Below are 57443 nucleotides of genomic sequence, written 5' to 3'. Positions count from 1 at the left end.
GATTCCCATCCTGCTCGACTACGACTTCGACGCCTACCGCGCCATGTACAAGGACCACGCGAATGTCGAGTTCGTAATCCCGCAGGAAGGCACGATTTCGGTGCCCTACGTGATGAGCCTCGTGAAGAACGGGCCGCACGAAGCGAACGGCAAAAAGGTGCTCGACTTCGTGCTCTCCGACGAAGGCCAGAAGCTCTGGGCCAACGCCTACCTGCGCCCGGTACGCGCGAGCGCGCTCTCGCCGCAAGCGGCTTCGAAGTTCCTGCCCGCGAGCGACTACGCGCGCGCAAAACCCGTGGACTTCGCGAAGATGGCAGCGCAGCAACAAGCCTTCGGCGAGCGTTATCTGCAGATCATGCACTGATACTCCAGCCGATCACGTCCATGCATGACCTCACTTTTCCGCTGCGCTGGCGCGTGGCGCTCATCGCGCCCGGGCTCGCGGTGTTCCTCGCATTCTGGCTGCTACCGATGATCGCGCTCGTGCAGGTGAGCGCCGACGGCCACTTCGTCGAAACTTATCGCGCACTGCTAACGAATGGCCGCTACATGAGAAGCCTGGGCGCGACCATCGCGCTCTCGGCCGCCGTCACCGCGGCAACGCTCGTGATCTCCACGATCTGCGGCCTCCTGCTCGCGCGGCGCACGTTCGCGGGGCGCCGCGCGCTCGTTGCGCTGCTCACGTTTCCGCTGGCGTTTCCGGGCGTGGTGGTCGGCTTCATGGTCATCATGCTCGCGGGCCGCCAGGGGCTCATCGGCGCGCTTTCGCTGCGGCTCACCGGCGAGCGCTGGGTGTTCGCGTATTCGATGGCGGGACTCTTCGCCGGCTACCTGTACTTCTCGATCCCGCGCGTGATCGTGACCGTCATGGCCTGCGCAAGCCAGCTCGACGGCTCGCTCGAAGAGGCCGCGCGATCGCTTGGCGCGTCGTCGTGGCGCGTGCTCTGCGACGTGATCCTGCCCGCGCTCGCGCCCGGCCTCGTCGCCGCAGGGGCAATCTGCTTCGCGACTGCGATGGGCGCGTTCGGCACGGCGTTCACGCTCGCCACCGACATCGACGTCCTGCCGATGACCATCTATACCGAGTTCACACTCAACGCCAACATGGTGACGGCGGCGGGCCTGTCCATCGTGCTCGGTCTCGTCACGTGGGCGGTGCTCACGCTCGCACGCAGCGTGACGGGTGCTGCCGTCGCGGCCACGGCATGAGCGCACTGTGGTTTTCGAGGACTCCAGAATGAATTCGGTCGTCAATTGCGCAGCTTCGGCGGCGCAAGATATGCACGAAGCGCCCGGCCAGCCGCCCGCCGCACGGCGGCGCTTCGCGCTGCCCTCGGCGCGCACGTGGATTGCGTGCGCGCAGTGGCTAGTCACGCTCGCCACGTGCGCGTTTCTCATCGTGCCCGTGGGGATGTCGATCGTCGCGGGGCTCACCGTCAACTACTTTCGTGGCGTGGCGAGCGGCCTCACGCTGCGCTGGCTCGACCAGGTCTGGACGCAGTATCACGCGAGCGTATTCCTCTCGCTCGAAGTGGCGGCCGCCACGCTCGCCATCACGCTCGTGACCGGCGTGCCCGCGGGCTATGCGCTCGCGCGCAGTCGCACGCGCCTCTCGCGTTTCATCGAGGAGTTGCTCGTGCTGCCCGTGGCCCTGCCCGGCCTCGCTTCAGCGCTCGCGCTGCTCGTGGTGTACGGCGGCTTCGGCGCGTTTCGCATGAGTGCGGCGTTCATCGTGGTCGGTCACGTGGTCTTCACGCTGCCGTTCATGGTGCGGCCCGTGGCGGCCGTGTGCGCGTCGGCGGACCTGCGCACACTCGAAGAAGGCGCCGCGAGCCTCGGCGCGAGCTTCTGGCAGCGCTTCACGACCATCGTGCTGCCCAATGCCCGGCCCGGCATCGTGGCAGGCGCGCTCGCGGTGCTCACGCTCTCGATCGGCGAATTCAACCTCACGTGGATGCTGCACACGCCCGACACCAAAACGCTGCCGGTGGGCCTCGCGGACACCTACGCGTCGCTGCGCATCGAAGTGGGCAGCGCTTACACGATCCTCTTCTTCCTCATGACGATGCCGCTGCTCGTGGCGATGCAATGGCTCGGCGTGGACGTACCTGGCTCCTCAGGAAAGCCATCTGGCAAGCAGCGTGTCGCAGGCCAGCAAAAGAACAACAAGGATTCCGAATGAAACTCGAACCGATCCCGATTACGCTCACGCGCTGTGCGAAGACGTTTCGCGGCACACGCGTGCTCGAACCGCTCGACCTCGCGATCGGCGCGGGCGAAACGCTCGTGCTGCTCGGCCCATCGGGCTGCGGCAAGACGACCACGCTGCGCATGATCGCGGGTCTGGAAACGCCCGACGCCGGCGGCCGCGTGGCCTTCGGCGACGAGGATGTGACCGCGCAGCCCATCGAGCGGCGCAAGGTCGGCATGGTGTTCCAGAACTACGCGCTCTTTCCGAACCTCGATGTGCGCGGCAACATCGGCTATGGCCTGAAGATCCAGCGCGTTCCCGCCGCCGACACGCGCGCACGCGTGGACGAACTGCTCGCGATGATGCGTCTCGAAGCGCACGCGGCCAAGCCCATCAACCAGCTTTCGGGCGGCCAGCGCCAGCGCGTGGCGCTCGCACGTGCGCTCGCGCCGCGCCCGCGTGTGCTGCTGCTGGACGAGCCGCTCACCGCGCTCGATGCGCGCCTGCGCGACACCTTGCGCAGCGAGATGAACGCGCTCTTGCGCGAACTGGGTGTGACGACCGTCTACGTCACGCACGATCAAGCCGAGGCGATGGAACTGGGCGACCGCATCGTCGTGATGAGCGCGGGCCGCATCGAACAGATCGGCACGCCGCGCGAGATCTACTTCCAGCCGGCGAGCCGCGCGGTCGCGCAGTTCGTCGGCACGCTCAACCGGATCGCCGGAGAATGGCAAGGCGGTATGCTGCGCACGAGCGGCGGCGCCGTGCCGGCCAGCGCGTCGCAGATCGCCGGAGCCGCCGAACTGTATTTCCGCCCCGAAGACGCCACGCTCGCCGACCCGCTCGCCGCGCAACTCCGCGGCGTGATCGAGCAGGCGACCTTTCTCGGCGAGCGCACGCGCCTTACCATCGGCGGCGCCGCGCCCGATGCCCTGCTCGTCGACGTGGCGGGCCGCGTTGAGCTTGCACGCGGCACGCCGGTCGGCATCTCGATCGCCCCCGAAGCGCTCATCGCGCTTGCGTAAATCTTACAAAACGAGGACTACCATGCTGCTCGCCCAGATCAGCGACCTGCACATCAAGCCACCGGGCGCACTCGCCTATCGCCGCGTCGATACGGCCGCGAGCCTTGCACGCACCATCGCGCGGTTGAACGCGCTCACGCCGCGCCCCGACGCGGTGCTGATGACCGGCGACCTCGTCGACCACGGCTCGGTCGAGGAATACCGGCACCTCAAAACACTGCTCGACACGCTCGAGATTCCTTACTGGCTCATGATCGGCAACCACGACGCGCGCGAACCGCTGCGCGAAGTGTTTGCCGATCGGGCGGAACTGCGCGAGGGCGGCGAGTTCGTCCAGTACGCGGTGGACCTCGGCCCGCTGCGCGTGATCGCACTCGACTCCATGCAGCCGGGGCAAAGCGCGGGCACGCTCTGCGAAACGCGCCTCGCGTGGCTCGCGCAGCAGCTCGAGGCGGCGCGCGGCAAGCCCGTGGTCGTCGCGCTCCATCACCCGCCGTTCGACTGCGGCATTGGTCACATGGATGCGATTCGCCTCGACGACCGCGCCGCGCAGGCGCTCGAAGCGCTCGTGGCGCGGCACCCCAACGTCGAGCGCGTGCTGTGCGGTCACGTGCACCGGCCCATGTTCGTACGCTTCGGCGGCACGATCGCCTCGGCCGTGCCCGCGCCCGCCCACCAGGTCACGCTCGACCTCGCGCCCGATGCGCCCTCCACCTTCACGCTCGAGCCGGCCGCCTTCGCGCTGCATCGCTATGACCCGCACGGCGGGATCGTGACGCACCATGGCTACGTCGAGACATTCGAGGGTCCATATCCGTTTTACGAGCCCTCGGGCGAGCTAATCGGCTGAGTGCGCGGCTGAATGCGCGGCCGAACCCGCAGCTGAATGCGCAGCTAAACGCACGACTGGCGGCGCGCTCCCGCGCCGCCAGCGCGATTGCGCGCGCTCCGGTATGATCGGCACGCTCGAAGCCTGCCTTCCGTATCACCGGGCGCCGCCCGCATTTCGCACATGTCCACACCTGATTCCGCAACCGCTGGCGAAAGCCAGTCGCTGCGCGGCCTGCTGCTCCTGCTCGCGACCATCGCGGGCGTCACGGTCGCGAACATCTATTTCAACCAGCCGCTGCTCGACGACTTCCGCCAGAGCTTCCCGGCTGGCGCCGCGTGGATCGGCGCCGTGCCGGCCGGCACCCAGCTCGGCTACGCGGCCGGCATGCTGCTGCTCGCGCCGCTCGGCGACCGCTACGACCGTCGCCGCATCATCCTGCTGCAAACGGCTGGCTTGTGCGTCGCCCTGCTCGTCGCGGCCACCGCGCCATCGCTCGCCGTGCTGGTCGGCGCGAGCCTCGCGATCGGCATCCTCGCCACCATCGCGCAGCAGGCCGTGCCGTTTTCCGCCGAACTTGCGCCGCCCGAGGCGCGCGGCCACGCGGTCGGCACCGTGATGAGCGGCCTCTTGCTCGGCATCCTGCTCGCGCGTACGGCGGCCGGGTTCGTCGGACAGTACTTCGGCTGGCGCGCCGTGTTCGGGGCGTCGATCGTGGCGCTGCTCGTGCTTGCAGTCGTGATCGTGAAGAAGCTGCCAAAGAGCCAGCCCACCTCGAAGCTCAGCTACGGCAAGCTGCTCGGCTCGATGTGGCATCTGGTGCTGGAGCTGCCGGGCCTGCGCGAAGCGTCGGCAACGGGCGCGTGCCTCTTCGCCGCGTTCAGCCTCTTCTGGCCCGTGCTCACGCTGCTGCTCGCCGGCGAGCCCTTCCATCTCGGGCCGCAGGCGGCGGGGCTTTTCGGCATCGTCGGCGCGGCGGGCGCGTTGGCCGCGCCGATGGCGGGCCGCTCCGCCGACAAGCGCGGGCCGCGCGCAGTCATCACGATGTCGATCGTGCTGATGGCGCTCGCGTTCGTCATCTTCGCGTTCTCAGGAAAGAGCCTGATCGGCCTTGTGATCGGCGTGATCGTGCTCGACGTAGGCGTGCAGGCCGCGCAGATCTCGAATCAGTCGCGTATCTACGCGCTGCGCCCCGAGGCGCGCAGCCGCGTCAATACGGTGTTCATGGTCTGCTACTTCATTGGCGGCGCGACCGGTTCTGCCGTGGGCGTGATCGCATGGCGCGCGTTCGGCTGGATCGGCGTGTGCGTGGCCGGCATCGCGTTCACGGCCCTCGCGGGCTGGATTCACCACGCAACGCGCCCGCGCGTGGGCGCGGGCGCAGAGGCTTCTTCCTGAGGGCTAGCGGGCGGCGCTATTTGCGGTACAGCAAGTCGGTCATGTCGTCGGCATGCTCTTCCTCCGTCGCGAGGATTTGCTCGAACATGCGCCGCGTGGTCGTGTCGTCGTGGCCGAGATAGTTGATGATCGCGCGATAGCTTTCGATCGCGATGCGCTCCGCGATCAGATTCTCGCGGATCATGTCCTTCAGGTCGGCCCCTTCCTTGTATTCCGAGTGCGAGCGCTCGACTAGCGTCGCCGGCGAGAAGTCAGGCTCGCCGCCGAGTTGCACGATGCGCGCCGCGAGCATGTCGGCATGCTGCTGCTCCTCGTTCGCGTGCTGAAGAAACTCGGCCGCCACCGACTCGGACTCGATGCCCTTCGCCATGAAATGGTGCCGCTTGTAACGCAGCACGCACACGAGTTCCGTGGCGAGCGAATCGTTGAGCAGCTTGAGCACGGTCTGGCGATTCGCGGGGTAGTCCGGCGTGACCGACCCCTGGTCGAGATTGCGGCGCGCTTCATCGCGCACGCGTTTGAGGTCGAACTCAAACGAAGCGTGTGTCTTCGACATCTGACTCTCCTTCGAACATGGCATGCATGAGTGGGGTTGTGCGGAGTGGGTTTTCCATTGCGTGCGTCATCCGTGCATCACGCCAAGCAGTAGCGTGACGACGAAAACCACGAGGAAGATGTAGAACAGGATCTTGGCGATCTCCGCCGCACCGGCGGCGATGCCGGTGAAGCCGAACACAGCGGCGATGATCGCGATGATGAAAAACACGATGGCATAGTGAAGCATGGCGGGGTCCTCCTTGTGGGCGGATGGGCTGCGCTATGTCGCGCCTGTATCAGTGCTAGCGCAAGCAGCGGACCCGACGCCGGCGTACATCGAGGCACAGGGCGGCACAAATGACCGGGCACGCCACATGCTGCAGAGTCGTCTCCTTTGACACCGTGGAGGACTTCCTCATGAAACGCCTCATTGCCCTCTTTCTCCTTACCGCTTCGTTGGCAGCGCTCTCGGCCTGCAACACAATGGCGGGTGCCGGCGAGGACGTTTCCGCAGGCGGCCACGCCCTCACGGACTCCGCGGAAAAGGCGAAATAGTGTCTGGCAGACGGTAAAGGCGCCGGGATGACGGCTGACGCGCGCGACGGGCGCGGTGCAGCACACGCGCCAGTGGATCGTCGTGGCTGCCGGCATCGATCACCGGTGAACGATGAAGACGCGGCCGCTCCGCACCTCATATGCGGGGCGGCCGCGCGCGCAAACGTGGCGCGATGACGCGAGGTGCGGCGCGAAGTGAGGATGAAATCAGGAAGTGCGGCGGCGGTCGTCGAAGAGAAACGACAAACCCACGCTGCCGAGAATCAGCACGGTCGCGACGACGGTGCCGCTCGTGACCGGCTCACCGAGCAGCAGCGCGCCGAGCGCGACGGCAACAACGGGATTCACGTACATGCAACTGCTCGCAACGAGCGGGCTGGTATGCCGGATCAGATAGCCATAGGCGACATAGGCCGCCATCGTGCCGATGAAAAGCAGATAGAGGAACGCCACGAGCGGCAGGGCATGCAACTCGCCCATGCGCTCACCGCTGATCCACGCGACCGTGGTCGAAATGGCGCCGCCGAGGCCGATTTGCAGCGCCGTCGCGATGAAGAGATCGGTAGGTAACCTGAGCTTTCCCGCCAGATGCGCGCCAATCGCCCAGAAAAGCGCGCCACACAGAATCGCGAGGCTGCCACCCGCCGAACCGGAAGCGCCACCGCCATGACTCAGGATCGCGATACCGACGAGGCCGATCGCGACCGCGGCCCATTCGGCCTTCGCCACGCGCCGCCCGGTAATCGCCGAAATCACGGTGGCGAAGAGCGGCACCGTGGCGACCATCACGGCCGCCGTGCCGGTGCCCACGGTCCGCATGCCATAGGCGAGCATGCCGCTCGACAGGCCCACGAGCAGCGTGCCCACCACGCCCGCGTTGCGCACTTCGAGGAGCGTCGGCATGACGGGACGCCGGCGCATTGCAAAGACGAACAGGCCGATGCCGGCGAGCAGATTGCGCAAGCCGGAGAGCAGGAGCGGCGGGAACGAATCGAGCGCGACCTTCACGCCGAGATACGTCGAGCCCCAGACGAAGTAGACGACGGCGAGCGAGAGCGCGACACGCCCGGCGCGCGATTGCGGCAGCCGCACACCGCGCACGAAACGCCATAGCGCGGCTGCGGCCTGCAGGGCCATTGCGATGAAGGATTGGGGGCTCACGCGGGAAGGCAAACGGGGAGGCATCGTTATTTTGCCGCGGTACGTGAAGGGCAGAACCGCGGGCGCCCCGGCGGCAAGGCGGCGGGACGGGTGAAGCTCGACGGCATGGTGCAGATGCGCAAGAACGCGAAAAAGGACGGAGTACGAAGGACACCCGAGACGGGCGAACCGCATTATGCAACAACGCCGGTCGCCGCGGATGCTTTCAGAATGCTTTATGCGCAGTGTGTCGTTGCGTTTGCGTCACAGTGCGAACCGCGCGCCAGAACGCCCGATCGCGCACCATATCGCTGCGCTGCGACCAGCGTCGCGCCAGGTTTGTGAGATCGTGCTAGCATCATCAAGTCTTTCGTTTAACTTTCATACACCTCATCTCAGACACGCCGTTCGCCATGCTTTCTCTCGTTTCGCGCCCCGCCCCTGCCTTGCCGCCGCGCAGTTTGCGCAGCGCGCCAGTGCGCGAGCGCGCGGGCCGCGAGCGAACGGCGGCGCGGCTTCTGTCCACCCGCCCGCGCGCCCTGCCTCCCCTGTCGGCCCCGCTCTACGCCGCCCGGCGTCCGTACTGAATCTGCCTCCCTAACACCTCGGAGCCGTTCAGTCGGGCTCCGTGCCGATCCGTTGCGTCCCGCGGCGACCCGCGCCCCATTGCGCAATTTCGCCCGGCAGTCCTCGCCGTTACCTCGACTTTTTTTGGATCGCAAGGAGAACCGTCATGTCGAAGAAAATGCGCTACCTCACCGAACTCGATGTCGCCCGCCTCGAGAAATGCGCCGCTGAACCCGGCGCCGCCCCCGCCCGCCAGGTCATGCTCGACGAAGTGCTCGAACACGCCGTGATCGTGGAGCCGCGCGACGTCGCCGCCAATGTCGTGACGATGAACTCGCAAGTGACGCTCGTGGACGAGCGCAACGGCGAAGCCCTCACATACACCGTCGTCTATCCCCATGAGGCGAACGTCGATGCCGGGCGGCTGAACGTGTTCTCGCCGGCGGGTCTCGCGCTCCTTGGCGCGAAGCGCGGCAACGCCGTGCGCTTCACGACGCCGGGGGGCGCGGTCGAAACACTGAAGATCGAACGCATCCTGTTTCAGCCCGAAGCCTCGAAGGATTTCACGCTGTAAGTTCCGCCCTTCGTTGTACGTCTTCGCTATACGTCGTACTACATCGCGCGCGCGATGGCACTTGCCAGATCGCCGCAGCGCGGTGTATCGTTTGGCCTTGCTTACGCGGGGGTCCTGCGTCATGCGCCGCATCGAACAAAAGTCGTGCAGCGTATTTCGCGGGTGAGAAATACCCTTTGAACCTGATCTGGATAATGCCAGCGCAGGGAAGCGTCCGGACTTCGCAGCATCGCTCAACGCCTCATCCATCACAGCGAAGTCCGTCCACGTTCCGTCTCGTCTCCTGCTAAGCCGCTGTTCCCACTTGGCTTTCCATGGAGAGAGACGCATGAACGCGAATCCGAAGTTCATTTCCGCCAACGCGCACGTCGACGAAGCCGCCGTCGCGCCGCTGCCCAATTCCCGCAAGATCTACGTGACCGGTTCGCAGCCCGATATCCGCGTGCCGATGCGCGAAATCACGCAGGCGGATACGCCCACGGGCTTCGGCGGCGAGAAGAATCCGCCGATCTACGTCTACGACACCTCGGGTCCGTACACCGACCCGGAAGCGAAGATCGACATTCGCGCGGGCCTGCCCGCGCTGCGTCAGAGCTGGATCGAAAAGCGCGGCGACACCGAAGCGCTGCCGGGCCTCACCTCCGAATACGGCCGCGAGCGCGCCGCCGATCCCGCGACGGCCGAGCTGCGCTTCCCCGGCCTGCACCGCACCCCGCGCCGCGCCAACGCCGGCAAGAACGTCACGCAGATGCACTACGCGCGTCAGGGCATCATCACGCCCGAGATGGAATACATCGCGATTCGCGAGAACCAGCGCCGCGCCGAGTATCTGGAAAGCCTCAAGGCCAGCGGCCCGAACGGCGCGAAGCTCGCTGCGATGATGGGCCGCCAGCATCCGGGCCAGGCGTTCGGCGCCGCGGCCTTCGGCGAAAACGCGCTCAAGGAAATCACGCCCGAGTTCGTGCGCGACGAAATCGCACGCGGCCGCGCGATCATCCCCGCGAACATCAACCACCCGGAAAGCGAGCCGATGATCATCGGCCGCAACTTCCTCGTGAAGATCAACGCGAACATCGGCAATTCCGCGGTCACGTCGTCGATCGGCGAGGAAGTCGACAAGATGACGTGGGCGATCCGCTGGGGCGGCGACACGGTCATGGATCTCTCGACCGGCAAGCACATTCACGAAACGCGCGAGTGGATCATCCGCAACTCGCCGGTGCCGATCGGCACGGTGCCGATTTACCAGGCGCTCGAAAAGGTCAACGGTAAAGCCGAAGACCTCACGTGGGAAACGTTCCGCGACACGCTCATCGAACAGGCCGAGCAAGGCGTGGACTATTTCACGATCCACGCCGGCGTGCGTCTGCAATACGTGCCGCTCACGGCAAACCGCATGACGGGCATCGTCTCGCGCGGCGGGTCGATCATGGCCAAGTGGTGCCTCGCCCACCATAAGGAATCCTTCATTTATGAGCATTTCGAAGAGATCTGCGAAATCATGAAGGAATACGACGTGAGCTTCTCGCTCGGCGACGGCCTGCGTCCCGGCTCGATCTACGACGCAAACGACGAAGCGCAGCTCGGCGAACTGAAGACGCTTGGCGAACTCACGCAGATCGCGTGGAAGCACGACGTGCAGGTGATGATCGAAGGCCCGGGCCACGTGCCGATGCAACTCATCAAGGAGAACATGGATCTCCAGCTCGACTGGTGCAAGGAAGCGCCCTTCTACACGCTCGGGCCGCTCACCACCGACATCGCGCCGGGCTACGACCACATCACCTCGGGCATTGGCGCGGCGATGATCGGCTGGTTCGGCACGGCCATGCTCTGCTACGTCACGCCGAAGGAACACCTGGGTCTGCCGAACAAGGACGACGTGAAGGAAGGCATCATCACGTACAAGCTCGCGGCGCACGCGGCCGATCTCGCGAAGGGCCATCCGGGCGCGCAGGTGCGCGACAACGCGTTGTCGAAGGCGCGCTTCGAGTTCCGCTGGGAAGACCAGTTCAACCTCGGTCTCGATCCGGACAAGGCGCGCGAGTTCCACGACGAAACGCTGCCGAAGGACTCGGCCAAGGTCGCGCACTTCTGCTCAATGTGCGGCCCGCACTTCTGCTCGATGAAGATCACGCAGGACGTGCGCGACTTCGCCGCGAAGCAAGGCGTGAGCGACGACGAAGCCCTGAAAAAAGGCATGGAAGTGAAGGCGGTCGAGTTCATCAAGCAAGGCGCGGAGATTTATCAGCGCCAGTAAGCGTTCATCTGGGTCCAGGCGGGCCCTCGCGGCCCGCCGAAACATTTTCTAACGACTCCCACAACTCTCTGACAAGCGCACACACCCGGATACGGGTCGCCTGCCTACGATGAGGGTATTGGAAGTGCGACGTGCGCGCGAAGCACATGTCGCACCGCACACTCAAACTGCGTGGGGAGTCGAAAAATGAAAACGCTCAAACGTGCAGGCACGCTGCTCACGGTGACGACGCTCGTCGCCGTGCTGGGCAGTCTCTCAGCATGCGACGACATGTCGAGACGCGACCGCGATACGGTAATCGGCGCGGGTGTGGGCGGCGTGGCCGGCGCTGCGATTGGTGGCAATGCGCTCTCCACCGTGGGCGGCGCGGCGGTCGGCGGCGTGATCGGCAATCAGGTTGGCAAGTAAGCATCAAGGCCGGACGAATCGACGATGCGCGACGATGCGGCTACGCGTTTAACCTCACGATCGAAGCGACGGCACGCAACAGTAACGACACGGCAGGCAACACGCCATTCAAGGCGTGCATCAGGGAAGGATGCGCGGCGCAGACCCTCACGGGCTGCGCCGCGTTTGCTTGGGCCCGGCGACGTGAAACATTCGGTTAACGAGCGGCAACGCAAAACGCACATGTACGGCGTAAGCTCGAACGATCAAACGGTCCGAGCCTGAAGGCGATAACCCTGCGCGGCCGTTCGCCACTCGCGGAGCCCGCCATGAAACGCCCGTCTGTGCTTGTGATCACCGCCGCGAGCATGCTCCCCGCGCTTTCCGGCTGCTACTACTACGCCCCCTACGGCTACCCGCCCTACTATTACGACACCGTGCCCGTCGCAGCGACACAGCAGGAAACCGCAGTCGCGCAAACGGCGCCGAACCCCGCGCCAGCCGGCGTGCCCGACGCACAGTATCCAGGTCCGCTCTATCCCTCGCCGCCCGTTGCGATCGCCGTGCCTGCGTGGCCAGCTTATCCCGCTTATGCGGCTTATCCGGCCGCGTACCCCGCTTATCCCGCGTATTACCCTTACCCCGCGTACGGCTGGGGCTGGGGCGGCCCCGCCGTCTCGTTCGGCTTCGGCTACTGGGGCGGTGGCGGCGGACACTGGCATCACTGACGCTCACGCACCGGACTACGCCGCGAGATGCGCCGTAAAACGGTGCCGGACCGTACTTTCCCTCCTTGACGCTCGCGTTTCGTTATCTATCCTCCAAGTGGGCTAGCGGGGATTGAAGCGCCGCCTTAACTCGGCCGCCTGGCCGGGCACTGAACTCCACAGCCGACGACGCGCCCCGGCGTATGCTGCCGCACTGCCGCGCCGATAACGAACCAGCATAAAGGAGACGTGATGTTCCACCAGCTGTTGACCCCTATCGGCAATTCGCTGCTGTTTTCGTTTCTTATCGCTGTGCTGCCCATTCTCACCGTGCTAGCCCTGCTCGGCTGGGCGCGGCGGCCCGCATGGCAAGCCTCGCTCGCAGGACTGGTGGTCGGTCTGATCGTCGCGATCGCCGGCTGGCAGTTTCCGGTCAATCTCGCGATTAGCTCGGTGCTCGCGGGCGTAGTGTTCGCGCTATGGCCGGTGATGTGGATCGTCGTCACGGCGATCCTGCTCTATAACATCGCGCTGCGCTCAGGCCGCTTCGCGGCATTTCGCATGTGGCTGCTCGACAATCTGCCCAATGACCGGCGCATCGTGCTCGTCGTGGTCGGCTTCTCGTTCGGCGCGCTGTTCGAAGGGATTTCCGGCTTCGGCACGCCTATCGCCATTACGAGTTCGCTGCTCATCATGCTCGGCTTCCCGACGCTCGAAGCCTTGACCTTCACGCTCATCTTCAACACGGCGCCCGTGGCGTTCGGCGCGCTGGGCGTGCCGATCACCGTGCTCGGCGCGGTCACGCACCTGCCCTCCGACCTGCTCGCCCAGATGGTCGGCCGCCAGTTGCCGTTCTTCGCGTTACTGCTGCCGTTCTACGTGATCGCGATCTATGCGGGCGTCCGCGGCATGCTGCGCATCTGGCCGGTGCTGCTCGTCGCGGGCGGCAGCTTCGCCCTCACGCAGTTCGTCACCGCCAACTACATCAACTACAGCCTCACCGACGTGCTCTCATCGCTCGTCTCGCTGATCCTCACCATCGTGTTCCTGCGCGTGTGGAAGCCCGCGCCCGACCCGCGCTTCACCATCAAGGTCGATCGCGCGAAGGAAACGCGCGGCACTGTGACGGGCGCGCAGGGCTGGTATCCGTGGATCATCGTCGCGGCCGTGGTGATCATCTGGACCGTCGCGAAGGTCTTCACGATCGGCGACGTGAAAGTGCCGTGGCCGGGCCTCGACAAGGCCGTGTACATCACGCTCTACAACACGCCCTATGGCGCGATCTGGGACTTCCAGCCGCTCGCCACCGGCACGGCGATTCTCGTCGCGGCGATCATCACCGCGTTCGTCGTGCGCCTGACGCCCGCCGATTTTGGCGGCGCGATCGTCGATACCTGGGTGCAGACGCGCATCGCCATCCTCACGGTCGCGACCATCGTCGGGCTCGCGTTCCTCATGAACTACTCGGGGCTCACCTATACGCTGGGTCTTGGCGTGGCTTCGGTCGGCGCGTTCTTCCCGCTCGTTTCGGCCTTCCTCGGTTGGGTCGCGGTGTTCCTCTCGGGCAGCGACACCTCGGGCAATGCGCTGTTCGGCAACCTGCAGGTGGTGGCCGCGAAACAGCTCAACCTCAATCCCATCCTGATGGCGGCAACGAACTCGTCGGGCGGCGTCATGGGCAAGATGATCTCGCCGCAAAACATCGCAACAGGCGTCGCCACTACGGACCTCAAGGGCAAGGAAGGCCATGTGTTCGCGAAGACCTTCAAGCACTCGATCCTGTTGACGGTGCTACTCGGCATCCTCGTGTGGCTGCAGCAGAACGTACTGACCTGGATGATTCCGCACTGAATACGGCGTGCGCCTGCATGAAAAAACCCGCCTGCGCGGCGAAGCGCAGGCGGGTTTTTCTTTTGCCACATGCAGTCAGCCAGCTGTTGCTGGCTTGAGCGCAAGGCTTAATGCAGTTCGTCGACCACGAGGCTCATGATCTCCTGCGCCGGGCGCGACGAGTCGATCTGGCCGTTGTCGTCAACGATCGCAATGCGCGTCTGGTTGTCCGTCACGGCGCGCACGTTGAGCTTGTACTGCTTCGCGACCTTTTCCTTGCGGCCGTGGAAGATCTGGTTCCAGAAGCCCTGTTCGTCCGAGCTCAGATCCTTCGGATCGACGTAGCGCACGTAGTACATGCCCTTCGTGCGATCGCGGTCGTCCACCGTGAAGTTTGCGCGATCGAGCGCGATGCCCACGCGCACCCAGGCGCGGTCGTACGGCTCGCCGAGCGTGAGTTCGGTCGAGGTGTACTGGCCCGAAGTGCCCTGCGCGCCCGAGTTCGACGAGCCGCTGCCCGATTGCTGGCCCACGGCTGCAACGTTCTGCGCGGCCACGGCGGCCGCCGCGGCGTCCGGGCCCTTCGACTTCGCGCCGGTGCTCTTGGTGTTGGCCTTGGCGTCGGCTTCGGCCGCGACCTGCGCGTCGGGCACGCCCGGCTTCGCGTTCGCGAGCGTCATCATGAGGCGCTTGAGGTACTCGGCTTCGAGCGCCGGGTCATTGGGCTTCGGCACCCACTTGCTGGTGTCGTTATTGGTGCCCGAGAGCTGTTCGCTCAGACCCTTCTGGCTGATGAACACATAGGTGCCGCCGGTGGGCGACGTTTCGAGGCGCGTGCGGTACTTGTTGCGCTCGGCGGTCACGTACGAGTTGCCCGTGGCCCACGAGAGCGTGTTGCGGATGAGGCCGTCGCTGATCTTCGGATGGGTTTCGTTCCAGTCCGTTTCCATCACGCCCTTGTCGCGCTGGTCGACCACGAGCAGGAAGCCTTGTTCCTGCCAGAAGCGGCGCACCTGCGCCCAGACCTGGTCGGGCGTGCGGCTGTCGATGACGAGCCAGCTTTCCGTGCCGTCACGCTGGATACGCATGCCCGGCACTTGCGGGACCACCTGGCTCTGGTCGGGCGGCGGCGCCGCGGCCTGGGTCTGCTTGAGCGAGGACAGTGAGGTTTCGCCGCCCTGCGGCGCGAGCGAGCGCTGGTCGGACGCTTCGTCGAGCATGTTCGGCGGCACAGCGAGCGAGGACTGCTTCGCCTTGGCGTCACTACGGTAATCGATCTTGCCTGGCGTCGGCGAGCTGCAGCCGGCGACCAGCCCGCCCGCCATCAGAAGCGCAAGCGCGCGTGCGGCAAGACGTTGATGAAAATCACTCATGTTCGGGTAATCCCTTCGGCTACGCCACGGCCAGTTTCCGTGGATCAACCAAACATTTTACCGGTCCGGCGGCCCGCTGTGCAAAAACCACGGGGTGGCGCTCAATCCGGGTCCCGCATCAGCCGCGGCGACGCGCGCCGGGCCGTAGCCACGACTCGCCAAACTGACCTCGCCGTAACATTCATCTACATTCGATCAGCCATCGAGAGCCTGCTGAATCGCTACAAATTCCCTTTTCGGATCAATGCTCTAACTGAGATTCACGCCAAAACGCCCGTTTGCGCTGCGCCGATTTTCCAGCCTGGGACGCTTGCGAGAACGACGCCGGTGCTAATTTCACATCGAAATCTCAAAAAAGAGATTCAAAAAAAGCAGGACCGGAGAGCGTCATGAAAACTTGCAGTCTCACCCAGGCGGGCCGCGCCGCGGCGTTCGCCTGCGCGCTCAGTTGCCTGAGCTTCGCCGCCGCGCCGGCTCGCGCCGCGCTCGGCGACACCGCAGCGGTGCCGGCCGGCGCCGCGCAGCGCGTTGTCGGCGGCGGCGCGGGCCGCGTCGTCAGTTACGTCGACGACGACGGCACGACCATCAACGAATATGTGGGGATCGCCACTGGCACGGTGATCGCCTACACGTGGCAGGGGCCGGCTCAGCCCAACGTGGAAACGCTGCTGGGCCGCTACGCAGTCGACTGGCGCAACGCCGCCGCGGCGCTTCACGCGGCAGGCCGCGACGGCCTGCACGCCGCGCGCGTGGAAGGCGCTCAGGTCGTGGTCGAGACGGCCGGCCACATGCGCGCCTACATGGGACGCGCGTGGCTGCCCGCCGCGCTGCCCGCCGGCGTGAGCGTTGGGGACCTGCAATGAAGGCCAGCAGCCAGCGCCAATCACGTGCGCCCGGCATCGGCCAGAGCGTCGCCCTCTTCGTGCTTTGCACCTTGCTGACGGCTTGTGGCGGAGGAGGAGGCAGCGCAACCGCCTCCGCGAGCACAGGCGTCGGCGCACCCGCCAGCGCCCCGGCTTCCGCAGGCGCGGCAAGCCCCGCGAGCACGCCGCCGACCACCAGCACGGGCACCACCGTGCCGCAATCGACCACGCCCAACGTCGTAACCGTCACGGTCGGCCCGACGCCTACCTCGACACGCAACATGCTGATGACGAGCGTCACGGTCTGCGTGCCGGGCACCGGGAACTGCGTGAGCGTCGACAACGTGCAGGTCGATACGGGCTCGCAGGGTCTGCGCCTGCTGGCTTCCGCGCTGCCGCCGGGCTTCGCGTTGCCCGCCGTGCCGGCCGGCGCGGGCGCCGGCATCGCGGGCGAATGCGCCGTGTTCGGCACGGGCTATACATGGGGAGCGGTGCGCAGCGCCGACGTGAAACTCGCGGGCGAAGTGGCCGCCACGCTGCCGATCCAGTTGATCGCGGACCCGGCCGTGCCCGCCTCCGCACCGGCCGGCTGCGCCGGCAGCGGTCTCGCGATGAACAGCGCCACCACGCTGCGCTCGAACGGCATCCTCGGCGTGGGGCCGTTCAGCGCCGATTGCGGCGCGTCCTGCGTGAGAGCGGCAGTCACGCCGTGGTACTACGCATGCCCGGCGAGCGGCTGCACGGCGAGCGCGCAACCGCTCGCGCAACAGGTCAGCAACCCGGTGGCGGCCTTTGCCACCGACAACAACGGCGTGGTCATCGACCTGCCGGCCGTCGCGGATGGCGGCGCGTCCGAGGTGAGCGGGTCGATGATCTTCGGCATCGGTTCGCAGGCGAACAACGCGCTCGGCAGCGCGAGCGTGCTGCGCGCGAACTCGGGCACCGGCTATGTGAAGACGACGACATCGGACGGCACCGTCTACTCGCTGAGCTATCTCGACACCGGCTCGAACGCCCTCTACTTCAACAATTCGACGATGACGCGCTGCGGGTTCTGGTTTTGCCCAAGCTCGCCCGCAAGCTTCGGCGCGACGATAGCGGGCATTGACGGCGTGGGCGCTTCGGTGACCTTCACTGTGGCGAGTTCGACCACGCTCCTCGCCACCGGCAACTGGGCGTTCAGCAATCTGGCGGGCTACAACGCTAACGCGTTCGGCTGGGGGCTGCCGTTCTTCTTCGGGCGGCGCGTGTTCACGGCGATCGCCTCGCAGGTCACGCCTGCCGGCGACGGGCCGTTCTTCGCGTTCTGAGCGCGCCGGCAGTGACCGGGGCCGTCCCAAACGACGAAGGCCTCTTGCGAGGCCTTCATGAGTGTAGATTGCGCGGACGACGAAACGCAGCAGCGAACGGCGCGAGTTCGCCTTAGTCGTTCGCGGCGTTCGGGTCGGGCGTGGTCTTCGCGAGCGGCGCCGGCGCGAGCCAGCGGAACGTCGCGAGGCCGGACTCATTGAAGGTGCACTCCGCGGCCGTCGGCGTAACGGGGGCCTTCTTGATGCCGAGCTTTGCGGCGAGCGCCGCAACCGGCGTGGTCGGCTTGCCCCCTGCGGCGCCCTGGGCAACGGGAGCCGTGGGAACCGAAATCGTGCCGGGCAACGCCCCCGCCTGCACGGACGGTGCCGTGATCGTCGGCGGCTCCTGGGCGCTCTGCCCCATAGCGGACACTGCTGCCGATGCAGACGCCGCAGATGGCGCAGAAGCCGCCACGGCACCCGACGCCACGCCGTTCTCGAGCCGGCCTTCGATCACGACGCGCGCGCCACGATACGTCGTCGCGCTATGCGTGACTTTCAGGTCGCCGAGCGTCGTATCGGCCAGGCGGTTACGCATCTCCTCTTCGCAGGTGCTGGTATTGCGGTACTGCGCCGCGCATCCCGCGAGCAAGGTGACGGCGGCCGCGAGGCCGACGAAGCATGCGTTACGTTTGTTCATCGCTCATCCGTTTTTCAGGCTGCGGCAATTGTAGCGTACGGGGCGGGGAATCCCTTACGGCGCTCGCCCCCACGCGCGACCCTGCTATCATCGCTGCTGTATATCCGTACAGTGCCGCGCGTGCTTCCCGACTCTCCCGATCCGTTCTACTACCTCGCGAACTTCGAGCGCGCGCTAGCGTGGCTCGACGCGCGCTGCGCCGACCTGTTCGACGACGCCGAGCGCCGCTTCGCCGACGATTTCGCTCGCATGCCCCAGGCGTCGCGCGCGCTCTTTGTGCGCATGCTGATGCGTAAGGGGCCCCATTTCCGTTCAAGCCGTCTCGCGTACGACGAGATCGGCTGCCCGCGCGCGGCGGCGGCCCCGCTCGTTGCGGCGGGTTGGCTCGACGCCGCGCCCCCGCTCGATCTCGACTCGCTCGCCGCACTTGTGACGAAGGCCGAACTGCAGGCGCTCGCCGAGCGCCTCGGTATCGCGCTGGAACCGCGCGCTTCGCGCGCGGCCACGCGCGAAGCGCTTGAGGCGCACTACGCGGCCGCACCCGACCCGCGCGACTGGCATGCGTGGTTTCCGGCCTCGCCCGACACCGTGCTGCTGTTCGCGAGCGCGCCGCTCTGCGAGCGCCTGCGCCTCATGTTCTTCGGCAACCTGCATCAGGACTGGTCGGAGTTCGTGCTCGCCGACCTCGGCGTCTATCGCTACGAAAGCGTGCCCTTCGATCGCGCTTCGCGCGCGTTCCAGCGACGCGAGGACATCGACACGTATCTCGCGCTGCGCGATTGCCGCGACGGCTTCGACAGCGCCGCCCAAGCCCAGGACTTCGACGCCGCCGTCGCCGTCGCCGTGACACTCGATGCGCTCGACGCGTTGGCCCCGCGCACGCATGCCAACGCGTGGCTACGTGTGCGGCACGACAAGCTGCGTCACGCCACGGGGCTCGCCGCCGAGCGCGCGGGCGAACCCGAACTCGCATGGCGCGCCTATCTCGACTGCGGTCATCCCGAATCGCGCTACCGCCGCGTGCGCGTGCTCGAACAACTGAGCCGCCGCGAGGAAGCGCTGGCGCTCGCGCAGACCATTGCCGAAGCGCCTGAAAACGAGGCGCAAGCGCAGCGCGCGGCGCGCACACTCGGGCGTCTCGCGCGCACCCGAGCGAAGGCGAAGACGAGCGCCGAGCCGGCGTTCGTGCAGCTCGAACTCACGCTGCCGGCAGCACCCGGGGAACTCCGCGTCGAGGAAGCTGCGCGCCTCTCGCTCGCCACGCCGCAAGCGCCGGTGTTTTACGTCGAGAACACGCTGATCAACGCCCTCTTCGGTCTGCTCTGCTGGCCCGCGCTGTTCGCGCCGCTGCCAGGCGCGTTCTTCCATCCGTTCCAGCGCGGCCCCGCCGACCTCCACGCAGCGGACTTCGTTGCACGCCGTGCTTCGCACTTCGAAGCATGTCTCGCCGAACTCGAAACGCACGCGTACCGCGACTCGATCCTGCGGCGCTATGCGCAAAAGGCCGGTGTCCAGTCGCCCTTCGTCGCGTGGCCCGCACTGAGCGACGACCTGCTCGCGCTCGCCCTCGACTGCTTCCCCGCCGCGCATCTGCGCTTGTGGTTCGAGCGACTGCTGCGCGAACCCATCGCGAACCGTTCGGGCCTGCCTGATCTCGTGCGCTTCTGGCCGCACGAGCGGCGCTACGAACTGATCGAGGTGAAAGGCCCCGGCGACCGCCTGCAGGACAACCAGCGCCGTTGGCTTGCCTATTGCGTTCAGCACGGCATGCCGGTTTCCGTGTTGCAGGTGCGCTGGCCCGACCTGGCGGACGAAGCGAACGAGGCGAACGAAAGCGCCGCACAGACCTTGCGCGCGCCATGAGCTACACCGTCGCCGTGCGCACGCTGTGCGAGTTCACCGCGAAGCGCGGCGACCTCGACTTGCGCTTCACGCCCTCGCCCGATGCAAGCGACGGCCGCGCCGGCCACGCGGCGATCGCCGCTCGACGCCCGCCCGGCTATGAGACAGAGATCGCGCTTTCCGGCACATTCGAATCGCTCACCGTGCGCGGCCGCGCCGACGGCTATGATCCCGCGCGCCACCGGCTCGAAGAATTCAAGACCTATCGCGGCGACCTCGATGCGATGCGCGAAAATCAGCGCGCGCTTCACTGGGCGCAGTTGCGCGTCTACGGCGCGCTCCTGTGCGACACGCTCGGTCTCGATGCGCTCGAACTCGCGCTCGTGTACTACGACATCGGTTCGGGCCACGAGACGGCGCTCGTCGAGCAGGCGAGCGCGGCGGAACTGCGCGCCGCGTTCGAAACCCAATGCCGCCGCTTCGTCGCATGGGCCGACCAGGAAAGCGCACACCGCAGCGCGCGCGACGCCGCGCTCGCCGCACTCAGTTTGCCGCACCCGCAATTTCGAGCCGGCCAGCGCGATCTCGCCGAAGCCGTCTGGCGCGCGGCCACGCAGGGGCGCTGCCTGCTCGCGCAGGCGCCTACCGGCATCGGCAAGACCATCGGCACGCTCTTTCCGCAGTTGAAGGCTTGCCCGCGCGCGGCCATCGACAAGGTCGTGTTTCTAAGCGCGAAAAGCTCGGGACGTCAGTTGGCGCTCGATGCGCTCGCCACGCTGACAAACGCGCAAGACGAAGCCACCGCCGATGCGCAACGAACGACCATCCCCCTGCGAGTGCTCGAACTCGTTGCGCGCGAGAAGGCTTGCGAGCATCCCGAAGCGGCATGTCATGGCGAATCGTGCCCGCTCGCGCGCGGCTTTTACGACCGTCTGCCGGCCGCACGCGCGGCGGCGCTCGAACGCGTGCGGCTCGATCGCGCGGCACTGCGCGAGGTGGCAAGCGAGCACGCCGTCTGCCCTTACTACCTTGGCCAGGAACTGGCGCGCTGGTGCGACGTGATCGTCGGCGACTACAACTACTGGTTCGACACGAGCGCCATGCTGTTCATGCTCGCCGCGCACAACCAGTGGCGCGCGAGCGTGCTCGTGGACGAGGCGCACAACCTCCCCGAGCGCGCCCGCGCGATGTACTCGGCGGAACTCGTGCAAACGCGCATCGACACCGTGCGCCGCGCCGCAAGCGTGCCACTCAAGCGCGCGCTCGCGCGTCTGCAGAAGCACTGGAATGCGCAAAACGCGGTACAGCCCGGCGCCTGGCGCGCGAGCGACACCTTGCCCGAAGGCCTCGTCACCGCGCTGGGCGAAGTGATCGGCGCGATTGGCGATCAGCTCGCCGAACCCGCGCTCGCGCGCGACCCCGAACTGGAACGCTTCTATTTCGACGCCCTGCACTTCACGCGCATTGCCGAACGCTTCGATACGCATTCACTCTTCGACGTCACACCGCTTGCGCATCAGAGCGCTCGCCGCGCGCGTTCGACGATCGCGATCCGCAACATCGTGCCCGCGGACGCCATGCGCCCACGCATCGCCACGGCGCACAGCATGACGCTCTTTTCGGCGACGCTCTCGCCCACGCACTACTACAGCGACATGCTCGGCCTGCCCGCCAACACGGTGAGCATCGACATCGACACGCCGTTTCGCGCCGAGCAGCTCGACGTACACATCGCCCGCCATATCTCGACGCGTTTCAGGGACCGCGAGCGTTCGCTCGAAGCGCTCGTTGCGCGCGTGTCGGCACAATATGCCGAGCGCCCCGGCAACTATCTGTGCTTTTTCAGCAGCTACGACTATCTGCAGCAAGCCGCCGATGTGTTCATCGCCCGCCATCCACAGCTAGACGTGTGGCTACAGTCGCGGACCATGGACGAAGCGGGCCAACAGGCCTTCGTCGCGCGCTTTGTGGAAAGCGGCTGCGGCATTGGCTTCGCGGTGCTGGGGGGCGCGTTCGGCGAAGGCATCGATCTGCCCGGCACACGCCTCATTGGCACATTCATCGCCACGCTCGGTATGCCCCAGCTGAATGCCGTGAACGAGGCGATGCGCGCGCGCATGGATACGCTTTACGGCGATGGCTTCGACTACACGTACCTGATTCCGGGCTTGCGCAAGGTCGTGCAGGCCGCAGGCCGCGTGATCCGCACCGAACACGATCGCGGCGTCGTGCACCTGCTGGACGACCGCTTCGCGCAGCCCGGGGTGCGTGCGCTGCTGCCCGCGTGGTGGCGCATCGCTTCCAGTTGATCTGGATTCCTGATCGTCCTCGTATAAAAAAAGCTGGCGCACCTTTCGGTGCGCCAGCCGTTTTTCCACACGATCATGCAGGCTTCGCCTTCCCCCCGCCTTTGCCGCTCTTCTTCGACGGCGGCGGTGGCGGATCGCCTTCCATATCGTCCGCGGCAATTTCGTTCGCGACTTCATCGACAGGCGGCGTTGCCGCTTTCTTCGCCTTCTTCGCGGGCGTGTTCTCCTTCACGTCGGGCGGCACGGCGATCTTGCTGATCGTGACTTCGTCGTTCGTCTTGTCGTAGCCGATCTCGACGGTGTCCCCCGACTGCAGCGCGTCGCCGAGTATCTCTCTGGCCAGGCGCGTTTCCACTTCCTGGCGAATCTGCCGCTTGAGTTCGCGCGCGCCGAACTCCGGCTGATAGCCGGCCTCCACGAGGTGATCGACGAGCGTCTGCCCCATAAACAGCGTGATGCCCTGCGCGGCCGCCGTCCGCGTGACGCGTTCAAGCTGGATCTGCACGATCGCGCGGATGTTGTCGCGCGAGAGCGCATGAAACACGATGATCTCGTCGATGCGATTGAGGAACTCCGGCCGGAAGTGGCCCTTGAGCACCTTCATCAGTTCCACGCGAATCGTCTTCTCGTCAAGGCGTGACTTCTCGGGGCGCTCGAGGTTGTCCATGATGATCGACGCGCCGAGGTTGCTCGTGGCGATCAGAATCGTGTTGCTGAAGTCGACCACGCGGCCTTTGCCATCCGTCAAGCGCCCGTCGTCGAACACCTGCAGCAGCACGTTGTAGACGTCGGCATGTGCCTTTTCGATCTCGTCGAGCAGAATCACGCTGTACGGGCGCCGCCGCACGCGCTCGGTAAGTTGGCCACCCTCGTCGTAGCCCACGTAGCCCGGCGGCGCGCCGATGAGCCGCGCCACCGCATGACGCTCCATGTACTCGCTCATGTCGATGCGAATGATCGCCTGTTCGTCGCCGAACACGGTTTCCGCAAGCGCCTTCGCAAGCTCGGTCTTGCCCACGCCAGTCGGCCCGAGGAACAGGAAGGTTGCGATCGGCCGGTTCGACTGACCGAGACCCGCGCGCGAAAGGCGCACGGCGTCGCTCACCGCGACCACGGCGTCTGCCTGGCCTACCACACGCTCGCGCAGCGTTTCTTCCATCTTGAGCAACTTCTGGCGCTCTTCCTGAGTCAGGTCCGCCACCGGTATGCCGGTGAGCCGCGACACGACCTCGGCAATCGACGCCACCGTGACTTCGAGCGTTTCCGAACCCGTCTTGCGCTGCCACGCTTCGGTCAGCTCTTCGAGTTTTTCCTGCTTTTCGTTGATGCGCTCCTCGAACCCCTTCGCTTCGTCGAAGCGCTTGCGCGAAGCCGCGTAATCCTGCTCGCGCTTGAGCTGCGCGATCTCCGCTTCGAGCTCCTGCATATCGGCAGGACGCGAGGTCGAGCCGATGCGCACGCGCGCCGCAGCCTGATCGATGAGATCGATCGCCTTGTCCGGCAAAAAGCGCGACGTGATGTAGCGATCCGACAACTCGGCGGCGGCCACGAAGGCATCGTCGGCGAAGGTCACCTGATGGTGTGCTTCGAGTTTGTCGCGCAGGCCGCGCAGGATCACGATGGTCTGTTCGACCGTCGGCTCCGGCACGAGTACGGGCTGAAAACGCCGTTCGAGCGCCGCGTCTTTCTCGATGTACTTCTGATACTCGTTGAGCGTCGTAGCACCGATCAGGCTCAACTCGCCGCGCGCGAGCGCGGGCTTCAACACGTTGGCAATGTCGAGCCCGCCTTCGCCGCCACCCTGCCCCGCGCCGACGATCGTGTGCAATTCGTCGATGAAGAGAATCAGCTCGTCGTGCTTTGCGGTCACTTCGTCGATCAGTTGCTTCGCGCGTTCCTCGAACTCGCCGCGGTATTTCGCGCCCGCGACCATCGAATTGATGTTCACTTCCACGAGCCGCTTGCCGCGCAGCACCTCGGGCACGTCGCCGTTGACGATGCGCTGCGCGAGCCCCTCAACGATCGCGGTCTTGCCGACGCCCGGCTCGCCGATCAGCACCGGGTTGTTCTTCTTGCGCCGCGCGAGCACCTCGATCGTGTTCTCGATTTCCTGCGCTCGACCCAGCACCGGATCGAGCTTGCCCTGCCGCGCCATGGCCGTGAGGTCGCGGCCGAACTTGTCGAGTGTGGGGGTGCCCGTGGGCGCATCCACGCGGCCATCCTCTGCGCCCTTGCCTACCACCTTCACGACCTTCTGGCGCAGCGCCTCGGGTGTGACGCCGTATTTCTTGAGCAGCGTGCCCGCAATGCTGTCGGGTACGGCAGCGAGACCGATCAGCAGATGCTCCGGCCCGACGTACGAGTGGCCGAGATCGCGCGAAGCCTGAAACGCGAACTGAAACGCTTTTTTCAGGCGCGGCGAAATCGTCATCTTGTCGATGGGCGCGTCGGGCGAAGCCGTGCCCTTTTGCGCATGCTGATCGATATAGCCTTTGATGTCCTGCGGCGAAAGCTTCAACTCCTTCAGGAGTGCTGCGCAAACATCGGTGTCGGCGAGTACGTACAGCAGATGTTCCGTGTCGAGTTCATTACGCTGCAATTCGTGGGCTTTTTCCGCGGCGCGCTGCAGGATTTCTAGCGTCTGCTCGCTGAACGCATCGGTCGCGTCCACGGATTCGCGCGGCACCTCGGCGGCGAGATCGTGCCCGCCGTCGTCCTCGCCCTCGCCGCCTTGTCCGCCGAAAAAGCGCGACAGGCCGCTGCCGCCCAGCAGCGAGTCGAACGGGTTGATCATGCTTTGGTGACGCATCAGTTGGCGGTAGTCGTAGTCGCAGATCGACATGGACTTGCGCTGCCCGTTTTGCACGACAGTCACGCGCGCGACTGCGGGCCGGGTATTACAGATTTCGCAAAGAGTGGGCATGGTCGGCTTGTCTCCGGAGGATCGGAATCGCGCCGCCGACGTTGGCAAACCCCTGGCACAACCTCGCGGCACGATTCGGTGCAACACGACAGCGCATAGCGCGGTTGCACCAGCAAAGCGACAAATCGGCGAGCACGCGCAGCAACACCATTGCAGCGCAGTGCTGTGGCTGATGATGACCTTGCGGACGGAATGAATCGCGCGCGTCGCGTGCGTGTCCCGCCCAACACGGGTGCGATCGATTGTGGCAGGAAACGATTGCCAACGCCTTGAACATGCGCCGCTCAGTGCGCGGTCGATGATCGATCACATGAAAGAAAAAGGGCGGGACATGAGTCCCGCCCTGAGAACGCGCTCGGGGCGCGTGAGGAGAGCAACTACGCGTGACGGTCAATCAATGCGTTGCGACGTCACGCGAGGTGCAAGAACACCTTCATCAATCTCACTGCGCAGGCACGTTCGCAATCGTATCTGCCAAGTGCTTCACATTGGTCGCTCAGCGGCGGTTCGACCCCGACACGACATCGATCCACACGGCGAGCACAAGAATGCCGCCCTTCACAATCATCTGCCAATACGCGTCCACGTCGAGCATCGACATGCCGTTATCGAGACTCGCCATCACGAGCGCGCCGATCAGCGCGCCATACACGGTGCCGGAGCCGCCGCGCATCGACGTGCCGCCGATAAAGCAGGCCGCGATCGCGTCGAGTTCGCCCATCGTGCCGGCCGAGGGCGAACCGGCGGCGAGACGCGCCGTATTGACGATGCCCGCGAACGCGCACATGAGACCCATGAGCGCGAAGATCGCGAGCTTCACGCGGTTCGTGTTGACGCCGGAAAGACGCGTGGCTTCGAGGTTCGAGCCCACCGCGTAGATGCGGCGGCCGAACACCGTTTGCGTAGCGATCCATGTGAAGATACCGAGCAGCGCGAGCAGCAGCAGAACGGGCACCGGAATGCCGCCATAGCTGTCGAGCATCAGCACGAACGCAAGCAGGATCGCGCCCGCGCCGACGATCTTCACGCCGTCCTGCCAGAGCGGCACGACGCTCAACTGATAGCGCCTGCGGTTCCCACGCTGACGCACCGTGAGCACGGCCAGCAGCACGAAAAGCGCGAGCGCCAGCACGTCGCCCGCGACGCGCGGCAAATAGCCCTGACCGAGGAACACGAAGTGATCGGACACCGGCGCGATGGTCGAACCGCCCGTAATGCCGAGCAGCACGCCGCGAAACGCGAGCATGCCGCCCAAGCCCACGATGAACGACGGTACGCGACGGTATGTCGACCACCAGCCGTTGAAAAGTCCCACCAGCACGCCGAGCACGAGCACCACGGGCACGGTCACGCCGATGGGCCAGCCGCGGTTCACGTCGAGAATGGCGGCCACGCCGCCGAGCAGGCCCAGCAGCGAACCCACCGAGAGATCGATCTCGCCCGCGATGATGACGAACACCATGCCGCACGCGAGCATCCCGGTGATCGACATCTGCCGCAGCAGGTTCGACACGTTGCGCGGCGTGACGAACGCGCCGTGCGTAAGCAGCGAAAAGAACAGCCAGATCACCGCCACTGCGAGCAGCAGCGCGAGGATCTTGTAGCGCGCGAAGAGTTGCTGGAAGCGCATGGCGAAACCATTACCACCGTGCGGTAATTCTTCGCGCGCGCTTTGGGTCGTGACGTCGGGGGTCATACTGCACTCGCTGTATCGGGTTGGGCGCGCACGGTCTGGATCGCCGCGCCAAGAATGTCTTCCTGCGTGAGGTTTTCATTGACGAAGTCGCCGCGCAACTCGCCTTCGCCGATCACGAGCACGCGGTCGCTGATGCCCAGCACCTCCGGCAGCTCGGACGACACCATCACGATCGCCACGCCGCGTTTGGCGAGCTGGAAGATCAGCTTGTAGATCTCGTACTTCGCGCCGACGTCCACGCCGCGCGTCGGCTCGTCGAGGATCAGCACCTTCGGGTCGGTGAGCAGCATCTTGGTGAGCACGGCCTTCTGCTGATTGCCGCCAGAAAGGCTCGCAATCGACAGCATGGGGTTCGCCGCGCGCACCGAAAGACGCTGCATCTCCGTGCGGATCGTGTCGAGTTCGGCGGCCGCGTCGATGCGTCCGTGCTTCGAGAAACGCTGCAGCACCGAGAGCGTGATGTTGTGGCCCACGCCCAGTTGCGGCACGATGCCGTGGCGCTTGCGGTCCTCGGGCACCATGGCGATGCCCGCATTGATCGCATCGAGCGGCGAGCGGATTTTCAGCGGTCGGCCTTCGAGCAGGACCGTCGCCGTGCATGCGCCCGCATAGGCGCCGAAGATCGCCTGCATGGTCTCCGTGCGGCCCGCGCCCACCAGCCCGGCCACGCCCAGGATCTCGCCGCGCCGCACCGAGAACGACACGTCGTCCACACGCTTGCGGCGCGGATTCGTCACGTCGTAGCAGGTCACGTTGCGCGCCTCGAACATGACCTCGCCAATGTCATGCGGCTCGCGCGGAAAGAGATTGCGGATCTCGCGTCCTACCATCATCGCGATGATGCGGTCGGTGGTGAGCGTCGCCATGGGCTCGGTAGCCACGTGGCGCCCGTCGCGGATCACGCTCACCGTATCGCACACGGCCTCGACCTCGTCGAGTTTGTGCGAGATGTAGACGCACGCCACGCCGCGGCGCTTCAAATCGCGCACGATGTCGAGCAGGATCTTCGTTTCCGCCGCGGTGAGCGAAGACGACGGCTCGTCGAGAATCAGCAGCTTCGCGCGCTTGTTCAGCGCCTTCGCGATCTCGATGAGTTGCTGATGGCCGCCGCCATAATTCATCACTGGCTGCGCCACGTTGATGGCGTCGATGTTCAACTCGCGCAGCAGTTCGTCGGCGCGCTGATACATCGCCGCGTAATTCATGCGGCCGCCCGGCAGCGTGATTTCGTTGCCGAGAAAGATGTTTTCGGCCACCGACAGCTCGGGCACGAGCATCAGTTCCTGGTGGATGATGACGATGCCCGCACGCTCGGTGTCGCGCACGCTTTGCGCTTCGAGCGGCGCGCCCTCCCAACGGATCTCGCCGCTCCAGGTGCCGTGCGGGTACACGCCCGAAAGCACTTTCATGAGCGTGGATTTGCCGGCGCCGTTCTCGCCGCACAGACCCACGCACTCGCCGGGCCGTACTGTGAGGTCGATGCCGTCGAGCGCTTTCACGCCCGCAAAGGTCTTGACGATGCCGTGCATCGTCAGCAAGGGTTCGGTCATACGCTGGTCACTCGCTGCAAAGGCCCGCGCGTCACCATCGCCACACACGTGGCGCGCGCGGGCCGTCAAGCCATAGACGTTACTGGCTTGCCAGTTGCGCCTGCGTGTAGAAGCCGTCCTTCACGACGACGTCCACGTTGCTCTTCGTGAGCACCGTAGGCTGCAGCAGCACCGTTTCGACCTTCTTCTTGCCGTTGTCGTACTGCGCGTTGTACGCGGGCTTTTCGCCCTTCGCGAGATCGACAGCGAGCTTCGCGGCTTCGCCCGCGATGAGCTTGAGCGGCTTGTAGACCGTCATGGTCTGCGTGCCCGCCACCACGCGCTTGACTGCCGCGAGGTCCGCGTCCTGGCCCGACACCGGCACCTTGCCCGCGAGATGCTGCGCGGCGAGCGCCTGGATCGCGCCGCCCGCCGTGCCGTCATTCGAGGCGACGACTGCGTCGATCTTGTTGTTGTTCGCGGTAAGCGCGTCTTCCATGATGCGCAGCGCCGTCGAGGCGCTCCACTCCGGCACCCATTGCTGGCCGACTACCTTGATGTCGCCACGGTCGATAGCGGGCTTGAGAACCTTCAGTTGTCCTTCACGCAGCATCTTCGCGTTGTTGTCGGTGGGCGCGCCGCCCAGCAGGAAGTAATTGCCCTTGGGCTGCGCATCGTAGACACCCTTGGCCTGAAGCTCGCCCACCTTCTCGTTGTCGAAGGAGATGTAGGCGTCGATATCGGCATCGAGAATCAGACGGTCGTACGAAACAACCTTGATGCCCGCCTTCTTCGCTTCGGCGACGACGTTGCCGAGCGTCTTCGAGTTGAACGGCACGATCACGATGACGTCGACGCCACGCGAGATGAGGTTTTCGATCTGCGAGATCTGGCGTTCCTCGCTAGCGTCAGCCGATTGCACCGACACTTTCGCGCCCATCTTTTCCGCTGCGGCGACGAAATAGTCACGGTCGCGAGACCAGCGCTCGACACGCAGGTCATCGATACAGAAGCCGATCTCGGGATGATCCTTGCTCGCGTGTGCGAGCGGTGCGGCTAGCGACAGGCTCGCGAGCACGGCCCCGCATACGAGCGAACTCAGAACCGACCGACGTTTGGCGAAATTCATGTCTCCATACTCCTCTTGATGCCGATGCTTGGGCACGCGCGTACGCGTCGCCACCGCGGCGATGGTTTTCAGGCTGTTGCCGATGTAATTGCGGAACACACGCGAAACGGCACGGCGTGCGGTATAACCGTAGGACTACCAATCGACTGCACGACTACACTGGCCGCGCAGTTTTTTCTTCCCCAGCGCCTCTAGTCAGGCGCCGGTTGCGAAAACCGGTTCGAGCGCACGATACAGCGCACTAAAGGTTGGACGGCGTGCCTCGCGATACCAGGCGTGGCGCGCGGCGTCAGGCTCGCGCATCGCGAGCACGGGTGGCTGCGGGCACACTTCGTCGAGCGGCGCGCCCGGTTCGAGCGCGAGATGCGCGAGGCGCGCGGCGCCCAGCGCTGGACCGACCTCGCCGCCGGCGCGCAGCGTAAGCGCGCGGCCGCTGATATCGGCGAGCATTTGCGTCCACCAGGCGCTGCGCGAGCCGCCGCCAATGACCGTTATCGTCTCCGGGACAAGCCCCGCCGCGTGCAGTGCGTCCATACCGTCAAGCAGTGCGAAGCCTACGCCTTCCAGTGTCGCGTTGGCCAGATCGGCGCGCGCGGTCTGCGGAGTCATGCCGTAGAACACGCCCTTCGCGTTGACGTTGTTGTGCGGCGTGCGCTCGCCGCTGAGGTACGGCAAGAACCATGGCCGGCGCGCGTCGCGCTCGGCGCTCGAGTTCGCTTCGGCGTCGGCGAGCAACGCGGCAACGCTTTCGTAACCCGTAAGCTGCGCGGTGAAGTCGAGGCAACTGGCCGCGTTCAGCATCACCGACATCAGATGCCACGTGTGCGGCAACGCATGGCAGAAACTGTGCACGGCGGAATCCGGATTGGCGAGAAAACCGTCCGAGACCGCGAAATAGACGCCCGAGGTGCCGAGCGAAAGCATCGCGTCGCCGGGTCGCACGATGCCCACGCCCACCGCGCCCGCCGCGTTGTCGCCACCGCCCGCCACGACCGGAATTTCGCGCAGGCCGAATTGCCGCGCGAGTTCGGGCCGCAGCATGCCCGTTACCTGGTTGCCTTCGAATACGTCCGGCATTTGTGCACGCGTGAGGCCGCACGCCGCAAGCAAGGTCTCGCTATAGTCGCGCTTCGCAATGTCGAGCCACAGCGTGCCAGCGGCGTCGGACGGATCGGTCGCGAATACGCCCGTGAGCAGCCAGCGCAAATAGTCCTTCGGCAACAGTACATGCGCGATGCGCGCGAAGAGCTCCGGCTCGTGCTTGCGCACCCACAACAGCTTCGGCGCCGTGAAGCCCGGCATCGCGAGATTGCCAGCAATGGCATGCAACTGCGGTACGTCGCGCGTAAGCTCGATACATTCGGTATCCGAACGACCATCGTTCCACAAAATCGCGGGACGCAGCACCTCGCCCTGCGCGTCGAGCAGCGTCGCGCCGTGCATCTGGCCGGTCAGGCCGAGCGCTTCAATACGCGCCGGGTCGATGCCGCGCCCACGCGCTTCGTCGATGAGCGCGCGCAATGCGCCCTGCGTGGCGAGCCACCAGTCTTGCGGCGCCTGCTCGGACCAGCGTGGCTGCGGCCGGCTCACGGCGAGCGGCGCGCTCGCGCTGCCGAGCACATCGCCCGCGCGATCGAGCAGCACAGCCTTCACGCCCGACGTGCCGAGGTCGATACCGATGAACATGTCTCCGTCCTTCTTTTTGCGCCAGTTTGCCTTCTGTGGCAGACGGCGCAATTGCGAATTTGACGGCGCGCGCTAATGTTTTTTCGCGCGCCGTGGCACGGCTAGCGCTGGCCGTAGATCGCCTGGTTCACGACATTCTCGAGGCGCTCCTGCTGGCCGCTCGCGTGCTGCGGATTCATGTCGTGCGCGAGTGCGTCGGTGGCGAGCGACGAAAGCGAATAGCCGCCCGCGAGAATCTTGCGGCCGAACTCGCTGTCCCAGCCTGCGTAGCGCTGGCTGCGGAACTGCTCGAGCCGGTCGTTTTCCACGAGCGCCGCACCGCGCTCAAGCGCAAGCGCGAGCACGTCGATCGCGCCCACGTGGCCGTAGAACATGTCTTCCGGATCGACGCTTGCGCGGCGCACCTTCGCATCGAAGTTCATGCCGCCCGTCGTAAAGCCGCCGTGGCGCAGGATCTCGTAGAACGCGAGCGTGAGTTCTTCGACGCTGTTCGGGAACTGGTCGGTGTCCCAGCCGTTTTGCGGATCGCCGCGATTCGCGTCGACGCTGCCGAACACGCCCAGCGCGAACGCCGACGCAATTTCGTGCTGGAATGAATGGCCCGCGAGCGTCGCGTGATTTGCCTCGATATTCACGCGGATTTCGTTCTGCAAACCGTATTGCGTGAGAAAGCCGTGCACCGTGGCGACATCGTAGTCGTACTGATGCTTGGTCGGCTCCTGTGGCTTCGGCTCGATCAGCAGCGTGCCGGTGAAGCCGGTGCGATGCTTGTGCTCGACCACCATCGAAAGGAAACGCGCGAACTGTTCGCGCTCACGCTTGAGGTCGGTATTGAGCAGCGTATCGTAGCCTTCGCGGCCGCCCCACAGCACATAGTTCTCGCCGCCCAGCTTGCGCGTTGCGTCGAGCGCATGACAAACCTGAGTGGCCGCATACGCAAAGACTTCGGGGTTGGGGTTCGTCGCGGCGCCGCCCGCGTAGCGCGGATTCGAAAACAGGTTCGCGGTGCCCCACAGCAGCTTCACGCCGCTCGCCTGCTGGCGCTCGCCGAGGTAGTCGACCATGCGCTTGAAGTTTTCCGTGTAGTCCTTCAGATCCTTGCCTTCCGGAGCCACATCGGTGTCGTGGAACGTGTAATAAGGTGTGCCGAGCTTCGAGAAAAATTCGAACGCTGCATCGGCCTTCTGGCGCGCGCGCTCCATGGCGTCGCCGGGCTGCTGCCACGGCCGGTGAAACGCTCCCTGCCCGAAAATATCGTTGCCGGGCCAGACGAACGAGTGCCAATAGCACACCGCAATGCGCAGATGCTCTTCGAGCGTCTTGCCGAGCACCTTTTTGGTACGGTCGTAGTGATGGTACGCAAGCGGGTTGTCCGACTGCGGTCCTTCGTATCGAATCGCTGGGATATGTTCGAAGTACGACATGATGTCTCCAATGTTGTTGCAGCGCAGCGGCGCAGCGTGCATCACTCTGTGTGACGCCATACTGCCCGTGACGCGCAAAGCGCGGCAATTGCGAAATTGCGTGAGACCCCTAATGTTTCCTGCCGACTGGCGCGGCCGGTGCGCCCGCGAACCCGAATGTGGGCCTAAAATAGCCGGGCGCTTAAAACGACGCGCCGCCGGCGCGAAAGACATCGTAGCGCGGCGCTCATTTGCGCGCACCGCGCCCGAACTGGAGACATGGCGGTTTTCCGCAGGCGATGCGCGCCGGGCGAACAGCCGCTGATAACGACATGACCCGTGCCCCCGTTTCCCAGACGCCCCACCGCATCGCACTGCTCTTCAACGCGAATAAGGTGTACGACCGCGAGATCATTGCGGGGATTGGCCACTATCTGCGCTCCACACGTGTAGCCTGGGACCTCTTTCTCGAAGAAGACTTCCGCTGCCGACTCGCGGGCATCGAGCGCTTCGACGGGGACGGCATCATCGCCGACTTCGACGACCCCGCCGTGGCCGACGCCCTGCGTGGCTGCCCGCTGCCGGTGGTCGCCGTGGGCTCGTCGTTCGAAGATGCCGGCCAATACCCTGCCGACGTGCCCTATATCGCGACCGACAACCGCAAACTGGTCTCGCTCGCGTGGACGCATCTGATCGGTGCAGGCCTGCCGAATCTCGCGATGTACAGCCTGCCCGTCGCGCAGGAAAACCGCTGGGCGCAGGAGCGCGAACTCGCGTTCCAGGCGATCGCCCGGGAAGAAGGCTTGCAGGCGCCGATCTACCGGGGCCAAGCGACCAGCGCCAGTGCCTGGAACCAGCACATCGAACAGTTGAGCGCGTGGCTGCACAGCCTGCCCAAGCCCGTGGGGGTGATCGCCGTGACCGATGCCCGGGCAAGGCATTTGCTCCAGGCATGCCTGATTCACGGCATTGCTGTGCCCGAGCAGGTGGCGATTATCGGCATCGACAACGATCCGCTCACTCGCACGCTCACGCGTATTCCGCTCTCGTCGGTCATTCAGGGCACTGAGGAAATGGGCAAGACGGCCGCCCACTTGCTGCACCAGATGCTTCGCGGCGCACGTTTTCCGGGACAACGCATTCTGGTTCCGCCCGTCGGCATCAATGTGCTCGAATCGACCCGGCATGAACCGTTGTCGAGCCCGCATGTCATGCGCGCACGTCACTTCATCCGCCAGTACGCATGCCAGGGCATCAAGACCGAGCAGGTGGCCGACTACGTGGGCGTGTCGCGCTCGTCGCTGGAAGAATATTTCCGGCGTGAACTCCAGTGCACGGTCCACCAGGAAATCTTGCGCCACAAGCTGGACGCCGCGAAGGCGATGCTCGCGAGCCGCGACGCTTCGAGCGCGGAGGTGGCAATCCGCTGCGGATTCACGTCGCTGCAGTACATGTATGCCGTATTCCGCCGTGAGCTGGGATGCACGCCGCGCGAATATCAGGACAGTGTCGCGAACGCTTCCGGCGGGCGCCTGTCCACTTGATAAAGCGGCTTCGGCCACCCGGACAATCACGCTTTCTTCATACGTTCTCTTCACCCCATGAACACTCTTGCTGCCTATCTGACTTCCGAACCGTGGGGCGCCCTGCCCGGCGGCGACGCCGTGCGGCTCTACACGTTGCGCAACGCGCAGGGCATGAAGGTGACGGTCAGCGACCTTGGCGCGACGCTCGTCTCATGGCTCGCCCCCGATCGCGCCGGCCGCCTCGCAGACATCATGCTCGGCCACGACACGCCCGCGGAGTATCTCGCCGCCACCACGTACATGGGCGCCCTGGTTGGGCGCTGGGCCAACCGCATCGCGGGTGCGCACTTCACGCTGGACGGGATCGACTATCCGCTCGATCGCAACGAGAACGGCAATCTGCTGCATGGCGGCGCGAACGGCTTTCACCGGCAGATGTGGCAGGTGGAAGAGGATCGGGGCTCGCTGGTGCTGCGGCTCGATTCGCCCGAAGGCGATGGCGGTTTTCCGGGCAACGTGAGCGTGCAGGTGCGCTATACGCTCGACGACGATGGCACGCTCACGCTCGAATACGAGGGCGTGAGCGATGCGCCCACGCCCCTCAATCTCACGAGCCACGGCTACTTCAACCTCTCCGGCGAAACGAGCCCGGACATTCGCGGCCACGTGCTGACGATCGACGCCGATGCCTTCCTCGAAGTCGATCCTCAGTTGATTCCCGTGCGCATTACCGATGTCTCGGGCAGCGCCTTCGACTTTCGTCACGGCGCGCCGCTCGGTGCGCGGCTCGACTGGCCGCACACCCAGCTCGAACGCGCGCATGGTTTCGACCACTGCTACGTACTGCGCGCGCCCGAGAGCACGGCGGGCACGCTGCACGCCGCGCCGGGCCGCTGGCCCGTGCGGCCGGTCGCACGCGTGTACGAGCCGGGCAGCGGGCGCGAACTCGCCGTCTCGACCGACCAGCGCGGTCTGCAGCTTTATACGGGGAATTATCTGGAAGGACAGCCGGGACGCCGTGGCGCGACGTGCGCGCGCTATGCGGGGCTGTGCCTCGAAGCGGGCGGCTTCCCGAACCAGATCAACATGGAAGCGCCCGCGCGCGACGAAGTGGTGCTGCAGCCCGGCAAGACGTATCAGCAAATCACGCAATACCGCGTGAGCGTGCTCGCCTGAAGGCAGCCGGGCGCAAACTTCAGGAGACTTTGTCGTACTGATACACGCCGCGGCCAGTTTTGCGGCCGAGCTGGCCCGCCGCGACCATCTCGCGCAGCAGCGGGCACGCACGATACTTCGAGTCGCCGAAGTCCTTCAGGAACACGTCCATCACCGAAAGACAGACGTCGAGCCCGATCAGGTCCGCCAGCGCGAGCGGGCCGATCGGATGATTGGCGCCGAGCTTCATGCCCGCGTCGATTTCCTCGGCGCTCGCAATGCCTTCCGCGAGCACGAAGAACGCTTCGTTGATCATCGGCACCAGAATGCGGTTCACCACGAAACCCGGCGCGTTCTTCACGGCGATCGGCGTCTTCTCGAGGCGCAGCGCCATTTCGCGCACCGACTCGGCCACATCCGCGCGCGTCTGCAGACCGCGAATGACCTCGACGAGCGGCATCATCGGCACCGGGTTGAAGAAGTGCATGCCGATAAAGCGCGACGGGTCGGCGAGCGTGGTCGCGAGCGCCGTGATCGAGATCGACGAAGTGTTCGACGCGATGATCGCGTCGGGGCGGGCCGCGGCCTCGATCTGCTTGAGAATGCGCGTCTTGAGCTCGGCGTTCTCGGTCGCCGCCTCGATCACGAGATCGACGCTCGCGAGACGCTGGTAGTCGGTGGCCGTTTCGATGCGGGCGAGCGCGGCGTCGCGCGCGCCGGCTTCGAGCTTGCCCTTCGAGACGAGCCGATCGAGGCTGTGTGTGAGCGTGGCGACGCCCTTGGCGAGCGCCGCATCGGTGACGTCGATCATCACCGCCTTGAGCCCCGCCACCGCCACCGCCTGGGCGATGCCGTTGCCCATCGTGCCTGCGCCCACGATCCCTACCGATTCGATTGCCATGCCTCGTCCTCACTCCTTGTCTGCGACGCCGGCGTGTCGCTATGGAAAATGCCGGTCATGCGGCGCAACGCGTGGTGCACCGCACCAATACCCACAGTGTAACGGGTTGCGCAAATCCACCGGAACTCGCGTGACGGGGTGGCCTGCAGCAGCGTGCCTTGAAGACGCTGCCGTTCAGACGCCGCCGAGCCGGCCGTAGTCAATTGCCGAGCGCGTATAGAAGAGTTCGACGCCTCCCGCTTCCAGCGTGACGAGGAGTGCGTCGATGGAGGGCTCGTCGGCGACGATCAGCACCACAGTGGGCTCGTCGGCCAGATCGAAGAAGTGGGCGGCGTGCATCTTTCCGTGGGCATCGAGGCCCTCGTAACCTTCCAGCACGGTGACGCCGAAGACACCCTGCGCACGCGCGGCGTCGATGATCCACGAGACCGCCGACTTGTGGCCCTTCTTGTGCTTGCGGCTCGTGTAAAGCGTGAGTTGACTGCCTGCGGGCATGGGAACCTCCATGCACTCGGAAGTACGTCGAACAAGCGTCGCGGGACGGACGGCATGCAAAAAATTCTAGCACGCGTCTTTTCACGTGCCCGTACACCGGCACGCCCGCTGCCGCCCTAGAAGTTGAACTGGAAATAGATCTGACTGAAGTTCGTACCCGGATTCGGTTCCTTGATATCCGCGTTCGACAAGTGCTGGAAGCGGAACCCCGCCTGGTAATTCCCGTGCTCGCCGAACTGCGCGCCAACGCCGACCATATCCGCGAACTGGAATGACGTCGACGTCGCGCGGTCGGGCGTTTGCCGCACATGCGAGAGGAAGTGAAAACCCACGCCCGCCTCGATGAAGGGCTTGAACCAGCCGGTATCCTTGATGAAGCGAAAAACGGGCGTCACGCCATATTCCCAGATATGGGAGTAGACAGCGTCCGGTGCGTTCAGCTTCCAGTATGCGACGTGCGCCTCCCCAACCAACGTGAAGTGATATCCGCCGATGTGCCACCACTGCAGGCCCGGATCCCACACGAAACCGAGGTCGAGCTTTTTCACGTCGTGGTCCGCGACACCCGCTCCGAGCTGAACGCCGAACGTGTTGTCCGCTTGCGCGCTGGCCGCGCCGAACGCGCAAAGCGCGGTGAGCGACCCACGCACCGCACGAGCCGACCAGACGAATCTTCTTACTTTCATATATTTCCCCGACTTGATCGACTCAGCATGACGCCATGCATCGGGCACAACCACAATTTGCGCGGGCTCGGGGTACGTGCAAATGCCATACAAAATGCACTGCGCACTTGTCATTTAGACAGAACAAATGCCATCGCACTTCAATGTTCACCAATGACCCACGGGTATATGAGAGCGCAGTTTAGCGTCGAAGAACCGAACGCGCTCGCTCGCACGCTAACAGGCCGCGCCCCGTAGGGTTCTCCGTCTTGATAAACACTGACTGACGCCTTTCAGTTTTCGATTATTGAAGCCGGTAAATGATGTGGGCCGCGTATTTACGGAAAAATTTACGAAATACGTGCTCACCCTGCTAATGAATCCGCCTCGATTACTGTCTTTCGATTTACGGGCGTTCATATTCGTGAATAGCGATTCTCCAATTCGCGTGGTGTCTGGATATTCCGCTGAGTAAAACCCATGCGGCGCCCGGGCTGGGGTATGCCCGAACACCGCCGAATGCACTGCGTAGCTGTACCCAAATTGAGGACAGACGGCGCGCGAGCCCCTCGCATAATCCGCATGAATTGTGATTCGCGGCAAACAACAACGCTATAACCCTTGCCACGCTCACGCCCCGGTGCCCAGGAGGAGACACATGAGCCCAATCCCGCAAGGGCATGCTTCACGCGTGCCGCAAACGTCCGCGCAAGCGCAGTCAAACTGCGCAGCCGCCACCGAACAAGTTACGCGCAAGGTCTCGCGCCATTTGCTCGGCTTCCTGTTCCTGCTGTTTGTCGTCTCGTTCCTCGACCGCATCAACATCGGCTTCGCGGGCCTGACGATGATGAAGGACCTCGGCCTGTCGAGCACGCAGTTCGGCTTCGCCACCACCCTCTTCTACGTCGCCTATATCGCGTGCGGCATTCCGGGCAATCTCATGCTCGCGCGCGTCGGCGCACGCCGATGGATCAGCTTCATCATGATTGCGTGGGGCCTCGCCTCCACCGCGACGATGTTCGCCACCAACGCCACCACGCTGTACTGGCTGCGCATGCTGGTTGGCGTGACCGAGGCAGGCTTCCTGCCCGGCATGCTGCTCTATCTCACCTGCTGGTTCCCAAGCGCGTGGCGCGCACGGGCGAATGCCCTCTTCATGATCGCCATGCCCGTGACGGCCGCGCTCGGCTCCGCCGTCTCGGGTTTTATCCTCAAGCTCGACGGCCATGCAGGACTGGCCGGCTGGCAATGGCTCTTCGTGCTCGAAGGCATGCCGGCAGCGCTGCTCGGCTGCGTCGCCTTCTTCTATCTGGACGACACACCGCGTGCCGCACGCTGGCTCAGCGCGGAAGAAAAACGCACGCTCGAAGCGGCGCTTGCCGAGCCTGCCGATTCCTTCGCTTCGACCACGGCGCGCGCAGCGAGCGAGCGCAACCTCTGGCAGCAACTGCGCTCGCCGGTGGTCCTGCGCTTCGCGGCGGCGTACTTCTGCCTCGTCAACACACTCGCCATGGTCGCAGTGTGGGCGCCGCTGATCGTGAAGGGCTTCAGCGCCGGGGCGAGCAACGTCACCGTGGGCCTCGTGGCGACGATTCCGCAGCTCGTCACCATCGTTGCGATGATCGCGTGGGGTCGCCGCTCGGACCGGCGGCAGGAACGCAAATGGCACCTCGCCGCGCCGATGCTGCTCTCGGGGATTGGCTGCGTGTTGACGGCGCAAGGCGGCGCGCCGCTCGTGCAACTGCTTGGCGTGTGCCTCGCATCGGCGGGGTCGTACACGGCGATGTCGATCTTCTGGACCACGCCCGACCAAGCGTTCACGCCGCAAGCGCGGGCGGTAGGCATCGCCGTGATCAATGCGATCGGCAATATCAGCTCGGCGGCAAATCCGCTCGTGGTGGGCTGGCTTAAAGATGCGACGCACAGCTATGCGGCGGGGCTCATCTATTCCGCGGTGCTGCTCGTGCTGGGGGCAATGATCGTCGCGACGTTGCCGATCGGTCGCAGCGGTCGTGAGAAGGAAGTCAAAGCGGTGCCGCGCGCGGCGGCTTGAGCGAGCTTGAATGCGAAACGCGCGGCGTCAATTGCCGCGCGATTTCGTTGATCCTGGCAAGGCACTGCGTTTACGGGCGCTGTGCTGCTAGCGGTCCGCGCCTGCTCCGCTGTGGCGCGCGGGGAATCCCGGCAAGCGCTTCACGAAGCCGGTCGCGAGCGCCGTGCCCACGAGAATCGCCGCGCACGCCTCGACCATGCCCGTCGAAACGCGCTCGCCGAGAAAGAGCGCGCCCCACAGAATGCCAAAGATAGGGATCACGAACGTCACCGTGATCGCGCGCGCCGGCCCCACCGCTGCGATCAGCCGGAAGAACAACAGATAAGCGACACCCGTGCACGCTACGCCCAGGCACAGCACCGCGCCCCACGCATGCATCGAGATGGGCGCGGCAGGCCACGTGACCAAGGCGATCGGCGCGAGCACGAGCGTCGCGCCCGTCATCGTCCCGGCAGCGACCGTGAGTGGATCGACGCCCGTGAGATGGCGCTTCGTGTAGCTCGCGGCGACGCCGTACAGCGCCGCTGCGACCAGCGCCGCAAGGGCGGCGAGTGCAGCGCTCGTGGAAGAAGCGCCGTCGCCGGCGTGCGTCACGACCTGATCCCAGACAAGCGCGAGCACGCCCGCGAAGCCGATTGCCAGCCCGACCACACGCAACCGGCTCAGACGGTCCTTAAGCCAGACATACGCGACGACCGCACCCCACAGCGGCGTGGTCGCGTTGATGACGGAAGTGACGCCCGCGGAGAGCGTGAGCTCGGCCCACGCGAAGAGACAGAACGGCGCGGCCGAATTGAGGATGCCGACGACGAAGAGCGGCCACGCGCGTTCGCGCAACGTGCCGAGCGCTTCGCGTGCGGGGCGCCGCGAGAACAGCACGAGCAGAAGGAACAACGCGCCGATGCCAACACGCAGCGCCATCAGCGGCGCGACGCCGAAATCGGTCACGCCGACACGGATGAACAGAAACGACCCGCCCCATAGGGCGGCAAGGAAGACCAGTTGTGCGAGATCGATCGGGTTCATATGAGGTGACGCTGTCAGAGCACGGAGTTGCGCGCGGGCGCGTGGTTATACGGATCACGGGCGCGGTGTACGCGTATCGTAAGGCGAGCGGCACGCGCCGTATAACGAAGGATTCTCACCGATATGTGAGAAAAATTGACAGCCGGATCTTGCGGTGTCATTGCTTCACGCGTTGGGTCACGTATCGGGTCACGCGTTTTGCAGCGCGAAAAATGACAAAGCCCGCGTAATCTTTCGATTACGCGGGCTCTATTCTTGGTCGGGGCGAGAGGATTTGAACCTCCGACCACCTGCACCCCATGCAGGTACGCTACCAGGCTGCGCTACGCCCCGAGAGCTAGAAAGTATAACAGAGAGTTTCTCTAATTAGAACCGCTTCGCACGTAATTCGTGAACGACCCGGTTGCACGCGTTGAGAGAGCTGCTTCAGCGCCCGAGCGCATCGAGCACATGCAGCAATTCCTTGCGCAACTGATCGACGTCCACGAGCGCCGTCGTGCCTTCAGAAACCGGCGCGCCCACGGCTTCCGACTGCGCGGCTTCGTCGGCCGCCGCCCCATGCGAATCGAGCCGATTGCGCGCGCCGTTGATCGTGAAGCCCTGCTCGTAAAGCAGCTCGCGAATGCGACGGATCAGCAATACCTCGTGATGCTGGTAGTAGCGACGATTGCCGCGCCGCTTCACCGGCTTCAACTGCGTGAACTCCTGCTCCCAATACCGCAGTACGTGAGGCTTGACGCCGCACAGCTCGCTCACCTCGCCAATGGTGAAGTAGCGCTTGGCGGGTATGGGAGGCAAGACGACCTTTTCGCTTGTCGATGTCATCGCCGGGTTGCCGTCGTGGTGGTTGCGCAATGAGGCGTCGCCGCCTGGGTCCTTGGAGTCCGCTATTTCTACTTATTCGTTCACGCCCGCCATATTGCCACCGCCGCGGGCAGACAAGCTCTCCGCTATCAACGCGGGAAGCTCGCCTCGGCGCCGCTCTCCACGAGCGCCTTAAGCTTCTGGCTCGCATGGAACGTCACCACGCGACGCGCCGCAATGGGTATCGCCTCACCCGTCTTCGGATTACGGCCGGGGCGTTGCGGCTTGTCGCGCAACTGGAAATTGCCGAAGCCGGACAGCTTCACGCTGTCGCCGCTTTCCAGCGCGTCGCGAATCACTTCGAAGAAGGCTTCGACCATGTCTTTCGCTTCGCGCTTGTTGAGACCAACGTTGTCGAACAGCAGCTCAGCGAGTTCGGCTTTGGTCAGCGTGGGCGTGTCGTTCGTGGCGCTTGCCGACGAGGCAGGAATGTCGCGAATCATGGCGCTACGCTGTGCCGCAAGAAGGGCTTCGAAATCACTCGAGTTCATTTCGTTCATCTATCTATGAAATGGCGCGCTTCCGGTTGCGGGGTTGACTTGCAAACTCGCAAACCAGAAGCCGATGTCGGTACGTGATGAGCCGAGGAGCTTATCCGCGCAACCGGGCGCCATACACTCGAGCCAGGCGATCCACCAGGGACTTGATGGCCGCATCGACCGTTTCGTCCTGAAGGGTTCCGCCAGTATCTTGCAGGGTCACCCGGAAGGCAAGGCTTTTCTCGTCCGCGCCAAGTCCGGAAGTATTTGATTTTGCACGAAATTCATCGAAAAGCGCAACCCTCTGCACAATCCGGCAAGCCTCGTCTTGCATGCCCTTCTGGAGCTCGTCGAGCAGCGCTTGCACCTCGATCTTTTGATCGACAACAAGAGCGATGTCGCGACGGACCGGCGGGAATTTCGAGACTTCGGTGGGTGTGGGCAGCTCGCGCGCCATCAATGCGTCGGCCTCGACCTCGAAGAGGATCGGTGCGTGCGGCAGGTCATACTTCTGCATCCAGCGCGGATGCAGCTCGCCAATCCAGCCCACGGACTTGCCATCGACTTCGATGCGCGCGCTACGTCCCGGGTGCAGCGCGGGGTGCTCGGCCTTCACGAAACGCGGCGCCTTAGCCGCGCCAAGCGATGCGAACAGCGCTTCGAGATCGCCCTTCACGTCGAAGAAGTCGACGCCGCGTGTCTGCGCGCCCCACTGCTCTTCGAGCGCGGAACCGTAGGCGAGCGCACCGATCATCTGCGGTTGTGCGAAACCTTCCACCGCCATCTCGCCGGCCTTGATCGACGGATCGTTCAGGAACACGCGGCCCGCTTCGAACACGCGCACGCGGTCGGCACGGCGGTTGAGGTTGTGGCGCAGCACGTTGATGAGGCTGCCGAACAGCGTCGTGCGCATGACCGAGAGCTGGCTCGCGATCGGGTTCAGCAACTTCACGGGATTCGCGTTGCCCGCGAAGTCCTGCTCCCACTCGGCGTCGACGAAGCTGAAGTTGATCGTCTCGGCGTAATCGCGCGCGGCGAGCGCGTGACGAATGGCGTGGATCGAGCGGCGCGTTTCGTTGGTCGCACGCATTTCGCTGCGCGCAACCGGCGGCAATGCCGGAATCTTTTCGACGCCGTAGATACGCGCGACTTCTTCGATCAAATCTTCTTCGATCTCGATGTCGAAACGATACGGCGGCGGCGTCACGCTAAAGCTCTCGTCGCCCGCATTGTCAACGCTACGCGTGAACGTGAGGCCGAGGCGCGTGAAGATTTCCGCGATCTCATCGGCACTGATCTTCACGCCGATGATGCGGTTCGCGCGCGCCACACGCATCGTCACCGGCTCGCGCTTGGGAACGTTCACGGTTTGATCGTCGATCGGGCCGGCTGCGCCGCCGCAGATGTCGAGGATCAGTTGCGTGATGCGCTCGATGTGCTCGACGGTCGTCGACCAGTCCACGCCGCGCTCGAAGCGATGGCCTGCATCGGTCGAGAAGTTGTAGCGGCGCGAGCGGCCACGAATGCTGTCCGGCCACCAGAATGCGGCTTCGAGATAGATGTTCGTGGTGTCGAGCGTGACGGCCGTGCTGTCGCCGCCCATGATGCCCGCGAGGCTTTCGATCTCGCGGTTGTCGGCGATCACGCCCACGGTTTCATCGACTTCCACCGTGTTGCCGTTGAGCAGCTTGAGCGTTTCGCCCTTCTTGCCCCAGCGCACGTCCATCGAACCGTGGATCTTGTCGAGATCGAACACGTGCGACGGGCGGCCGAGTTCGAGCATCACGTAGTTCGAGATGTCGACGAGCGCCGAGATGCTGCGCTGGCCCGAACGTTCGAGGCGCTCGACCATCCACATCGGCGTCTTCGCGTGCGCGTTTACGCCGCGGATCACGCGGCCCGAGAAGCGGCCGCACAGGTCCGGCGCCGAGATCTTCACGGGCAGCTTTTCATCGAGCTTCACTTCGACCTTCGGGTACACGGGCGCCTGCAACGGCGCACCGGTGATCGCAGCCGTTTCGCGCGCGATGCCGTACACCGAAAGGCAATCGGCCTTGTTCGGCGTGAGTTTGATTTCGAAGATGGTGTCGTCGAGGTTCAGCGCTTCGCGGATGTCCTGGCCGATCGGCGTATCTTCCGGCAGGATCATCAGGCCGCTGTGGTCTTCCGAGAGCTTCAGTTCGCGCGCCGAGCACAGCATGCCCTGGCTTTCCACGCCGCGAAGCTTCGAGAGCTTGATCGCGAACGGCTTGCCGCCCTCTTCCGCGGGCGGCAGTTCGGCGCCCACGAGCGCCACCGGCACCTTGATGCCGGGCGCGACATTGGGCGCGCCGCACACGATCTGCAGCGTCGCGCCGGTGCCGGCATCGACCTGCGTAACGTTGAGCTTGTCCGCGTCCGGGTGCTTCACGACTTCGAGCACGCGGCCCACGACGATCTTCGTGGTGGGGGGAGCCGCCGGGCTCAGGCCTTCGACTTCGAGGCCGGCCATGGTGAGCGCGTGGGCCAGCTCATCGGTCGTGAGCTTCGGATCGACAAAGCTTCTCAGCCAGGATTCGGGGAATAGCATTTGGTTTTACGTTCCAGACAGATTGTGACCACGGCGAAGCGGGTTCTCGCGCACCTTCTTCAAGTGCTGCGTCCGCCTCGCGCGCTGCTAACGAGTGCGTCGTCGCTTCAGGCGAACTGACGCAAAAAGCGCAGATCGCCTTCGAAGAACAAACGCAGATCCTGCACGCCATAGCGCAGCATCGTCAGGCGTTCGAGGCCGCTGCCGAACGCAAAGCCGATGTAGCGCTCCGGGTCGAGGCCCATGTTGCGGATCACGGTCGGATGCACCTGGCCCGAGCCCGAGATCTCGAGCCACTTGCCGGCGTTCTTGCCGTGCTCGAACATCATGTCGATTTCAGCCGAAGGCTCCGTGAACGGGAAGTACGACGGACGGAAGCGCACCTGAATGTCGTCACGTTCGAAGAACTTCTTGAGGAAGTCGGTGTAGACACCCTTCAGGTCTGCGAAGCTGATGTTCTCTTCGATCCACAGACCTTCGACCTGGTTGAACATCGGCGAGTGCGTGGCGTCGCTGTCCACGCGATACGTGCGGCCCGGCACGATCACCTTGATGGGCGGCGTGTGCGTGCGCGCGTAGCGCACCTGCATCGGACTCGTGTGCGTGCGCAACAAGAGCTGACGGCCATCGGCGTCCTTGCCGTCCACGTAGAACGTGTCCTGCATGGAGCGCGCCGGATGGTTTTCCGGGCTGTTGAGCGAGGTGAAGTTGTACCAGTCGGTTTCGATCTCGGGACCGTCGGCCACGTCGAAGCCGATCGAGCCGAAGATGCGCTCGACACGTTCCCACGTCTGCATCACGGGATGCAGGCTGCCCGTACCCGTGCCGCGGCCCGGCAGCGTGACGTCGATCGCCTCGGCGGCGAGACGCTGGTTCAGGAGCGCGTCAGCGAGCGCCTGACGGCGGGCGTTGAGCGCAGCCTCGACCTGCTGCTTGACGGCGTTGATGCGTGCGCCCTCGGTCTTGCGCGTTTCCGCGTCGAGCTTGCCGAGGCCCTTGAGCAGTTCGGTCAGCGCGCCGGACTTGCCGAGAAAGCGGGCCTTTTCGTTTTCAAGCGTGTTGACGTCGGGGGCGCAAGCGAACGCGCTTTGCGCGTCGGCGACAATCTGGTCCAGATCCATTGATCCCATCTTTTCAGCGTCAGAGTTTGAGACTTGGAGTATTTCCGCGCTCACGGCACGCCAGACACAAGCCAGGCGATGACGGCGCGAAGACACTGCATGAAGCGGCGCAAGAAGCGTAATTACCAACAAAAACGGGGCTCGGTGAGGAGCCCCGTTTTTGTTGCAGCATCACCGAGACGACCGGAATGTCTGCTGCAACGAACCTGCGCAATACCTATGCTTGATACCAGCGCTTAGGCAGCGACGGCGGCCTTCACCTGCTTGACGATCGCAGCAAATGCAGCCTTGTCGAACACAGCCATGTCAGCCAGAACCTTACGGTCGAGTTCGATCGAAGCCTTCTTCAGGCCGTTGATGAACACGCTGTAGGTCATGTCGTGCTGACGCACCGCCGCGTTGATACGCGTGATCCACAGTGCGCGGAAAACACGCTTCTTGTTGCGGCGATCGCGGTAGGCGTACTGGCCTGCGCGCATGACCGCCTGCTTGGCGATGCGATAGACGTTATTGCGACGGCCGCGGTAACCCTTGGCCAGGTTGATGATCTTCTTGTGGCGGGCCCGTGCGGTAACCCCACGTTTGACTCGAGGCATGTTTCGCTCCTATGAGTTATCGGTTGAGGATTACGCGAACGGCAGCATTGCGCGCACGGAGTTCAGATCGGAATCATGAACGGCCGTTGCACCACGCAGATGACGCTTGTTCTTGGTGGTCTTCTTGGTCAGGATGTGACGCTTGAAGGCTTGACCGCGCTTGACGGTACCGCCCGGACGAACCACGAAGCGCTTTGCAGCGCTCTTCTTGGTCTTCATCTTCGGCATGACAGACAACTCCATTATTTGATGGACATGGGTGTGCGGCTGGCGCGGTGTTCACACACCTTGCCGGGACTCCGCCCTTCGAAACCCACTCCACTTGTTTTGGCGACTGGCTGGCTTCTAAAAAACAAGCTTGCCGCCGCTTTCAGGAAAAACGCCCGGTTGCCGCACTTTATGTGCAGCGCGCGGGCGCCGTTCCGGAACCTGCTTCCCGCCTTCTGCGCGCGAGGGCGCAGAAGACGTCATTGAAAACTGCTTTTGACCGTCGCGCAGACTGCGCCGCGCGGCACGCCAATTACTTCTTCTTCTTCGGCGAGAGCACCATGATCATCTGGCGCCCTTCCATCTTCGGCATTTGCTCGACCTGACCGACTTCTTCGAGGTCGGTACGCAGGCGCTCGAGCATGCGCATACCGATTTCCTGGTGAGCCATTTCACGGCCGCGGAAACGCAACGTGATCTTCGTCTTGTCGCCTTCATCGAGGAAGCGGATGAGATTGCGCAGCTTGACGTTGTAATCGCCGTCGTCGGTACCCGGGCGGAACTTGACTTCCTTGACCTGGATGACCTTCTGCTTGAGCTTGGCCTCGTGCTGCTTCTTCGATTCCTGGTACTTGAACTTGCCGTAATCCATCAAGCGGCACACGGGAGGCACCGCCTGAGGGGCAATTTCAACCAGATCGACGTCCTGCTGTTCCGACAGGCGGAACGCATCGGCCAGCTTTACGATGCCGAGCGGCTCGTTCTCGATTCCGACGAGACGCACCTCGGGTGCAGTGATTTCACCGTTGATGCGATGCGACTTATCCGTAGCGATGTTACGTTTCCTCTAAAAATTAAAAAAACGAGCCGCGCTGCCGCAGTGGCTTACTTGAACGTCTTGACGTCTTCCGCAAGACGCGCAGTAAAGGCCTCGACGGGCATGACACCCAGATCGACACCGCCACGGGCACGCACGGCTACCGTTTGTGCTTCACGCTCCTTATCGCCGACGACAAGCAGGTACGGGACCTTCTCAAGCGTGTGCTCGCGTATTTTATAGCTAATTTTCTCGTTGCGCAAATCGGCAACCACTCTAAGCCCTTGTTTTTGCAACGATTGAACCAGGTTCGCGGCATATTCGGCCTGACTTTGCGCGATATTCATCACAACGGCCTGCACCGGAGCGAGCCACGGCGGCATCGCGCCGGCATGGTGCTCGATCAGAATCCCGAGGAAACGCTCCATCGAACCGAGAATGGCGCGGTGCAACATAATCGGGCGACGACGGCTGTTGTCTTCGGCCACGTACTCCGCACCAAGGCGCTCCGGCAGGACCATGTCGAGCTGCAGCGTGCCGCACTGCCACGAGCGGCCAAGCGCGTCCTTGATGTGGTACTCGACCTTCGGACCGTAGAACGCGCCCTCGCCCTGCAGTTCTTCCCACTGCAGGCCGCAAGCCGTGAGCGCCTCGCGCAGACCCTGCTCGGCGCGATCCCACGTCTCATCCGTCCCCGCGCGCGAATCCGGGCGCAGCGAGAGCTTGATGTCGATGTGATCGAACCCGAAATCCTTGTAGATGCTCATCGCCAGCGTGTTGAAGGCGATCGACTCGCTGATGATCTGGTCTTCCGTACAGAAGATGTGCGCATCGTCCTGGACGAAGCCGCGCACGCGCATGAGCCCGTGCAGCGCGCCCGACGCCTCGTTGCGGTGGCACGAGCCGAACTCCGCGTAACGCAGGGGCAGATCGCGATACGAACGCAGGCCGTGGTTGAACACCTGGACGTGGCCCGGGCAGTTCATCGGCTTGATCGCGTAGTCGCGCTTTTCCGACTCCGTCGTGAACATGTTTTCACGATAGTTCTGCCAGTGACCCGACGCTTCCCACAGCGAGCGGTCCATGATCATCGGCGTCTTGATTTCGTCGTAGCCGGCCACGCGCAACCGGCCGCGCATGTACTGCTCGACCTGCTGCCAGAGCGTCCAGCCCTTCGGGTGCCAGAACACCATGCCCGGCGACTCGTCCTGCATGTGGAACAGGTCGAGCTGCTTGCCGAGCTTGCGGTGATCGCGCTTTTCGGCCTCTTCGAGCATGTGGAGGTACTGGTCCTGGTCTTCCTTCTTCGTCCAGGCCGTGCCATAAATGCGCTGCAGCTGCTCGTTCTTCGAGTCGCCGCGCCAGTAGGCGCCCGCGACCTTCATGAGCTTGAAGACCTTGAGCTTGCCCGTGGACGGCACGTGCGGGCCGCGGCACAGGTCCGTGAAGCCGCCATGCGAGTACAGCTTGATCTCTTCCGCACCCGGAATCGACTCGATGATCTCGGCCTTGTACTTTTCGCCAATGCTCTTGAAGTAGTCCACCGCTTCGCCGCGCGAGACGACGCGGCGCGACACCGGCTCGTCCTTCTTCGAGAGTTCCTGCATGCGCTTTTCGATCTTTTCGAGATCTTCGGGCGTGAAGGGACGGTTGTAGGCGAAGTCGTAGTAGAAACCGTTGTCGATGACCGGCCCGATCGTGACCTGGGCGTCCGGATACAGCTCCTTCACCGCGTAGGCCAGCAAGTGCGCCGCAGAGTGACGGATGATGTCGAGGCCGTCGGCATCCTTGTCCGTGACGATGGCGAGCGATGCGTCGCGATCGATCAGCGTCGACGTATCGACCAGTTCGCCGTCGAGCTTGCCGCCGAGCGCCGCCTTGGCGAGGCCGGGGCCAATCGAAGCCGCCACTTCGGCGACCGTGACGGGATGATCGTACTGTCGAACCGAACCGTCGGGCAGACGTATCGCAACCATGTTTTTCTCCAGAAGTGCCGCGAAGGCACATCGTATTGTTCGTGGGAACAGACCGCGGAAAACTTCGCAGCGAAAAAAAATGCGGCCCCGCTTTCGAGGGGCCGCATTCACTTTTCAAACCAGACTGCAGAGGCGAAAGAGGTCCTCGACTAGCGTCGCTCCGAAGTAGTTTCGGTAAACGTTCGCGGTGTCATAACCGTATTCGCCTTGAGCGCGGAGCGCCTTTTACTGCACTTGAAGCCTCGGCAAAACAACCGCCGCGACCTCGATTTCGTTGGTAGGCTCGATTGGACTCGAACCAACGACCCCCACCATGTCAAGGTGGTGCTCTAACCAGCTGAGCTACGAGCCTGAAGAAGAAAGATTATATGAAGTACCCGCAGACTTGGCAAGCATTTTTTGCAGCGCGGCAATCCTGCGGCCGCCTCAGCCCTTGCGCGACGCCCTTTGGACTCCGCCCACCTCACCCAGCAGCACGCAGGCGCGCTGGATCTGCGCGGAATTCGACACTTCCACCGTGAACTGCATATACGCCGCATTGCGCCGCGACTGCGTCTTCACGCCGATCACGTTCATCTTTTCGCGCGCGAACACTTCGGAGATGTCACGGAGCAAACCCTGCCGGTCGGTGGCCTCGATCGAAATATCGACCGGGTAGACCGACTGACCGCGCCCGCCCATCACGTCGGCGGACCAGGTGGTGTGCAGCACGCGCTCAGGCGCACGGTTGGCCATGCGCCGGAACGTCGGGCAATCGCTGCGATGGATCGACATGCCCTTGCCGCGCGTAACGAAACCGCTGATCGCGTCGGGCGGCGCGGGCCGGCAACAGCGCGCGAGCTGGGTAAGAAGGGCATCCACGCCGACCACCAGCACGCCCGACGACCCGCCATGCGTGACGTTCGAGCCGCTCGCGCGCTTGGTGAGCTGCTCGGGCGTCTCCTCTTCGGGCTCGGCCGCGGGCGCATCGTGCAATGCGTGCTCGACGTTGCGCAGGCTGAACTCTTCCTTGCCGACCACACTGAAAAGGTCGTCGGGCGACTTGAAGCCGAGCTTGGCCGCGAGCTGATCGAGACTGACCGACGTGCGGCCCTCGCGCTGCAGCGTCTTTTCCACCATCGCGCGGCCGTTGGCAATGTTTTCCTGCGCCTCGATCGCGTTGAACCACGCACGCACCTTCTGGCGCGCACGCGGGCTATGCAGATAGCCAAGCTGCGGATTGAGCCAGTCGCGAGACGGCCCGCCCTCCTTCACCGAGACGATTTCGACCGTCTGGCCGTTACGAAGCTGGGTGTTGAGCGGCACCATCGCGCCGTCCACGCGCGCGCCACGGCAGCGATGGCCCAGTTCGCTGTGCAGGTGATACGCGAAGTCGAGCGGCGTTGCGCCTTGCGGCAGCGCGATCACGCGGGCCTGGGGCGTGAGGACGTAGATGTGGTCGTCGTCGAGCGTGGCCTGGCGCAACTGCTCCCACGGCTGGCGCCCGTCCGAAACATCGTCCTTCCAGGCAAGCAACTGGCGCAGCCACGCGATCTTCTCGTCGTAGCTGCTGCTCGCGCTGAACTGGCCGCCGTAGCCCTTCGCACCGGCTTCCTTGTAGCGCCAGTGCGCGGCCACGCCGTATTCGGCGAACTGATGCATCTCCTGCGTGCGGATCTGCACCTCGAACGCACGGCCGTCGTCGCCGATCACAACCGTGTGCAGCGAGCGGTAACCGTTTGGCTTGGGCCGCGAGATGTAGTCGTCGAACTCCTTCGGGACCGGCTGCCAGAGGTTGTGCACGATGCCGAGCACCGTGTAGCAATCCTTGATGTCGGGCACGATCACGCGGAACGCGCGCACGTCGTAAAGCTCGGAGAAGTCGATCTCCTTGCCGCGCATCTTCTTCCAGATGCTGTAGATGTGCTTGGGCCGCCCGCTCACCTCGGCCGGGATATGCGCCGCGGCAAGCTCGCTCTGCAGCCGCGAAATTGCCTCGGCCACGTAGCTCTCGCGTTCCACGCGTTTTTCGTCGAGCAGCTTCGCGATGCGCTTGTAGGTATCGGGCTCCTGGAAGCGGAACGCGAGATCTTCGAGTTCCCACTTCAGCTGCCAGATGCCCAGCCGGTTGGCGAGCGGCGCGTAGATCTCGAGCGTCTCGCGCGCGATCTCGGGTGCCGGCGTGATCTTCGCCGCAGCATAAAAGCGCAGCGACTGCAGGCGCGACGCGAGCCGGATCAGCACGACGCGGATGTCCTGCGCAAACGCGAGCAGCATCTTGCGCAGCGACTCGACTTGCGCGCGCCGCGCCGCCTGGGCGTCGCGCCCTTCGCGGCCCGCTTCGGGCACGGCCTGCTGCGCCGCGCGCAGGCTCACAGTGCCAAGCCGCAATAGCTTGCGCACGTCGAACACGAGCTTCACGACTTCCGCGCCGAAGCGCGCTTCGAGCGTGGCTTCCGGATCGTCGAGATGCGGCGCGAGATTGAAGAGCGCTGCGGCGAGCACCGCAGGCGGATCGACGTTGAGCCGGCTCATGATGGACGCCGTGCCCTGCGCATGCTCGATGAGCGGCTCGCCGGTGGAAAGACGTGCGTCACCAGCGTGCTCGCGCACGAACGCAAGCGCGTCGTCGAGCGACGGCAGCGCGCCGGTATCGGCGGAGACCGCGGGGGCGGGAGGAACGGTGTCGCTACTCATGAGACGATGCCCGCCGGCACGCCGGACGGGCGACAACGAAAAGGATCAAACACACTCGAGGAAACTACGCCGACTGAGATGCCAACTGAGCGACTCGCGCTCAATCGCGCTGTGCAGCCACGACGACGATCTCGACGAGGCATTCCGGATTCGCGAGCTTCGCTTCGACCGTCGCGCGCGGCGGCGTCGCGCCTTGCGCGACCCACTTGTCCCACTCGGCGTTCATGCCGGGGAAGTCCTTCATGTCGGCGATATAGATCTGCACCGAGAGAAGCAGCGACTTGTCGCTGTTCGCCTCGCCCAGCAGGCGGTCGATGTGGCCGAGCACTTCGCGCATCTGGCCAGCGATATCCTGCTTCGTGTCCTCGGCGATCTGGCCAGCCAGGTAGACGGTGCCATTGTAGATTGCAGTTTCCGAGAGACGCGGGCCAACGTGGTGACGAATGACTGCCATGAAAATTCCTGTTGAGAAGTGAAAAACGGTCGACTTCCGGGCCGGCGCGATCCAGCGCACATGCGTGCGCGCCGCAATATGCCGGCGAATCGCACATTATGACGCGCGAAGGGCTTCGCCGTCGAAGAAACGGCGCGCGATCGCGATCTGATCGAGCGCCAGGAACGCGGGCGCATGCCCTACGCCCTCGATTTCGACGCTCGATACGTTGCGCCCGGTCTCGACCATCTTCGCGGCCGTTTCGCGCGAAAGCAGGTCCGAAAGCGCTCCGCGCACGACAAGCATGGGCCCTTCGAACGCAGCGAGCGAGCGCCACAAGAACTTCTCGCCCTCTTCGTTCTGCTCCGGCGTGGTCGACTTGAAGGGTTCCGCAATGCGCGGGTCGTACCGGTAGCGCCACTGACCGTCCGCTTCATGCAGCAACGGCGTATTGATCTCGCGCCATTCCTCGACGCTCAGCGGACCGAACGAGGCCGCGAGAAGCGCCGCGTTGTCGATGCCCTCCTGGAGCGTGGCGAAAGGCTCGGCGCGCCCCACGTACTCGCCGATGCGCGCGAGCGACGCAGGCTCGATATGCGGCCCGATATCGTTGAGCAGCATGCGACCAATGGGCGTGCCTGGCAGCCCCGCGAGCGCCATGCCGATCAGGCCGCCCATCGAGGTGCCGAACCAGTCGACTTTCTCCACTCCGGTGCGCGCGATCAACGTGACCATGTCCGCAACGTACTGCGCGACGCCGTAGCTGCGCGGATCGAGCAGCCACGATGAGAGACCGCGCCCGGCCACGTCCGGGCACACGACACGGTATTTGTCGGCCATTGCAGCGGCGAAGCGGTCGAAGTCGCGCCCCGAGCGCGTGAGTCCGTGCACGCACACAAGCACGCGCGGATTGACGGGGTCGCCCCACTCGGTGTACGCGATGCGGTGCAGGCCCGCGGGACTGAGACACTGGACGTATTGCTGGCGCGGCACGACGGTCGATTCGGTCATCGCGGGATCCTCACTCGAAGGCGCATCAAGGCTTTCGGCCGATTGTAGACGGCTTTGGCGCACGGCATCGGCAGCAAAGCCGCACGCGAATCCTACCCAAAAGCGGCTCCAGGCGGGCTTCCCGCCATGGTGGACGGCGCTCCCGAGCGTTGCGCCCCTCTCCATCCTGCCTATGCCGTTCGGTCGACGTTTCAACGCGACGCCAACGCGCAACAATGCAGGCACCGCAAAAACAAAACGGGCGAGACCGAAGTCTCGCCCGCCGCAAATCATGCTTACGCTACGACGTTCAGCCCACAGCGCTCACATCGAGCGGCGCGCCAGTCTTGGCCTTGATCTCGTCCACCGTCACGCCCGGCGCAAGCTCGGTCACCTTCAGGCCCGCTTCGCTCACTTCCATCACACCGAGGTCGGTGATGATGAGGTCGACCACGCCCACGCCCGTCAGCGGCAGCGTGCAGGCTTCGAGAATCTTGTGCTGGTCACCCTTCGCCACGTGCTCCATCAGTACGACCACGCGGCCAACGCCCGCCACGAGGTCCATCGCGCCGCCCATGCCCTTGATCATCTTGCCGGGGATCATCCAGTTGGCCAGGTCACCCTTCTCGCTCACCTGCATGGCGCCGAGGATCGCCAGGTTGATGTGGCCGCCGCGAATCATCGCGAACGAGTCCGCCGACGAAAAGATCGACGAACCCGCCAGCGTCGTCACGGTCTGCTTGCCGGCGTTGATCATGTCGGCGTCCACTTCGTCCTCGGTCGGGAACGGGCCGATGCCGAGCAGGCCATTTTCCGACTGAAGCCACACTTCCACGCCGGCGGGCACGTGGTTGGCCACGAGCGTAGGCAGCCCAATGCCGAGGTTCACGTAGAAGCCGTCCTGCAGTTCCTTCGCCGCGCGCGCGGCCATTTCGTCACGATTCCATGCCATGGTCGGTCTCCTTCCTCAGTTGCCCGCGGGGTTGCCCGACGCGGCGCGCACGGTGCGTTGTTCGATGCGTTTTTCCGGGTGCGCGTTGAGCACGATGCGCTGCACGAAGATGCCCGGCGTATGGATGGCGTCCGGATCGAGTGCGCCGTTCTCGACGATCTCCTCCACTTCCACCACGGTGATCTTGCCGGCCATCGCGCACATCGGGTTGAAGTTGCGCGCCGTGCGGCGGAAGACCAGATTGCCGGACTTGTCGGCCTTCCACGCCTTCACGAGCGCGACATCGGCCGTGAGCGAATGCTCGAGCACGTAGTGCTTGTCGCCGAACTGGCGCGTTTCCTTGCCTTCGGCGATCAGCGTGCCGAAGCCGGTATTCGTGAAGAACGCCGGAATGCCGGCGCCGCCCGCGCGCAGCTTTTCGGCCAGCGTGCCTTGCGGCGTGAATTCGAGTTCGAGTTCGCCCGACAGATACTGGCGCTCGAATTCCTTGTTCTCGCCCACGTAGGACGAGATCATTTTTTTGATCTGGCGCGTCTCCAGCAGCAAGCCGAGGCCGAAGCCGTCCACACCCGCGTTGTTGCTGATGCAGGTGATGCCCTTCACGCCCGTATCGCGCAGTGCGCCGATCAGCGCTTCGGGAATGCCGCAGAGGCCAAAGCCGCCAACCGCGAATGTCTGCCCGTCCTTGACGATGCCCTCGAGCGCGGCAGCCGCGCTTTTGTAGACCTTGTTCATCAGTGTGTCCCTTCCTCGAATGGAAATCCGCCAATCCGGTTTTTCGCGCGGACGTCGAGCGCGTCCGGATGCTCAATTCTAGTCATGCCCCGGTGGCGTTGCCGTGAAGCCGGTAGCCCGGCCGGGCTGCGCGCACGGGCTCAAAAGAGTCCAGCGAGCTTTGAAATCTGCCCCTCCGATGGGTGCAAAGCGTACGCTGCCCCCCTGTTGCGGCACAATACGCAAAACTACATAAAGCAATACCCGCACCGTCCGCCATGGCCGCTCCAACCCAACCCGTCGAACGCTCCGCTCTCGACTACCAGACTGCGTTCCATCTTGCGCCCATCGGCCTCGTGCTTGCGCGCGAGCGCACCATCGTCGATTGCAACGACCAGGTCGCCGCCATCTTCGGCTGCGCACGCGCGGCGCTGATCGGCCAGTCGTTCCAGGTGCTCTACCCTTCTGCGGACGAGTTCGAGCGCATTGGCGCACGCATCCCGCCGATCATGACGGCGCAAGGCAGCTACGCCGACGACCGCATCATGAAGCGCGCCAACGGTGAACTTTTCTGGTGTCACGTCACGGGGCGCTCGCTCGACCGCACCGAGCCGCACGCGGCAGGCGTCTGGACGTTTGAAGACCTTAGCGCGACGCGCCGCGTGGCTGTCGAACTCACGCCGCGCGAACGCGAAATTGCCGCGCAGCTCGTCACCGGCAAGACCAGCAAGCAGATCGGGCGAATTCTCGATATCAGCCCGCGCACTGTGGATGTTTATCGCGCGCGCCTCATGCGCAAGTACGACACCGGCAACGCCACCGAGCTGCTGCAGCGGCTGCTCGGTCAGTAAAGGCGCGCGCCGCCGGCGCACGCATGCCACGCGAAGCTCAGCCTACCCGGTCGGACTTGACCAATCCCGCATGCTCGATGGTCGCGCGCAACATGTCGGGAATCGGCACCGATTTGCCCGCCGCGTAGTCGATCCACACGCAGCGAGCGTTTCCGCGTGCGTAGAGCGTGTCCGGCTCGTCGGCGCGGCGCAGCTCGAAACCGGTGTCGAAGCTGCTGCGGCCTGGCTGGCCAACCGTCATCGTGCAGATGATGTCGCCCGGGTAATGCAACTGCTTGAGGAATTCCATGGAAGCATTGACGATCACGGGCCCCTGACCGTCGCCGCTCTCTGCGGCCACGCCCAAATGCTCGAACCAGGAAATCCGCACCTGCTCCATGTAGCGGAAATAGACCGTGTTGTTCACATGGCCGAACGCGTCCATGTCGCCCCAACGGATCGGCATGGTCATTTCAAATACGGGGTGGTAGTCACTCATTGCACTTCAACTTCTTGCTGTTGCGAAAAACGGAATGCCGGTCGGCGGCCGGACTCGCCTGCACTCAGGTGAGCCCGAAGCCGTCGTCGGCGGTGATGATCGAACCGTTGATGAACGACGACTCGTCGGCGGCGAGCAGCAGCAGCAGGCCATCCAGGTCTTCGGGCTTGCCAACGCGGTGGCGCGGCAGCATCGAGACGAGCTTTTGCCCCTGCTCCGTCGACCAGTGGTGATGGTTGATCTCCGTGTCGATGTAGCCTGGACAGATCGCGTTCACGTTGATGCCGTGACGCCCCCATTCGAGCGCCATCGCCTTCGTCATATGGACGACCGCGGCCTTGCTGATCGCGTACAGGCCGATTTGCGGCAGCACGCGCAGACCCGCTACCGAAGCAATATTGATGATGCGGTACGCCGGCTTCGGGCCGCCCCCATTGCCGCGCATGATCATGCGCTTGGCGACCTCCTGGGCCACGAAAAAGGCGCCGCGCGTGTTGGTGTCGAACACGTATTCGAAGTCGGCGGGCGTGACGTCCGCGAGCTTTTGCGTCGTGGAGACGCCCGAGTTGTTGACGAGGATGTCGATGGTCCCCGCCTCGGTTTCCGCGTGCGCCACCGCCGAGCGAATGCTCTGGTAGTCGGTCACGTCAAGCGAAACGACGTGAGCCGCGCCCCCGCTCGCCTCGATTTCGGCGCGCAATTCCTTGAGCCGCTCCACGCGGCGGCTTGCCAGCACGACTTTTGCGCCCGCCTGCGAGAGGACCTGGGCGAAGCGCTTGCCGAGCCCGCTGGAGGCCCCCGTGATCATCGCGACCTTGCCTTCCAGATTGATCGAACGGCCCATTTCCGGTTCCTGTTCAGAGGTAAATAAGCGCCAGAGCGCGGCGTGACCGCCACGCCAAATCCGACGCCATATAATAGAACGGTCGTGCTAATGTTAGCCTGTTGGGTTGCGGCACGGGGAACGTTACCCGACAATACGAACCCGAAAAAAGCATTCTAATGGCAAGAGGAGCATTGATGACCCCCGCAAGTCTTTTAGAGCAATACGGTCCACGCGAGTCGATGGAATACGACGTGGTGATCGTGGGTGGTGGCCCCGCCGGGCTGTCCGCCGCGATCCGCCTGAAGCAGCTGGCCGCGGAGAAAGGCGC

At 64.5% G+C, this 57443-nt stretch carries 51 protein-coding genes, 2 tRNA genes and 1 riboswitch (1 of these 54 running past the window's edge); of the genes, 21 read left to right on the top strand and 32 right to left on the bottom strand.

Annotated elements, in window-relative coordinates:
* From JMY28_RS34800 to JMY28_RS34775, 6 genes are all read left to right on the top strand, one after another.
* Positions 1-364, top strand: the end of a protein-coding gene (locus JMY28_RS34800; RefSeq protein WP_407945573.1) for an ABC transporter substrate-binding protein. It extends 689 nt beyond the left edge of the window; 364 of the gene's 1053 nt are visible here — the last part of the coding sequence; its start codon lies beyond the left edge, outside the window; the stop codon is at positions 362-364.
* A gap of 20 nt (positions 365-384) precedes the next feature.
* Positions 385-1209 (top strand): ABC transporter permease, encoded by an 825-nt coding sequence (locus tag JMY28_RS34795; RefSeq protein ID WP_201700420.1) that lies wholly within the window; start codon positions 385-387, stop codon positions 1207-1209.
* A 70-nt stretch (positions 1210-1279) separates the two neighbouring features.
* Positions 1280-2182, top strand: a complete 903-nt coding sequence (locus JMY28_RS34790; protein ID WP_236597184.1) for an ABC transporter permease — start codon at positions 1280-1282, stop codon at positions 2180-2182.
* The gene (locus JMY28_RS34785) at positions 2179-3219 is read left to right on the top strand and encodes an ABC transporter ATP-binding protein (protein ID WP_201700418.1); all 1041 of its coding nucleotides are present in this window, start codon (positions 2179-2181) and stop codon (positions 3217-3219) included. The genes JMY28_RS34790 and JMY28_RS34785 overlap by 4 nt, the downstream gene beginning before the upstream one ends.
* A gap of 22 nt (positions 3220-3241) precedes the next feature.
* Entirely contained in the window at positions 3242-4069 is an 828-nt protein-coding gene (locus JMY28_RS34780; RefSeq protein WP_201700417.1) for a phosphodiesterase, read from the top strand.
* A 162-nt stretch (positions 4070-4231) separates the two neighbouring features.
* Positions 4232-5446: an MFS transporter gene (locus JMY28_RS34775; protein ID WP_201700416.1), complete on the top strand. Its 1215-nt coding sequence runs from the start codon at positions 4232-4234 to the stop codon at positions 5444-5446.
* Between the two features lie 16 nt (positions 5447-5462).
* Here JMY28_RS34775 and JMY28_RS34770 read toward each other — a convergent pair whose 3' ends face one another.
* Together JMY28_RS34770 and JMY28_RS34765 are read right to left on the bottom strand one after the other, a co-directional pair.
* The gene (locus JMY28_RS34770; protein ID WP_236597181.1) at positions 5463-6002 is read right to left on the bottom strand and encodes a ferritin-like domain-containing protein; all 540 of its coding nucleotides are present in this window, start codon (positions 6000-6002) and stop codon (positions 5463-5465) included.
* Between the two features lie 66 nt (positions 6003-6068).
* The gene (locus tag JMY28_RS34765) at positions 6069-6230 is read right to left on the bottom strand and encodes a DUF1328 family protein (protein WP_158757523.1); all 162 of its coding nucleotides are present in this window, start codon (positions 6228-6230) and stop codon (positions 6069-6071) included.
* 170 nt (positions 6231-6400) lie between these two features.
* Between JMY28_RS34765 and JMY28_RS34760 the strand changes: the two genes are divergently transcribed.
* Positions 6401-6538 carry an entericidin A/B family lipoprotein gene (locus JMY28_RS34760; RefSeq protein WP_201700414.1) on the top strand — a complete coding sequence of 46 codons (138 nt, stop codon included), beginning with the start codon at positions 6401-6403 and terminating at the stop codon, positions 6536-6538.
* Between the two features lie 207 nt (positions 6539-6745).
* Here the strand turns inward: JMY28_RS34760 and JMY28_RS34755 are convergent, their stop codons facing one another.
* Complete coding sequence (locus tag JMY28_RS34755; RefSeq protein ID WP_201700451.1) at positions 6746-7675, bottom strand: EamA family transporter; 930 nt, start codon at positions 7673-7675, stop codon at positions 6746-6748.
* Positions 7676-8411: 736 nt separating this feature from the next.
* Here JMY28_RS34755 and JMY28_RS34750 point away from each other — a divergent pair.
* The 5 genes from JMY28_RS34750 (at position 8412) to JMY28_RS34730 (ending at position 14024) form a co-directional block, all read left to right on the top strand.
* Positions 8412-8819 (top strand): GreA/GreB family elongation factor, encoded by a 408-nt coding sequence (locus JMY28_RS34750; protein ID WP_201700413.1) that lies wholly within the window; start codon positions 8412-8414, stop codon positions 8817-8819.
* Positions 8820-8916: 97 nt separating this feature from the next.
* Positions 8917-9046: riboswitch (TPP riboswitch) on the top strand.
* Positions 9047-9147: 101 nt separating this feature from the next.
* Positions 9148-11079 (top strand): phosphomethylpyrimidine synthase ThiC, encoded by a 1932-nt coding sequence (gene thiC, locus JMY28_RS34745; protein WP_201700412.1) that lies wholly within the window; start codon positions 9148-9150, stop codon positions 11077-11079.
* Positions 11080-11265: 186 nt separating this feature from the next.
* Positions 11266-11487: a glycine zipper 2TM domain-containing protein gene (locus JMY28_RS34740; protein ID WP_201700411.1), complete on the top strand. Its 222-nt coding sequence runs from the start codon at positions 11266-11268 to the stop codon at positions 11485-11487.
* A gap of 308 nt (positions 11488-11795) precedes the next feature.
* Positions 11796-12194, top strand: coding sequence for a hypothetical protein (locus tag JMY28_RS34735; protein ID WP_201700410.1), 399 nt, complete (start codon positions 11796-11798; stop codon positions 12192-12194).
* Between the two features lie 231 nt (positions 12195-12425).
* A complete protein-coding gene (locus JMY28_RS34730; RefSeq protein ID WP_201700409.1) occupies positions 12426-14024 on the top strand; it encodes an L-lactate permease in 1599 nt (532 codons plus the stop codon).
* 107 nt (positions 14025-14131) lie between these two features.
* Here the strand turns inward: JMY28_RS34730 and bamC are convergent, their stop codons facing one another.
* A complete protein-coding gene (gene bamC, locus JMY28_RS34725) occupies positions 14132-15376 on the bottom strand; it encodes an outer membrane protein assembly factor BamC (protein WP_201700408.1) in 1245 nt (414 codons plus the stop codon).
* A gap of 389 nt (positions 15377-15765) precedes the next feature.
* On the opposite strand from bamC, the gene JMY28_RS34720 reads away from it, so the two are divergent.
* The gene (locus tag JMY28_RS34720) at positions 15766-16239 is read left to right on the top strand and encodes a DUF2844 domain-containing protein (protein WP_201700407.1); all 474 of its coding nucleotides are present in this window, start codon (positions 15766-15768) and stop codon (positions 16237-16239) included.
* Complete coding sequence (locus tag JMY28_RS34715; protein ID WP_201700406.1) at positions 16236-17549, top strand: DUF3443 domain-containing protein; 1314 nt, start codon at positions 16236-16238, stop codon at positions 17547-17549. The genes JMY28_RS34720 and JMY28_RS34715 overlap by 4 nt, the downstream gene beginning before the upstream one ends.
* Before the next feature lie 112 nt (positions 17550-17661).
* On the opposite strand, the gene JMY28_RS34710 is transcribed toward JMY28_RS34715, so the two are convergent.
* A complete protein-coding gene (locus tag JMY28_RS34710) occupies positions 17662-18228 on the bottom strand; it encodes a hypothetical protein (RefSeq protein ID WP_201700405.1) in 567 nt (188 codons plus the stop codon).
* A 120-nt stretch (positions 18229-18348) separates the two neighbouring features.
* Between JMY28_RS34710 and JMY28_RS34705 the strand changes: the two genes are divergently transcribed.
* Together JMY28_RS34705 and JMY28_RS34700 are read left to right on the top strand one after the other, a co-directional pair.
* Positions 18349-20091: a VRR-NUC domain-containing protein gene (locus JMY28_RS34705; protein ID WP_201700404.1), complete on the top strand. Its 1743-nt coding sequence runs from the start codon at positions 18349-18351 to the stop codon at positions 20089-20091.
* Positions 20088-22379, top strand: coding sequence for an ATP-dependent DNA helicase (locus JMY28_RS34700; protein ID WP_201700403.1), 2292 nt, complete (start codon positions 20088-20090; stop codon positions 22377-22379). Before JMY28_RS34705 ends, JMY28_RS34700 begins: the two co-directional genes overlap by 4 nt.
* A 73-nt stretch (positions 22380-22452) precedes the next feature.
* Here JMY28_RS34700 and JMY28_RS34695 read toward each other — a convergent pair whose 3' ends face one another.
* The 6 genes from JMY28_RS34695 to xylA form a co-directional block, all read right to left on the bottom strand.
* Positions 22453-25302 carry an ATP-dependent Clp protease ATP-binding subunit gene (locus JMY28_RS34695; RefSeq protein WP_236597180.1) on the bottom strand — a complete coding sequence of 950 codons (2850 nt, stop codon included), beginning with the start codon at positions 25300-25302 and terminating at the stop codon, positions 22453-22455.
* A 496-nt stretch (positions 25303-25798) separates the two neighbouring features.
* Positions 25799-26998, bottom strand: coding sequence for a sugar ABC transporter permease (locus JMY28_RS34690; protein WP_201700402.1), 1200 nt, complete (start codon positions 26996-26998; stop codon positions 25799-25801).
* Positions 26995-28596: a D-xylose ABC transporter ATP-binding protein gene (gene xylG, locus JMY28_RS34685; protein WP_407945572.1), complete on the bottom strand. Its 1602-nt coding sequence runs from the start codon at positions 28594-28596 to the stop codon at positions 26995-26997. The genes JMY28_RS34690 and xylG overlap by 4 nt, the downstream gene beginning before the upstream one ends.
* A gap of 31 nt (positions 28597-28627) precedes the next feature.
* Positions 28628-29656 (bottom strand): D-xylose ABC transporter substrate-binding protein, encoded by a 1029-nt coding sequence (gene xylF, locus JMY28_RS34680; RefSeq protein WP_201700400.1) that lies wholly within the window; start codon positions 29654-29656, stop codon positions 28628-28630.
* Positions 29657-29851: 195 nt separating this feature from the next.
* Positions 29852-31342: a xylulokinase gene (xylB, locus tag JMY28_RS34675; RefSeq protein ID WP_201700399.1), complete on the bottom strand. Its 1491-nt coding sequence runs from the start codon at positions 31340-31342 to the stop codon at positions 29852-29854.
* A 101-nt stretch (positions 31343-31443) separates the two neighbouring features.
* On the bottom strand, positions 31444-32766 hold the full coding sequence (xylA, locus tag JMY28_RS34670; protein ID WP_201700398.1) for a xylose isomerase: 1323 nt from the start codon (positions 32764-32766) through the stop codon (positions 31444-31446).
* Positions 32767-33077: 311 nt separating this feature from the next.
* On the opposite strand from xylA, the gene JMY28_RS34665 reads away from it, so the two are divergent.
* Both JMY28_RS34665 and JMY28_RS34660 read left to right on the top strand, forming a co-directional pair.
* Positions 33078-34289, top strand: coding sequence for a XylR family transcriptional regulator (locus JMY28_RS34665; RefSeq protein WP_201700397.1), 1212 nt, complete (start codon positions 33078-33080; stop codon positions 34287-34289).
* A gap of 57 nt (positions 34290-34346) precedes the next feature.
* Positions 34347-35447: an aldose epimerase family protein gene (locus JMY28_RS34660; protein ID WP_201700396.1), complete on the top strand. Its 1101-nt coding sequence runs from the start codon at positions 34347-34349 to the stop codon at positions 35445-35447.
* Positions 35448-35466: 19 nt separating this feature from the next.
* Here JMY28_RS34660 and JMY28_RS34655 read toward each other — a convergent pair whose 3' ends face one another.
* From JMY28_RS34655 to JMY28_RS34645, 3 genes are all read right to left on the bottom strand, one after another.
* Complete coding sequence (locus JMY28_RS34655) at positions 35467-36327, bottom strand: 3-hydroxybutyryl-CoA dehydrogenase (protein ID WP_201700395.1); 861 nt, start codon at positions 36325-36327, stop codon at positions 35467-35469.
* Positions 36328-36501: 174 nt separating this feature from the next.
* Entirely contained in the window at positions 36502-36822 is a 321-nt protein-coding gene (locus tag JMY28_RS34650; RefSeq protein ID WP_236597179.1) for a DUF190 domain-containing protein, read from the bottom strand.
* A 116-nt stretch (positions 36823-36938) separates the two neighbouring features.
* Positions 36939-37508 (bottom strand): acyloxyacyl hydrolase, encoded by a 570-nt coding sequence (locus JMY28_RS34645; RefSeq protein ID WP_201700393.1) that lies wholly within the window; start codon positions 37506-37508, stop codon positions 36939-36941.
* Between the two features lie 637 nt (positions 37509-38145).
* Between JMY28_RS34645 and JMY28_RS34640 the strand changes: the two genes are divergently transcribed.
* On the top strand, positions 38146-39540 hold the full coding sequence (locus JMY28_RS34640; RefSeq protein ID WP_201700392.1) for an MFS transporter: 1395 nt from the start codon (positions 38146-38148) through the stop codon (positions 39538-39540).
* 87 nt (positions 39541-39627) lie between these two features.
* Here JMY28_RS34640 and JMY28_RS34635 read toward each other — a convergent pair whose 3' ends face one another.
* The 16 genes from JMY28_RS34635 to JMY28_RS34560 form a co-directional block, all read right to left on the bottom strand.
* The gene (locus JMY28_RS34635) at positions 39628-40566 is read right to left on the bottom strand and encodes a DMT family transporter (protein ID WP_201700391.1); all 939 of its coding nucleotides are present in this window, start codon (positions 40564-40566) and stop codon (positions 39628-39630) included.
* Positions 40567-40822: 256 nt separating this feature from the next.
* Positions 40823-40899: transfer RNA gene (locus tag JMY28_RS34630), tRNA-Pro, on the bottom strand.
* 93 nt (positions 40900-40992) lie between these two features.
* Positions 40993-41391, bottom strand: a complete 399-nt coding sequence (locus JMY28_RS34625; RefSeq protein ID WP_201700390.1) for a MerR family transcriptional regulator — start codon at positions 41389-41391, stop codon at positions 40993-40995.
* A gap of 128 nt (positions 41392-41519) precedes the next feature.
* Complete coding sequence (locus JMY28_RS34620; RefSeq protein ID WP_028204248.1) at positions 41520-41930, bottom strand: integration host factor subunit alpha; 411 nt, start codon at positions 41928-41930, stop codon at positions 41520-41522.
* 91 nt (positions 41931-42021) lie between these two features.
* A complete protein-coding gene (gene pheT / locus JMY28_RS34615; RefSeq protein ID WP_201700389.1) occupies positions 42022-44478 on the bottom strand; it encodes a phenylalanine--tRNA ligase subunit beta in 2457 nt (818 codons plus the stop codon).
* Positions 44479-44585: 107 nt separating this feature from the next.
* Positions 44586-45599, bottom strand: coding sequence for a phenylalanine--tRNA ligase subunit alpha (gene pheS, locus JMY28_RS34610; RefSeq protein ID WP_201700388.1), 1014 nt, complete (start codon positions 45597-45599; stop codon positions 44586-44588).
* Positions 45600-45835: 236 nt separating this feature from the next.
* The gene (gene rplT / locus JMY28_RS34605; protein ID WP_004192938.1) at positions 45836-46195 is read right to left on the bottom strand and encodes a 50S ribosomal protein L20; all 360 of its coding nucleotides are present in this window, start codon (positions 46193-46195) and stop codon (positions 45836-45838) included.
* A gap of 30 nt (positions 46196-46225) precedes the next feature.
* A complete protein-coding gene (rpmI, locus tag JMY28_RS34600) occupies positions 46226-46423 on the bottom strand; it encodes a 50S ribosomal protein L35 (protein ID WP_004191477.1) in 198 nt (65 codons plus the stop codon).
* A 292-nt stretch (positions 46424-46715) separates the two neighbouring features.
* Positions 46716-47237: a translation initiation factor IF-3 gene (gene infC, locus JMY28_RS34595; RefSeq protein WP_201700450.1), complete on the bottom strand. Its 522-nt coding sequence runs from the start codon at positions 47235-47237 to the stop codon at positions 46716-46718.
* Positions 47238-47287: 50 nt separating this feature from the next.
* The gene (thrS, locus tag JMY28_RS34590) at positions 47288-49195 is read right to left on the bottom strand and encodes a threonine--tRNA ligase (RefSeq protein WP_201700387.1); all 1908 of its coding nucleotides are present in this window, start codon (positions 49193-49195) and stop codon (positions 47288-47290) included.
* 275 nt (positions 49196-49470) lie between these two features.
* Positions 49471-49547, bottom strand: a tRNA-Val gene (locus JMY28_RS34585).
* 74 nt (positions 49548-49621) lie between these two features.
* Positions 49622-51871: a RelA/SpoT family protein gene (locus JMY28_RS34580; protein ID WP_201700386.1), complete on the bottom strand. Its 2250-nt coding sequence runs from the start codon at positions 51869-51871 to the stop codon at positions 49622-49624.
* 100 nt (positions 51872-51971) lie between these two features.
* Positions 51972-52325 (bottom strand): RidA family protein, encoded by a 354-nt coding sequence (locus tag JMY28_RS34575; RefSeq protein WP_201700385.1) that lies wholly within the window; start codon positions 52323-52325, stop codon positions 51972-51974.
* Between the two features lie 96 nt (positions 52326-52421).
* Complete coding sequence (locus JMY28_RS34570; RefSeq protein WP_201700384.1) at positions 52422-53315, bottom strand: alpha/beta fold hydrolase; 894 nt, start codon at positions 53313-53315, stop codon at positions 52422-52424.
* Positions 53316-53604: 289 nt separating this feature from the next.
* Positions 53605-54246 carry a CoA transferase subunit B gene (locus JMY28_RS34565; protein WP_201700383.1) on the bottom strand — a complete coding sequence of 214 codons (642 nt, stop codon included), beginning with the start codon at positions 54244-54246 and terminating at the stop codon, positions 53605-53607.
* 15 nt (positions 54247-54261) lie between these two features.
* A complete protein-coding gene (locus JMY28_RS34560) occupies positions 54262-54981 on the bottom strand; it encodes a CoA transferase subunit A (protein ID WP_201700382.1) in 720 nt (239 codons plus the stop codon).
* Positions 54982-55238: 257 nt separating this feature from the next.
* Between JMY28_RS34560 and JMY28_RS34555 the strand changes: the two genes are divergently transcribed.
* Positions 55239-55811 carry a LuxR C-terminal-related transcriptional regulator gene (locus JMY28_RS34555; protein ID WP_201700381.1) on the top strand — a complete coding sequence of 191 codons (573 nt, stop codon included), beginning with the start codon at positions 55239-55241 and terminating at the stop codon, positions 55809-55811.
* A gap of 37 nt (positions 55812-55848) precedes the next feature.
* Here the strand turns inward: JMY28_RS34555 and JMY28_RS34550 are convergent, their stop codons facing one another.
* Together JMY28_RS34550 and JMY28_RS34545 are read right to left on the bottom strand one after the other, a co-directional pair.
* Complete coding sequence (locus JMY28_RS34550) at positions 55849-56289, bottom strand: acyl-CoA thioesterase (RefSeq protein ID WP_201700380.1); 441 nt, start codon at positions 56287-56289, stop codon at positions 55849-55851.
* Positions 56290-56353: 64 nt separating this feature from the next.
* Positions 56354-57133: an SDR family oxidoreductase gene (locus JMY28_RS34545; RefSeq protein ID WP_028204260.1), complete on the bottom strand. Its 780-nt coding sequence runs from the start codon at positions 57131-57133 to the stop codon at positions 56354-56356.
* A 176-nt stretch (positions 57134-57309) separates the two neighbouring features.
* Between JMY28_RS34545 and JMY28_RS34540 the strand changes: the two genes are divergently transcribed.
* Positions 57310-57443: FAD-dependent oxidoreductase (locus tag JMY28_RS34540; RefSeq protein WP_175197696.1), on the top strand; the 134-nt coding region annotated here is incomplete at its 3' end.

Source organism: Paraburkholderia hiiakae (assembly GCF_904848665.1).
In the GTDB taxonomy this organism is placed as follows: Bacteria; Pseudomonadota; Gammaproteobacteria; order Burkholderiales; family Burkholderiaceae; genus Paraburkholderia; species Paraburkholderia hiiakae.
Note: the sequence above shows the minus strand (reverse complement) of the source record. Positions and strands in the feature narration are given on the sequence as shown.

Coding starts and splice junctions, on each gene's coding strand:
- JMY28_RS34575 (WP_201700385.1), bottom strand. CDS start 52,325: ATGGCAGTCATTCGTCACCACGTTGGCCCGCGTCTCTCGGAAACTGCA.
- JMY28_RS34545 (WP_028204260.1), bottom strand. CDS start 57,133: ATGGGCCGTTCGATCAATCTGGAAGGCAAGGTCGCGATGATCACGGGG.
- JMY28_RS34780 (WP_201700417.1), top strand. CDS start 3,242: ATGCTGCTCGCCCAGATCAGCGACCTGCACATCAAGCCACCGGGCGCA.
- JMY28_RS34640 (WP_201700392.1), top strand. CDS start 38,146: ATGAGCCCAATCCCGCAAGGGCATGCTTCACGCGTGCCGCAAACGTCC.
- JMY28_RS34645 (WP_201700393.1), bottom strand. CDS start 37,508: ATGAAAGTAAGAAGATTCGTCTGGTCGGCTCGTGCGGTGCGTGGGTCG.
- JMY28_RS34770 (WP_236597181.1), bottom strand. CDS start 6,002: ATGTCGAAGACACACGCTTCGTTTGAGTTCGACCTCAAACGCGTGCGC.
- JMY28_RS34720 (WP_201700407.1), top strand. CDS start 15,766: ATGAAAACTTGCAGTCTCACCCAGGCGGGCCGCGCCGCGGCGTTCGCC.
- JMY28_RS34550 (WP_201700380.1), bottom strand. CDS start 56,289: ATGAGTGACTACCACCCCGTATTTGAAATGACCATGCCGATCCGTTGG.
- thiC (WP_201700412.1), top strand. CDS start 9,148: ATGAACGCGAATCCGAAGTTCATTTCCGCCAACGCGCACGTCGACGAA.
- JMY28_RS34570 (WP_201700384.1), bottom strand. CDS start 53,315: ATGACCGAATCGACCGTCGTGCCGCGCCAGCAATACGTCCAGTGTCTC.
- xylA (WP_201700398.1), bottom strand. CDS start 32,766: ATGTCGTACTTCGAACATATCCCAGCGATTCGATACGAAGGACCGCAG.
- JMY28_RS34565 (WP_201700383.1), bottom strand. CDS start 54,246: ATGGCATGGAATCGTGACGAAATGGCCGCGCGCGCGGCGAAGGAACTG.
- JMY28_RS34635 (WP_201700391.1), bottom strand. CDS start 40,566: ATGAACCCGATCGATCTCGCACAACTGGTCTTCCTTGCCGCCCTATGG.
- JMY28_RS34655 (WP_201700395.1), bottom strand. CDS start 36,327: ATGGCAATCGAATCGGTAGGGATCGTGGGCGCAGGCACGATGGGCAAC.
- JMY28_RS34665 (WP_201700397.1), top strand. CDS start 33,078: ATGACCCGTGCCCCCGTTTCCCAGACGCCCCACCGCATCGCACTGCTC.
- JMY28_RS34650 (WP_236597179.1), bottom strand. CDS start 36,822: ATGCCCGCAGGCAGTCAACTCACGCTTTACACGAGCCGCAAGCACAAG.
- pheS (WP_201700388.1), bottom strand. CDS start 45,599: ATGGATCTGGACCAGATTGTCGCCGACGCGCAAAGCGCGTTCGCTTGC.
- JMY28_RS34580 (WP_201700386.1), bottom strand. CDS start 51,871: ATGAGTAGCGACACCGTTCCTCCCGCCCCCGCGGTCTCCGCCGATACC.
- pheT (WP_201700389.1), bottom strand. CDS start 44,478: ATGCTATTCCCCGAATCCTGGCTGAGAAGCTTTGTCGATCCGAAGCTC.
- JMY28_RS34695 (WP_236597180.1), bottom strand. CDS start 25,302: ATGCCCACTCTTTGCGAAATCTGTAATACCCGGCCCGCAGTCGCGCGC.
- JMY28_RS34755 (WP_201700451.1), bottom strand. CDS start 7,675: ATGGCCCTGCAGGCCGCAGCCGCGCTATGGCGTTTCGTGCGCGGTGTG.
- xylF (WP_201700400.1), bottom strand. CDS start 29,656: ATGAATTTCGCCAAACGTCGGTCGGTTCTGAGTTCGCTCGTATGCGGG.
- JMY28_RS34715 (WP_201700406.1), top strand. CDS start 16,236: ATGAAGGCCAGCAGCCAGCGCCAATCACGTGCGCCCGGCATCGGCCAG.
- JMY28_RS34560 (WP_201700382.1), bottom strand. CDS start 54,981: ATGAACAAGGTCTACAAAAGCGCGGCTGCCGCGCTCGAGGGCATCGTC.
- JMY28_RS34795 (WP_201700420.1), top strand. CDS start 385: ATGCATGACCTCACTTTTCCGCTGCGCTGGCGCGTGGCGCTCATCGCG.
- JMY28_RS34785 (WP_201700418.1), top strand. CDS start 2,179: ATGAAACTCGAACCGATCCCGATTACGCTCACGCGCTGTGCGAAGACG.
- JMY28_RS34760 (WP_201700414.1), top strand. CDS start 6,401: ATGAAACGCCTCATTGCCCTCTTTCTCCTTACCGCTTCGTTGGCAGCG.
- JMY28_RS34710 (WP_201700405.1), bottom strand. CDS start 18,228: ATGAACAAACGTAACGCATGCTTCGTCGGCCTCGCGGCCGCCGTCACC.
- rplT (WP_004192938.1), bottom strand. CDS start 46,195: ATGCCTCGAGTCAAACGTGGGGTTACCGCACGGGCCCGCCACAAGAAG.
- JMY28_RS34790 (WP_236597184.1), top strand. CDS start 1,280: ATGCACGAAGCGCCCGGCCAGCCGCCCGCCGCACGGCGGCGCTTCGCG.
- JMY28_RS34765 (WP_158757523.1), bottom strand. CDS start 6,230: ATGCTTCACTATGCCATCGTGTTTTTCATCATCGCGATCATCGCCGCT.
- JMY28_RS34690 (WP_201700402.1), bottom strand. CDS start 26,998: ATGACCCCCGACGTCACGACCCAAAGCGCGCGCGAAGAATTACCGCAC.
- JMY28_RS34625 (WP_201700390.1), bottom strand. CDS start 41,391: ATGACATCGACAAGCGAAAAGGTCGTCTTGCCTCCCATACCCGCCAAG.
- JMY28_RS34750 (WP_201700413.1), top strand. CDS start 8,412: ATGTCGAAGAAAATGCGCTACCTCACCGAACTCGATGTCGCCCGCCTC.
- xylB (WP_201700399.1), bottom strand. CDS start 31,342: ATGTTCATCGGTATCGACCTCGGCACGTCGGGCGTGAAGGCTGTGCTG.
- JMY28_RS34620 (WP_028204248.1), bottom strand. CDS start 41,930: ATGAACGAAATGAACTCGAGTGATTTCGAAGCCCTTCTTGCGGCACAG.
- rpmI (WP_004191477.1), bottom strand. CDS start 46,423: ATGCCGAAGATGAAGACCAAGAAGAGCGCTGCAAAGCGCTTCGTGGTT.
- JMY28_RS34660 (WP_201700396.1), top strand. CDS start 34,347: ATGAACACTCTTGCTGCCTATCTGACTTCCGAACCGTGGGGCGCCCTG.
- JMY28_RS34740 (WP_201700411.1), top strand. CDS start 11,266: ATGAAAACGCTCAAACGTGCAGGCACGCTGCTCACGGTGACGACGCTC.
- thrS (WP_201700387.1), bottom strand. CDS start 49,195: ATGGTTGCGATACGTCTGCCCGACGGTTCGGTTCGACAGTACGATCAT.
- JMY28_RS34735 (WP_201700410.1), top strand. CDS start 11,796: ATGAAACGCCCGTCTGTGCTTGTGATCACCGCCGCGAGCATGCTCCCC.
- bamC (WP_201700408.1), bottom strand. CDS start 15,376: ATGAGTGATTTTCATCAACGTCTTGCCGCACGCGCGCTTGCGCTTCTG.
- JMY28_RS34775 (WP_201700416.1), top strand. CDS start 4,232: ATGTCCACACCTGATTCCGCAACCGCTGGCGAAAGCCAGTCGCTGCGC.
- JMY28_RS34730 (WP_201700409.1), top strand. CDS start 12,426: ATGTTCCACCAGCTGTTGACCCCTATCGGCAATTCGCTGCTGTTTTCG.
- JMY28_RS34555 (WP_201700381.1), top strand. CDS start 55,239: ATGGCCGCTCCAACCCAACCCGTCGAACGCTCCGCTCTCGACTACCAG.
- JMY28_RS34700 (WP_201700403.1), top strand. CDS start 20,088: ATGAGCTACACCGTCGCCGTGCGCACGCTGTGCGAGTTCACCGCGAAG.